Origin of the sequence: Flavobacterium flevense (assembly GCF_900142775.1) — a bacterium.
Taxonomy (GTDB): domain Bacteria; phylum Bacteroidota; class Bacteroidia; order Flavobacteriales; family Flavobacteriaceae; genus Flavobacterium; species Flavobacterium flevense.
The window spans coordinates 403,701-461,371 of sequence record NZ_FRCC01000001.1; the positions used below are offsets into that span (position 1 = coordinate 403,701).

Below are 57,671 nucleotides of genomic sequence, written 5' to 3' on the forward strand. Positions count from 1 at the left end.
TCAATAGGTTCTGTCCTTGTTTTAGACAAATAACGTGCTACAAAAACAAACAAAACCAAAGCTGCGAAAGCCGAAGGCTGAAATGAAATCCCCACAAACGGAATTTGAATCCATCTGCTGGCATTAGCTCCACCAATAACCGTTCCTTTTATCATAGTTATCGCTAAAACGACCCAGACAACAGGCAACAACCATTTAGATATAGAACGGAAATAGTGATAAGGTATTTTGTGTACGTAGTAAATAATAGCAAAACCACAGGCAATATGTGCCAAATGTTTCAACAAATATCCTAAAGTATTTCCGGTTCCATGACCCAAATAAGCCAGATTACTACTGGCACTAAAAACAGGCATAAAGGAAAACAAGGCCAATAAGGCCACGAATGACCAAATCCCTTTATCTCCTTTTAATCTGCTAATTAGTTGTTTCATCACTTTTAAGTTATGGGTTATCGGTTATGGATTATGAGAAAAAGCAAACGTTCAAACAGCTATACTTCTAACTCCTAACTTCTAACTTTGATTTACAAATTATGCACTGCATCTTTAAATTGGCGTCCTCTGTCTTCGTAGTTTTCAAACAAATCAAAACTGGCACAAGCTGGTGATAATAAAACCGTATCGCCTTTTTCAGTAATACGTTGTGCCATTCTCACCGCATCACTCATACTATTTACTTCAACCATAATATCAACAACATTTCCAAAAGCATCGATAATTTTTTTATTATCTACACCCAAGCAAATTACCGCTTTTACTTTCTCACGAACTAAGGCCATCAGTTCGTTATAATCATTTCCTTTATCAACACCACCTACAATCCAAACTGTTGGCGTATTCATACTGTCTAATGCAAAAAAGGTAGCATTTACATTTGTTGCTTTAGAATCATTAATGTATTGCACATTTTGGATTTTCAATACTTTTTCAAGACGGTGTTCTACACCCTGAAAATTAGATAGACTTTCTCTAATAGTTGCTTTTCTAATTTTCATCAATTTAGCTACAGAAGTTGCTGCCATTGCATTTTTTAAATTATGTTTTCCTTCTAAGGCAATTGATTCTGTTTCCATTGTAAATTCCTCTTGATTGATTAATGCTTCCATTGTGTTGTTTTTTATAAAGGCTCCTTCTTCAAATGTTTTTGTCAATGAAAAAGGAATTAATTTTGCTCTTGTTTTGTTCTTTTGTAACCATTCTGAAATTGCTTCATCATCTGCATCATAAATGAGATAATCCTCTTCAGTCTGATTCATCGTTATTCTGAATTTCGAATCAATATAATTCTCATATTTATAATCGTACCGATCTAAATGATCCGGACTGATATTCGTTATAATAGCGATATGCGGTTTGTAATTTATGATTCCGTCCAACTGGAAACTACTTAATTCCAGCACATAACTATCGTATTTATCTTCGGCAACCTGCTCCGCAAAACTCTTCCCTATATTCCCGCCCAAACCTACATTCAAACCAGCTGATTTTAGCAAATGATACGTCAGCATCGTCGTAGTAGTCTTGCCATTACTTCCTGTAATCCCAATTGTGACAGCTTTAGTAAAAGGAGCAGCAAATTCTATTTCGGAAATTACCGGAATTCCCTTTTCTATCAGCTTTTTAACTATCGGTGCTTTCTCAGGAATACCGGGACTTTTCATCACTACATCGGCATTTAGGATTAAAGATTCAGTATGCTTTTCATCCTCCCATTCGATACCCTTATTTATAAGAACTTCTTTGTAACGCTGTTTTATTTTTCCAAAATCAGATACAAAAACATCATATCCTTTTTCTTTTCCCAGAATGGCTGTCCCCACTCCGCTTTCTCCGCCACCTAAAACTACTAATCTCATACTATCTCAATTTTAAGGTGACAATTGAAAGTATCGCTAACATGATGGCTACAATCCAAAATCGGGTCACAATCTTACTTTCATGATAGCCTTTCTTTTGATAATGATGATGCAATGGCGACATCAGAAAAATTCTTCGGCCTTCGCCAAATCTTTTCTTAGTGTATTTAAAATAACTCACTTGCAAAACCACAGATAAATTTTCTACCAGAAAGATTCCGCATAAAAGTGGAATCAATAATTCTTTTCGGACTGCAATTGCCAAAACAGCTATAATTCCTCCGATTGTTAAACTTCCTGTATCACCCATAAACACGGATGCCGGATAGGAGTTATACCATAAAAACCCTATGAGCGATCCTACAAAAGCGGCAATAAAAACCGTCATTTCCCCCGAATTAGGGATATACATAATATTGAGATAATTAGAAAAAATGATGTTTCCTGAAACGAAGGTAAAAATGGCGAGTGCTAATACCGAAATTGCTGATGTTCCCGCAGCGAGTCCGTCAATTCCATCGGTTAAATTGGCTCCGTTAGAAACAGCTGTAATAATAAAAATCACTACCGGAATAAAAATCAGCCAGGCCCATTTTTCATATCCTTCACCTGTCCATGCTAATAATTCAGCATAATCAAATTCGTTATTTTTAAAAAAAGGAATCGTAGTAGCAGTTGATTTTTCTTCTACTGGAGCCGGCATAATAACTGCTTCGGTAGTTGTAACCACTTTAAATACATCTGTTTTCCCGGTATCTGTACGCACGGTTACCTGCGGATTAAAATACAATACACTTCCTACAATTAATCCTAATCCAACCTGACCAAAAACTTTAAAAATTCCTTTTAGTCCTTGTTTGTCTTTTTTAAATATCTTGATATAATCATCTACAAAACCTATTGTCCCCATCCATAAGGTAGTTACAATCAACAAAACAACATAAATATTGTGCAATTTGGCAAACAGAAAAACAGGAATTAATGTAGCAAAAATGATAATCAAACCTCCCATTGTAGGTGTCCCCGCTTTTTCATTTTGACCCGCTAAACCCAGCTCACGAACGGTCTCTCCTACCTGCTGTCTTTGTAAAAAACTAATGACTCTTTTTCCATAAATTGTAGACAACAACAACGAAAGAATAAAGGCCAATGCCGATCTGAAAGTGATGTATTGAAAAACTCCTGTTCCGGAAAGGTTCAATACTTTGTTGAAATAATCAAATAAATAATACAGCATAGTTTTACTATTTATGGAGTTGGTCTAAAATTTCTTTAACAATCTTCATATCATCAAAATCAGTACGGATACCTTTGATTTCCTGATAAGTTTCATGTCCTTTTCCTGCAATTAAAATAATATCATTGGGCTGGGCTAATTGACAGGCAATCATTATGGCCTGTTTTCTATCGGTCACAGCAAAAACTTTTTTATGATTTTGTGGCGGTACTCCCTGCTCCATTTCACTGATAATAATCTCCGGATCTTCATCGCGGGGATTATCTGAAGTCAGAATGGTTTTATTACTCAATTCAGATGCAATTCCGGCCATAATAGGTCGTTTTGCCTTATCTCTGTTTCCTCCACAACCCACAATCGTTATCAATTGTTCGTTATTAGTACGGACTTCATTAATCGTTTTCAAAACATTTTCTAAAGCATCCGGAGTATGTGCATAATCAACAATTGCCGTAATATTAGCCTCTGAAACTATATATTGAAACCTTCCGGAAACACTTTCTAATTCAGATAACAAACGAAGTGTTTCTAAAGAATCCATCCCTAATTCGATAGCCGTGGCATAAATAGCTAATAAATTATAAGCATTAAAAACACCTATTAATTTCACCCAAACTTCATTACCCTCTATTTTCAATAAGGAACCTGATAATAAGTTATCTAAAATTTGTGCTTTGTAATCGGCATACGATTTCAGAGCATAGGTTCTTTTTTGAGCCACTGTATTTTGCAACATCACTGCTCCATTCTTATCATCAATGTTTGAAATGGCAAAAGCAGTTTTTGGCAAATTGTCGAAAAAAGATTTTTTAACATCTCTGTATTCCGCAAAAGTGGGATGATAATCTAAATGATCGTGAGACAAATTTGTAAAAACACCTCCCGTAAAATGTAAAGCTTCCGTGCGCTTTTGATGAATTCCGTGTGAACTCACTTCCATAAAGCAATATTCAACCCCTGCATCAATCATTTGGTTTAGAAAATGATTAATTGTAATGGAATCAGGAGTGGTATGAGTTGCTTTATATTCTTGATCATCCACCAAAATTTTCACAGTAGAAAGCAAACCAACTTTAAATCCTGCTTTTTTAAATAATTGATATAATAAAGATGCAATTGTTGTCTTTCCGTTAGTTCCTGTTATTCCAACCAGTTTTAGTTTTTCAGATGGATTTTCAAAATAATTAGCTGCCATAAAAGCAAGCGCCTTATTGGTATCAATTACCTGAATATAAGTAACCTCATTGTGAAATTTTTCCGGAAAAGTATCGCAAATTATGGCTTTAGCACCTAGATCAATGGCTTTTTGAATGTAATCATGTCCATCTGAAACAGAGCCCCGAATGGCAACAAACACATCATTGGCTTCGATTTTTCTGGAATCAAAATCCAATTTACCTATAGCGATATCCGTCGAACCATGAACGGCTTCAATTGCTACTTTATATAATATGTCTTTTAATAATTTATTCATTTTTTTCTTTTTTTCCTCACTTTAAAAGTTGGGAGAAGACTATAATAATTCGAGAGTAATAGTGGTATTTTTAACAATATGCTGACCGGCCTGAAGCGATTGTTTTTTTACTTTTCCAATTCCTTTTGTCCTTACATTCATTCCTAAATTTTCTAATAAAGCAATAGCATCCATTCCCGGCATTCCCGTGACATTAGGAATTAATTGTTGCGATTTTTGAAGCTTAGCAAAATATTCGTTGTAATTTTTCTCCTGTTTCGGAATCTTTCTATCTAATTTTTTGATTTCATTTGTCGAAGGAACTTCCGTGAAAATCTTTTGTGCGATTCGCTTAAAAACCGGACCTGCAACTCCAGCTCCATAAAAATCACCTTTTACTGTACTAGGTTTATGAACCACTACTATACAAGAATATTTTGGCTTATCTGCCGGAAAATAACCCACAAAAGAAGAAGCATAGTGCATTGGAGTACCGTCTCTTTTCCCATAGTTTACCTGAGCCGTTCCTGTTTTGCCAGCCATAGAAAAATCTTTAGAATACAATTTAGATGCTGTTCCTTTTTTAACAACATTCTCTAAAACAGCTTTTAGTTTTTTAATCGTTTCCGGTGAACAAACCTTTGGATTAATCACTTCTGTATCGTATTTTTTAATTGTTTTGTTCCATTCTTTAATTTCAGATACAAACTGAGGTCTTACCATTACGCCATTATTTGCAACCGAATTATAGAATGCCAATGTTTGCATTGGTGTAACTGAAACGGAGTATCCAAAAGCCATCCATGGAAGTGAAATTCCTGACCAGCTTTTATCTCCAGGATGTGGAATAATTGGCCTTCCTTCTCCTTTAAGATGCAATCCTAAAGTTTTATCCAATCCAAAATTTTTAATATGATTTACAAATTTTGATGGATTATTTTTATAATTATCATACACCGCCTGAACCATTACTGTATTGGACGAAAGCTCAAAACCTCTTCCCAAAGATATTTTACCATAACCTCCTGTATGTGAATCACGTACAGATTTTCCATAATATTTAACTACACCACCATGTGTATCATAGACGGTGCTGGTATCGGCAACTTTGTCTTCTAAAATTGCCATCAAATCGACTAATTTAAAAGTAGAACCTGGCTCATGAGATTCCGCTACTGCATAATTAGTTGTTTCATAGTAGGTTCCATCACTAGCTCTTCCTAAATTAGCAATCGCTTTTACCTGACCGGTATGTGTTTCCATTACCACAACACATCCATGATCGGCCTCATAATCTTCCAGCTGTTTCAATAAAGCGTGATGTGCAATATCCTGAATATAAACATCAATAGTAGAAATTACATCGTAGCCATCTTGCGGATCAACTTCATTCAGATCACGAATAGGTTTCCACTGCCCTTTTGCAATTTTTTGTTTTAAAATTTTTCCGTCTTTACCATTTAGATAATCCTTATATGCCCATTCAATTCCTTTTCCATCCGAATGTCCTTGCTGATATTGTCTTTCATAACCTATGGTTCTCTCAGCAATTTTCCCTATGGGATGCTCACGCACTGTTTTTTGTTCAACAATAATTCCGCCTTTATAAGCACCCATATTAAACAAAGGGAAACCCTTTATTTTAATATAATCAGTATAACTTAAATCTCTGGCAATTAAAAAATAACGGTTATTATTAGCTCTTGCTTTTCTTAATTCGTTTTTATAATATGCTGCTGATTTATCCAGAAGAACAGCCAATGAATCTGCTAATGCATTGACATTTTTTTCGAAAGCTTCTTCTTTTGGAGCCAAAGCATCAAACCGAATACTGTATTTTGGTATCGAAGTGGCTAATAAACTGCCATCAGAAGAATAAATATTTCCTTTATTAGCAGGAATTACAAAGTTTCTAACCGTTCTTTCTTTAGCTAATTCACGATAATATTCCCCTTCAACCCACTGAATATTAGTCAATTTAACAGCGATTGCTATTGCCATTAAAAAAATAGCAAAAGCAACCAGATAAATTCGATACGATATGTACTTATCTTCTACTGCCATATTTTTTTCAAAAGACTTTTTTCTTCTTCTTTCTTTACTTTTATTTTTACCGGAGGTACTGTTGATGGAAAAATTTCTTTTTCAACCATTTTTTGAGAAACCGTTGATTCCATTCGCAATTTCATCAAGTCAGAACGCCTGTCTACAAACTCTGACCGCAATTCTTTAACCTCCGAAGTCAGTTCAGCAATCTTAAATATTTTTTGCTCATATCGCTGTGTATTAGCAATCATAATAATAGCCAGAACAATCAAAAAAACAATAAAACGCCAGTTTTTAACCGCATCTTCATCGATTAGAAATCTTGCTTTTAACAGATTGTAAATACTCGTTTTCATGATCTAAATCTTTTCAGCAATTCTTAATTTAGCACTTCTGGCTCTGTTATTGAGCTTGATTTCTTCGTTACCAGGAACAATTAATTTTCCTATGGTTTTAAAAGGAACTGAAAAATTTCCAAAAAAGTCCCGTTCCGGTTCTCCTTCAAACATGCCGTTTTTCATAAATCTTTTTACCAGGCGATCTTCCAGAGAGTGATAAGAAATAACACTTAATCGTCCTCCTGGATTTAATATCTCCAGTGATTGTTCTAAAAACTCTTTCAAAACATCCATTTCCTGATTGACTTCAATTCGAATAGCCTGATAAATTTGAGCCAACACTTTGTTACGAACTCTTTCGGGTAAATATTTAGCCAATACTTCTTTTAATTCGTCAGTCGTTTTTATAGGCTGATGCATTCTTGCTTCGATAATGGTTCTTGATAAAACAGGTGCGTTTTTCAACTCTCCATAATCCAGAAACACCCTTCTCAGGTTAGCATCATCATATTCATTAACTACTTTATAAGCATTTAAATCATTTTTCTGACTCATTCTCATATCTAATTCGGCATCAAAACGAGTTGAAAAACCTCTTTCAGGCACATCAAACTGATGAGAAGAAACGCCTAAATCACCTAAAATTCCATCCACATTTTTAGCTCCGTAAAAACGCAGGAAACGCTTTATATTTCTAAAATTCTCATTAATCAGAACAAATCGTTCATCCGGCAGTGCATTTGCTAAAGCATCTTCATCCTGATCAAAAGCAAATAATTTTCCGTTAGGACCTAAACGTCTTAAAATCTCTTTTGAATGTCCGCCACCACCAAAAGTCACATCCACATATATTCCGTCAGGCTTAATATTTAAACCATCAACTGTTTCTTTAAGCAAAACCGGATTATGATATTCCATTGTCGTTGTCATTTATATTACCCATTACCTCTTCTGCTAAATCTGCAAAATCAACTCCATCATCAATCGATTGTTCGTATAAATCTTTGTCCCAAATCTCCACAATATTTACCGCAGATGAAAAAACAACATCTTTAGCAATACTGGCAAAATTCACCAGATCCTTTGGTACTAATAAACGCCCTAAAGCATCAATTTCAACCACCTTAACACCGGCAGTAAACTTGCGAATGAAATCGTTGTTCTTCTTAACAAACCGATTGAGTTTGTTGATTTTTTGCATCATCAAATTCCATTCTTCCATTGGATACAACTCTAAACAGGGCTGAAACAACGAACGCTTCAGAACAAAACCGTCCTGAAGTGAAGCAGCCAATTGCTTTTTTAAAGGTGCGGGTAATAAAACCCTCCCTTTAGCATCGACTTTACATTCATATGTCCCTACAATTGTATTCAAAAGAATCGCTTTAAATGATATAGAGCAAAAATATAAAAAATTTTACCACCTTTTACCACTTTCTACCACTTTGTTGATAAGTTTACCCACTTTAGAACCAAAACCCTTAATTTTTGGACAATCAACACATTAGCCTCATTATGTTTTCTTACAGGCAATCTATTTTAAGAACTAAAATCACAAACAAAAAAAGAGCCTTTTCACCTCCCTAAAACATATTAAAATTTCACAAAAAAAACCAAGACAATCAATAACATAACTCCCAGCATCATTTTCAAACAGGGGAAAATCTTTAACATTCTGTTCAAAAAAGGTTTTCAAAAACTCTTTTTAACTGATTATATCCTATATTTGTCGAAATTGAAATTCGCATTCCTAAAGCATGGACAAAAACTATAAAAAAGAAGGCAGATACAGCTATTACGAAGCAGGAGAAGGAAATCCTATAGTGATTTTACACGGCCTGATGGGTGGCTTAAGCAACTTTGACGGGGTAGCTCGTTATTTTTCTGACAGAGGATATAAAATTGTTATTCCGGACTTACCCATATATACGCAAAGCCTTTTAAAAACTAATGTAAAAAGCTTTGCCAAATATGTAAAAGATTTTATCACTTTTAAAGGTTTTGACAGAGTCATTCTTTTAGGAAACTCATTAGGGGGACACATCGCATTATACCATACTAAAATGTATCCTGAAAAAGTAGCAGGACTTGTAATAACCGGAAGCTCAGGACTTTATGAAAGCGCCATGGGCGATAGTTACCCTAAAAGAGGCGACTATGAATACATCAAGAAAAAAGCAGAAGATGTATTTTATGACCCAAAAATTGCCACTCCCGAGTTAATTGACGAAGTATATGCAACCGTAAACGATCGTATTAAATTAATAAAAACTTTAACTATTGCTAAAAGTGCCATTCGACACAACATGGCTAAAGATTTGCCTAAAATGCACGTGCAAACTTGCATCATCTGGGGTAAAAATGATAAAGTTACACCTCCGGAAGTAGCAACCGAATTCAATAAATTATTACCTAATTCAACCTTATACTGGATTGATAAATGCGGACACGCAGCCATGATGGAACATCCGGATGAGTTCAACACTTTACTGGAAGACTGGCTTAAAAAAACGAATTTAAAAGCATCCTCAGTATAAAAACAGCTTTTTTTACATAAAAAATATGAAAATCAATACCGCCGAATTCGTAATTAGCAACTCAGATGTAAGCAAATGTCCTAAAGACTTCTTGCCCGAATATGCTTTTATAGGCAGGTCAAACGTGGGGAAATCATCATTAATCAATATGTTGACCAACCATAAAAAACTGGCAAAAACATCAGGAAGACCAGGAAAAACCCAACTAATTAATCATTTTCTAATTAACAATAATTGGTTCTTAGTCGATTTACCCGGTTATGGCTACGCCAAAGTTTCTAAAAAAACGAAATCAGTATTCCAGCAATTTATCACTGATTATTTCGAAAAAAGAGAACAACTTGCCTGTGCGTTTGTATTAATCGATATTCGTCACGATGCGCAAGCTATCGATATCGAATTTATGAGTTATATGGGCGAAAGCGAAATTCCTTTTTGTATTATTTTTACTAAAGCTGATAAAATCAGTAAAGTAAAAATTGATTCACACGTTGCTGCTTACAAAAAACAAATGTTTGCTAACAACTGGGCCGAAATGCCTCCTTATTTTGTAACCTCATCAACCGAAGGAATCGGAAAAGACGAAGTTTTAAACTATATCGACGAAGTAAATCAGGAAATATTTAAAAACAACAGCGGTTTTTAATAATTATAATTAACCCATAAAAAATCCCAAAATTCAATTTTGCAATTGAATTTTGGGATTTTTTATTTAATGTTTTTTTTTAAAATTATTTGGTCAGCTCTAATTTTTCCGCAAAATACTCACAGAAATCTTTCATTGTTGCTGACATTTTCTCATCACCGGTTGCACGATGAAAAGTATCTGACATGGCTACTAAAGTCTGATGAAAGAAAATTTTCATTTCATCCACAGGCATATCCTTAGTCCACAAATCAATTCGCATACTTTCCTTAGCATTGCTGTCCCAAACGGACAACATAATAGCTTTTGATTCCTCTAACTCAACTCCGCCGTCTTTTGCGGTCCAGAACAATTTTTCCGGAACACGGTTTTCATCTAACTCTACTAGAAAATTTATTTCTGATTTATTTTTATCTGACATTACTTTTTAGGTTTATAGTTTGACTTTTCAAATATTTCTTTTGCATTAGTCTGCATTAATTGCGGCAAAGATACTTCATTATTTTTCATATACGAGCGAACAATCTGCCATCCTGTCCAGGCACCTACTTTGCCCGGTGACTCATTATCTATTTCTAAATAAAACTTGGAAAATGGCGCAGGAGTAACAAATCGCGGAATCATTTTTGGGTCATCATCATACAAAAGCTGATTTTCAATAAAATAGCGCCACATATAACTTTCATTTTCCTGACACCATTGCAACTGAGTTTCGGTATATCCTATTTTATCTTCATCCTTGTATTCCGGCAAAATCATATCTTTTAGATACAATATTTTTCCGGCATGAATCATAGCTACTAAAAAATTTCTCTCTGCATCCGTTTTTATCGCTTTTTTCGAAAAAGCCTCTACTACATCAGGCATCATCTGATTGGGTTCAAAATTCTGCTTGATATAATCAGGAAACTGATAAAACTTGTGTTCCTTACCTAAATACATTTCGAGCGAAATAATCAATAAACTATCTGCATAAATCACTTTATTATTATAATCCATTTCAGAAATAACAGTATAAACTTCAGGAGTTTTAGCCTTTGGAAAATAATATTTTATATGTTTAAAAGCAGTATTGAGTTGTGATGTATATAAATCAAAATCAGAAAACTTTTTTTGAACTTCAGTATAAAGTTCTCTCCATAGCGGATTTTGCATTTTCTCTAACCAAACTGCATCTTCATTACCAGCCGGAAAAAAAAACGGAAATTCTTTCTTAATTTTCGGTAAATCATTAGGTTTGGTTTCGAAAAATATTTTATCAAAACGAATCACTTTTAAATCTGCAGGAATAGCCTCTATCTCCTTTTCTTTCTTAGTTGTAGTATTACACGACAAAAAAAAGAATAATAGAACTACGGAAAATACACAAGTTTTCATTTTATTTTATTTAAATTTGCATGATTATATCAGGATAACCAGTATGTTACTGAATTTTATTCGCAAAGATACATTCCTGAATACTAAAAATTGAACTATTTATGACTAAAAAAAGCACTATCATAGTTGATCAGGTAAACACTCAGATTGTCAATTGGTTAAAATCCTATGCCGAAACCGCCAAAGTTAACGGTTTTGTTGTAGGGATTTCTGGTGGCGTAGACTCAGCAGTAACCTCAACATTATGTGCTCAAACCGGGCTTCAGGTTTTATGTGTAGAAATGCCAATTCATCAACATGAAAGTCATGTGAGCCGTGGTAAGGAACATATTGAACAGCTTAAAAAACGTTTTCCAAACGTAAATAGTGTACAAAGTGATTTAACGTCAGTATTTGAAACTTTTAAAAAAGAAGTTCCTACTGATTTTGAAGAAAATAAACTGAACCTGACATTAGCAAATACAAGAGCACGGTTAAGAATGACTACTTTGTATTATTATGCAGGAGTTCATGGACTTTTAGTAGCAGGAACCGGCAACAAAGTAGAGGATTTTGGAGTAGGTTTTTTTACTAAATATGGTGATGGTGGTGTTGATTTGAGTCCAATAGCTGATTTAATGAAATCAGATGTTTTTGCATTAGCTGCTTATTTAAAAGTTCCTCAATCTATATTAATTGCACAGCCATCTGATGGTTTATTTGGTGACGAAAAAACTGATGAACAACAATTAGGTGCCAGTTATGATGAATTAGAATGGGCAATGACAGAAGCCGAAAATAATAATTCGTCAGATAATTACACAGAAAGACAAAAAGAAGTATTTGAAATCTACAAAAAACTGCATAAAATCAATCAACACAAGATGAATCCGATACCAGTATGTGTAATTAATCGGATTTAATACGATTTTATCCATAAAAAAATTGTTTTTCCAATTTTTTTATTAATTTTAAATATAATTTTCACACAAGAACAACCCTAAAAAAAATAAAATCATGATTAAAGTTTGTCTAGCTGATAACTTTCCAGTAGTCCATTTTGGAGTAAAATCGTACTTCAAAGACCATTCAGACATATCGATTGTTGCCAATGTTGGTAGTTTTTCGATGATTCAGGATATTCTACAAACAAAAGAAATTGATGTTCTGGTCTTAGACCTGGAACTTGAAGGTCTTTCGAGTATTTTTGAAGTAAAAGCACTTTTAAAGAATTTCCCTAAAACTAAAATTATTATTTTTAGTGGACTTTCTGAACAAATCTATGCTCCAAATGCTATCAAAGCAGGTGTTTCAGGATATGTACATAAAAAAGAAAAATTAGAGACATTAGGTCAATCTATCATTAAAGTAGATCAGGGTAAAATTATCATGAACGAAACAGTAAAGAAAAACCTGGCTTTAATTGCAAAACAAAGTAAAAGCGAACGTTTGTACCGCAAACTTTCAAACCGTGAAGTAGAAGTTTTACGCTACTTAAGCGGCGGAAAGAAAAACCATGAGATTGCTGAAATCTTAGGTCTTAACGAAAAAACAATCAGTACTTACAAATTGCGTTTATTAACTAAACTGAATGTTACAAATTTAGTTGACTTAGTAAACAAAGCTAAAAGTTTAGAGATTGTTTAATTAAAAACGAGACATGACTCTGCCTAGTTTTTTTGAAAAAGCACGGGTTAGTTCATTATAATCTCTAATCATCATCAAAGACTCCATATTATCTGCATCAGGTGATATGGAGTTTTTTAATTCTTCTATAATGCGTCCTACCAGATACCATCTTAAAGTTAAAATAGTTTCGGAAACATTTTGACTTATGGTATCCTGTTTTGTTTTTGGAAAAATATTCTGTCCCTCCCAATTGTGCATAACCAATCGCTCATCTTCCATCAGAATATCAGTTACTTCCTGAGCATAATCAGCAGGCAGATGCATCAAATAGTGCTCTAAACTAAAATTATCATTCTGAAGATAATAATTAATTAAATCATTAAAAATATTACGAAACAGAGGATTCGCTAATTCTACTTCATCTTCTTGCAAACTCAGATAAATACGCTGAAAAACTTTGTATGCTTTCATTTCTGAAACATACACTATTTCACCATCCTCATTAGTTTTCATTAAAACATCTTCAAACTCTTCCGTTTTATTTCCATACAAAAGTAAAATTTCAATTATTTTACGTTCTAAACGATACAAAACATCTACTTTTTCTGTAGTCTCGCCTGAATACCCCTGTTCTCCCGGATAATCCTCTGGCGGTCCAAATCTGGGGTCTTCGGGATCGCCTCCTGAATAACCTGTATTTTTCGGGTTCTGGTTTCTATAGACATCAAAAGGTTTTTGTTCCTGCTTTTGTTTTTTAGCAACTTCAGCAACATCTTTTTGAATCAACTGAGCTAAAGTACTCACCAGCACCTGCTCTGAAATATCCATAATTCGGGAACATTCCTGAATATAAACTTCGCGCTGAATACGGTCCGGAATCTTTGAAATACTGGTCACCATATCCCGAATCAAATCGGCTTTCTTGATAGGATCATTCTTAGCTTCATCCATCAAAAGTGAAGCTTTGAACTGTATAAAATCCTTAGCGTTATTTTCTAAATATGCAACTAAATCATCATGCGACGTTTTTTTAGCAAAACTATCCGGATCTTCTCCGTCAGGAAAAGTACAAACTTTCACATTCATTCCTTCCTCCAGAATCAAATCGATTCCACGGACAGAAGCACGAAGTCCGGCAGCATCTCCATCAAAAAGGACTGTAATATTTCTGGTCAGTCGATTAATAAGCCTGATTTGATCGGGAGTTAAAGCAGTCCCTGAGGAAGCCACTACGTTTTCAATTCCTGCCTGATTAAACTGAATCACATCTGTATAACCTTCAACCAAAAAACAATTATTTAGCTTAGCAATAGATTGTTTAGCCTGAAAAATCCCGTATAAAACCTTACTCTTATGATAAATCTCACTTTCAGGTGAATTCAGGTATTTGGCTGCTTTTTTATCATTGGTTAAAATTCGGCCACCAAAACCTAAAATCCTTCCGGACATACTTTGAATAGGGAACATCACACGACCTTTGAAGCGGTCAAAAGGACGATCTTCTCTCGGAATAGTCAAACCCGTGCTTTCCAGAAATTCTAATTGATATCCTTTTCCTAAAGCCTCTTTAGTTAAAGCATCCCAGGTTTCCGGCGAATATCCTAAACTGAATTTTTTAATTGTTTCGGTAGTAAACCCTCTTTCTTTAAAATAGGAAAGTCCGATAGCTTGTCCTTCTTCGGTATTTAAAAGGGTTTTATGGAAATAATCTTTTGCAAATTCTGAAACCAGATACATACTTTCTCGTGCATCTGTATTGGCTTTTTCGGCATCCGTCAGTTCTGTTTCCTCAATCTCAATATTATACTTTCTGGCTAAATACCGAATAGCTTCCGGATAAGTAAAATGCGAATGTTCCATTAGGAAAGCCACCGCATTCCCTCCTTTTCCGGAGCTAAAATCTTTCCAGATTCCTTTAGCCGGCGACACCATAAAGGATGGTGAACGTTCATCAGAAAACGGACTCAAGCCTTTAAAGTTACTTCCTGCACGTTTTAATTGCACAAAATCGCCAATAACTTCCTCAACACGGGCAGTTTCGAAAACGGTATCTATTGTAGCTTTTGAAATCAATTTTTAAAATATAAAGTTGGAAAGCATCAAAGATACAATATCAATGGCAATGGTAATAGCAATTTTCAATTTCAATACATTTTTTAAATTTGTTTATTTGATATTGCAATTGATTTTTGACATTGCTATTTCTTATCAATTAAAATCAAATCGTAATCCTAAAGAAACATTGTTTTGCTTCACCGTGTTATCTTTAAACAACGGATTCAAATCGTATTTTAAATACAAACTAGTTGCTTTATAACCTACATAAGTACTCAATCCGTATATAAAATCATTGGTATTAAAATCTCCTTTGGTCACTTCTCTTGATTTATAACCGTCAATATCATATTTAAGAATTTGTTTTGATTTTAAGTTTGTTCCTATATAGCCTCCCACTCCCAATCTGAAACTATTATGTGAGTTAAAATAGGTTTTGCCTTCTTTAATTGTTGGTTTTGTAAAATCAAATTCTAAATGTATTGGAATAACTACGTTTACATTTCGAAAACGAGAATCTTTTAAACCAACTGGATTAATTACAAGATCCGTCTGATTGCCATTTACTTGAAAATTACGATTATCTGTTGGTCGCAAATTATTATACATTAATGATAAACCGTATTTAGCATGCAATAAATTATCGTTTTTTAATATTCTGGTATTATAGGTCAATCCCCATTCATAAAAATGCGATCTCAAGTATTTAAAATCAGAATTTTCAACTGTACCATCAGTATTTAGATTATTGGCTCCGATAGCAAAAACAACCTGACTTGTTGTACGTTTTATATGCCGTTTTAATTTATCCTCTTCACCATTGTAAACCTTCATTGAAGCAAGATTAATCTCTCTACTGTCATCAAAAGAACCATTATTACTTCCTAAAATTAACGTACCTCCTTTCTTTTTATGATCAACTTCTTCGAAAACCTTTCCATCTACCTTATCCTGAACTAATTGATTCAGTTTTTCTTGTTCAACAGCAACTTTCGTTTCAATATTAGTGGCATGCTCTTGTGCTTTTTTCAATTTGAGTTCTGCTGCTTTTTCTTTAGAAATTATTCCTTCTTCAATTTCTTTATCTATTGAACTTACTTCAGCTTTTAGAGCACTTTTCTCCTCATCTGTTATTCTTTTAATTTCATTACCAATTGCTTTGGCTTTGGCCTCAAATGATAATACTTTATTTTCTCTTCCTTTATTTATCCCCGTTTCAGGAACAGTATCATCAACAATTTCGAACTTTACATCCTTAAACCAAACTTGACCAGTTCCTGCTAATAAAACGCCATAAGAAATGGATGTTGCTTCAACAGGAACAAATAAAACAATTTCGTATTTTACCCAATCAGATGTTCCTTTTATAGGCCTTTTCTCCATATTATCAAAAGCAAGAACATTACTATCATAATAATCGACACGCATCCAAAGTCCAGCCCAGGATTTTACATTTTCATTTTTTACATAAGCCGTCATTTTAACTGTTTTTCCTAGATACAAATCCGGTTTAGTCGTTTTCATAAGTGTTCCAAAACCATCAATTTTACTTTTAACAGATTTAATAGTCAAGATATCTTCATTACTGAATTCAACGTTTTTTTCAAGACTCATCTCATATTCTGGCTGTTCAGCTTGCCAATATCCCCAATCTAAAACTTTTTTATAACTTCCTTTTTTTTGGGCATTCAGATTCGTCGCAAAAGCAAACGATATTATTAGTATAAATAAAATATATTTTTGCATGATTTACATTTTTGATTATTTATTAATTCTTATTAGTCTTTGTAATTTCTATTAACTAAAACTGTTCTTATAGTCTTAAAATTTTTATTCAATCTGTTTAATGCAGATTCTTTAAAAGACTGATTCAATTCAGTTTCAACATTTGATAGTAGAATGTTTGGGTTTACAGAAACAGCTTTAGTTGTATTTATCATTGTTTCATCAGCCGATTCAAATTTAGTATTACTGATTTCTGCTAATAATTTTTCTGCTGAAACGTATTTATTCTTAGCTAATGACATATTATTTTCAGATGAAATCATAGTATCTTTTTTCTTGTATGGATCATTAATAGAAATTTTAGCTGTTTGATTTTGATTCACACTCTTTTCTGCAATCTTTGATTTTTGTCTTAAATCAGTAAGCTTATTATTCATTCTCACCGACTTTTTGTTAGAAAAGGACTCCTCTTTAATTTTTAAATTAGTAGAATCCAAAAGTATACTTTCAGATTTAGGAACAACCGGATGCTGAATTACAATTCCATTTTTCTGAGTTTGAATTGGACTTTCTTTTAAGTTAAAATAGGCTGTTCCAATTAAAAATAAAGCTGTAAAACTTGCCGCCACATACAACCAGGGAAATTTAGTTTTTGGCTTTTCTGTTGCCAAAAGCATAGCATCGAGTTTTGTCCAAGCCATTTCAGAGGGTTTGATTTCACGAGAATTCAATTGTTCCCTAAATTGCGTTTCTAATTTATTCGGTTCCATTGCTATACTTTTTCAACTTATTAATTTGTCCCTTCAACACTTTTCTGGCATGCGACAACTGCGATTTAGACGTCCCTTCGCTAATTCCTAACATACTGGCAATTTCCTGATGTTTATAGCCTTCGATAGCATACAAATTGAAAACTACTTTATAACCATCCGGTAAACTGTCTATCAAAAACTGAATATCAGCTACTGAAAACTGACTTTCAATAGCATCAAAACTTTCCTCATCGCGTCCAATGACGAAATCATCTTCGATATACTTCAATTTTTTGTGAACCCTGATAAATGAAATACATTCGTTTACCATAATTCGCCTTATCCAGCCTTCGAAACTTCCTTTGAATTGAAAATTCTTCAAATTGGTAAACACCTTCATAAAAGCAGTTATCATGATATCTTCGGCCTGATGAATGTCTTTTATGTATTGTCGGCAAACACTTAACATTTTTGGTGAAAACTGACTATAAATTTTTTGCTGAGCTTGTCGATTGTTCTCGACCGCTAACCGGATTAGTTCATTTTCCTGCTGATGTAAGTTGATTACTTTCAATTTTTATAAAGTGTTTCTATTAGCAAGACGATTGTCGATGTAAAAAGGTTGTATGAGGAAGAAAAAAAAATCAATTCAATTTCAAAAATCAATGGCAATGGCAATAAAAATTTTAAATAGTAATAGCCATGAAAAAATCAACACCTTTTAAATGGAATTGATTTTTTGTTATTGCTATTGAAATTGTTATTTTTTTCTTTCGATAACATAATTCACCATCAAAGTCAGGGCTTCTTTGAATTCGGAATGCGGGTAATGATCCAGAAGCTGAAGTGCTTCCTGCTGAAATTCGATCATTTTATTTTCGGCGTAAGCCAAACCATTATTATCTTTCACAAAAGCAATCACTTCTTTAACGCGTTTCTTGTCTTTGTTATGATTTTTTATGGAATTAATGAGCCATGATTTTTCTTTTTTGGAACAAGTATTCAAAACATGAATTAATGGCAACGTCATTTTTTGTTCTTTGATGTCAATCCCTGTTGGTTTCCCAATAGCATCCTCCGTATAATCAAACAAATCGTCTTTTATTTGAAAAGCCATACCGATGAGTTCACCAAATTTTCGCATATTCTCCACCTGAACGGTATCGTCAGAGACTGATTTAGCACCCAAAGCACAACAGGCAGCAATAAGTGTGGCTGTTTTTTTTCGAATAATTTCATAGTAAATTGCTTCGGTGATATCAAGTCTTCGGGCTTTTTCGATTTGGAGTAATTCCCCTTCGCTCATTTCGCGAACAGCGACAGAAATAATTTGAAGTAAATCAAAATCGCCATTATCTATAGAAAGCAGCAGTCCTTTTGACAATAAATAATCACCCACAAGAACAGCAATTTTATTTTTCCAGAGTGCATTGATTGAGAAAAATCCGCGACGACGATTACTGTCATCCACCACATCATCATGCACTAAAGTTGCCGTATGAATTAGTTCAATTACCGATGCTCCACGATACGTCCTTTCGTTAACAGTACCGCCAGAAATCATTTTAGCAGTCAGAAAAACAAACATCGGACGCATTTGTTTCCCTTTTCGGTTTACTATGTAATAAGTGATTCGGTTTAACAACGCCACTTGTGAAGACATCGATTCATAGAACTTTTTTTCAAAAAGTTCCATTTCTTTCAGGATGGGCTGTTTTATTTGAGAAGTAACATTCATTCGAGTCCAAATATACTGTTTTCCGAATAAAAAAACAGCAATTTTTAAAACGGAAAGTGGTTTTTTATGCTTCTTTATTGGCTAATTGTCCACAAGCGGCATCAATATCTTTACCGCGGCTTCTCCTTACTTTTACCACAATACCAATTGATTCTAAAGCTTTAATATAGGCATTAATTGATTCTTCCGAAGCTTGTTGAAATTCGCCATCATCAATAGGATTGTATTCGATCAGGTTCACTTTGCAAGGCACATATTTACAAAATTTCACTAATGCATCTATCGAAGCCTTATCATCATTGATCCCTTTCCAGACTACATATTCATAGGAAACTTTACTTTTAGTTTTTTTATACCAATATTCTAATGCTTCCCGTAAATCAGCTAATGGAAAATTTTTACTAAAAGGCATAATACGGGCTCTGATTTCATCAATGGCAGAATGGAGAGAAACTGCTAACTTGAATTTTACCTCATCATCGGCCATTTTCTTTATAATTTTAGGAATTCCTGAAGTCGAAACCATAATACGCTTTGGGGACATTCCCAGTCCTTCTTCCGAAGTAATCATTGTAATTGCTTTGATGACATTATTGTAATTCATCAGCGGCTCACCCATTCCCATAAAAACAATATTAGACAACGGATGATTGTAATACAAACGACTTTCTCTGTCTATAGCAATAACCTGATCATAAATTTCGGCAGGTTCCAGATTTCGCATTCTCTTTAATCGGGCTGTAGCACAAAAATTACAATCTAAACTACAACCTACCTGACTGGAAACACAAGCAGTAGTGCGGGTTTGAGTAGGAATCAAAACAGATTCTACTACCAAACCATCATGCAATCGGACGGCATTTTTTACTGTTCCGTCTTCTGAACGTTGCATCGTATCAACCTTGATATGATTAATTACAAAGTTATTTTCCAGCATGGCACGGGTTTCTTTAGAAATGTTAGTCATATCCTCAAAACTGTGTGCTCCTTTACTCCACAACCATTCATAAACCTGATTACCACGAAAGGCTTTATCCTTATTAGCAACAAAAAAATTGCGTATTTCTTCTTTAGATAAGGCTCGTATGTCTTTTTTCTCCATTTGCATGCTGCAAAGTTAATGACAATTTTGAATTATAAGGAATTTTTCTATCCTTCAAAATTATATTTTGTAACTTTGTTTTTGTAAAATAACAGGTTATGGGACTTCCGGAATTAAAACAAAAAATTCAATTGCAAATTGAAAATGCTGACGAACGTTTATTACGTATCGTTTCGTCTGTTTGTGATAATTATTTGAATGAAGAGACCGTTCTTGAAACTGCTAAAAATTCTGTATCAGAACCTATTGTTGCTTACGATACCACTGGAAAACCTTTGACATTAGAACAATATAATAAAGAAATCGACAAAGGAATTGACGATTTTAATAATGGAAGATTTATTTCGCAAGATGATTTAGAAAACGAAATAGATAGCTGGTATAATGAATAAATTTAGAATAATTTGGTCATTAGAATCCAAATCAGATTTAAATAAAATTAAAAATAATATTTCTAAATCCAAATTAAAAAACATTGTGATAGCCCCTAAACAAATTGTTTTCCCTGAACAATTTCAAATTGATGAATATCGAAAAGATTGCAGAAGAATAATTGAAGGTAATTACAAAATTTTATACCAATTTGAAAACCAAGAAATTAGAATAATTAAAGTTTTCAATTCTCTACACGACCCTATAAAAAGTTTAAAATAATGCATTTCATTTCCCCTGAATTAGAAGATTATATTGAGCAACATTCTGAAAAAGAACCGGAGTTATTAGCCGCTTTAAATAAAGAAACCTACCAAAAAATTCTTTTACCCCGAATGTTAAGCGGTCATTTTCAAGGGCGTGTTTTAAGCATGCTGTCTAAATTAATCCGACCTGTAAACATTCTTGAAATTGGTACTTACACCGGTTATTCGGCTTTGTGTTTGTGCGAAGGAATGCAGCATAACGGACAACTTCATACCATAGATATTAAAGAAGAATTGGTTGATTTTCAAAGAAAACATTTTGATAAATCACCTTGGGGCAATCAAATTGTGCAGCATTTAGGTGAAGCTATAGACATAATTCCAAAACTTGATCTTAAATTTGATTTGGTTTTTATTGATGCCGACAAAGAAAATTATCTGAATTATTTTGAATTAATTGTTCCTAAAATGAACAAAGGAGGTATTATTTTATCAGACAATGTACTCTGGAGCGGAAAAGTTCTGGAACCCTTACACCCGAAAGATATCAGTACTAAAATTCTATTAGAATACAATCAATTATTAAAAGACGATCCACGAGTAGAAACGGTTTTACTTCCCATACGCGACGGATTAACCGTAAGCAGAATTTTATAATAACATTTGACAAAAATAAAATCCGCATAGTAAATAATAGTGTTACTATGCGGATTTTTTTTTTTGATGTTTAAAATTAAAGTGGAAAATGTTTTATTTGTGTAAACTGATAAATTTTAAACATAAAAAAACCTGAAAGCATACCAAAAACATAACCACTAAAAATATCCAATGGATAATGTAATCCTAAATAAATACGGCTATAAGCAAAGACTAATGGCCATAGAAATAACAGGAACATATACTTAAAATACGGTTTAAGCAGCAAATAAATAAACACAGCACAAGCCATAGTATTAGATGCATGACCTGAGAAAAAACTAAAGGATTTGGAACTCTTTACTATCCGAATTACCGAATTAATCTCCGGATTATTGCATGGTCGTAATCTTTGAAAACTGTATTTTACAAGATTTGTAAACTGATCTGTAATTAAAATAAGTACCCCTATAAACAAAATCACATAGAGTGTTTGTTTTGCTCCTATTTTTTTATAAATAAGATAAAATAAAAATAAAAAAAATGGAATCCAGTTAAACTGTTTGGTTATAAAAAGCCATAGTCCATCATAAGCTTCGGAGCCCAATCCGTTTAAGTAAACAAAAAGCTGTACATCTAAAGAGAGAAGTTTATCTAACATTATCGACTACGTTTTACGGGACCTGCGATATCTTCAATATCTTCCTTAATTTTAGTAGCCTGAACGACTGAATCTCCCAAAAGATCTTCCTTCACTTTATTAATCTGAGAATTAAAACCGCCTGTCATTTCAGTCAATGATTTAGAATCTAAACCATTATCTTCAGCTCCTTTTTGAATTTCATTCTTTATATCATTGGTAGCATTTTTTAATTGCGCCATAGCTTTACCCATAGTTCGCGCCACTTCCGGTATTTTATCTGAACCAAAAAGCAACAGGACTACAAACATGATAAAGACTAATTCTCCTCCTCCTATACCAAACATATTCTATAATTTTAGCGCAAATATACCAAATTTAAAAAAAAGCTCCTTTTAATTTTTTCATAAAAAAGCTCCGTAAAACAGATAATGGTTTTTACATTATCTATTTTAAAACAACTAGTTGGAATGTGTAATTCGCTTGTATTCTTTATTCTTATTTATAAAAAAATCCATCAGCTTAAACTCTTCTCCAGGCTGCATTAATTCACGAGACTTAGAATCATTCTCACAATAAATTAAAAACAGTTTTATTTCGTCATCTTTCAAGTTCAAGGTATTAGAAAAAAAGGAATAATTTACTTTTTGCAATGCAAATTCAGAAAAACTTGTTTCCTTATAAAAATCGCTTTTCTTAGGATTCTCTTTTCTTAAAACTCCAACAACATCTTTATAAATCCTGACAAAATCCATCCCGTTTTCTATACTTCCAACAGGAGGCATGGTTTTGTTTTTTGGAGAAGATTTTTCATCATCAAAAAACTTCATATCTACATATTTTTGAGAATTCCCTCCTAAAGGATTTAACTCTTTTTTAGCACGAATGAGGACTTCAGCTAACTCATTTGTAAAAACATCCAACTGCACTATAAGTCTCGGAATAATAAACTCTTTCTCTGTAAGCACAATCTTTTTAGACTTAAATGCCAGGCTGGAAAAAACTAAAGTATCATTCACTTTTGCAGGAATTACAAAAGAACCGTATTGATTAACCACTACTCCTGTATTCGAATTAGCATTAAAAACAACAACATTTTCCACTGGAACTAAGTCATTACGAACCTGACCTTCTAATGGTTTCCTGTCGGTTTGACTAAAAGAAAATTGAGCTAAAAAAAGAAAAAATAAGACACTTACTTTAGTTTTCATAAACAATTATTTTGTTATAATTTTGAGCCAGAGTTAAAATATAAAACTTTGAAAGCGTTTTGTTTCTAGACTTTAATGATGATGCAAAATCATAATTACCAATACAATACAACTGAAAATCCCTTATATAATCTTTCTTAATTTTTAAAGTTTCAATATAGAAATTTTCTTCAAAAAGATACTCTAATTTTGCCATTAACTGCTCTTTTTCAGACACCGCTAACTCTTTTTTTAATTGAGCTGTTCTGCCGGACATCCAGTTTAACGGACGGTCTAATAATCCGGATCTGGCGGTATACAGTCTCCTTTCGGCAACAGTATATTTTTTTTGACCGGAAGGAATAATCCCCAGACTTTCGGCAGTAATTTTAGATTCTTCCTTAATTACAACTTCTTTCAGCGGGATACTTTCTGTTTGTAATTGCACTACTAAAATTGCCTTTTTTAAATCAGATTGAACAATCGCTTTTTGTAAAGTTACAAGATTTACGGCAGAAAACACAACAAGATCGCCTTCTTTTAGGAAAAGAGTAAAATTTCCGTTTTTATCTGTTGAAGTTGTTTTTTGACTTGTTTTATTTACAATATTCACTCCTTCAACCGCAGTTGAATCAACCTGAACAATTCCGTGAATTTCTTTTCTGTCAAAAGTTTGACAAAAAATCATTTGACAGAAAAAAAATAAAAATAAAAAGTAAGTATTATTCGCTTTCACAGGCTAAAATCTGTTTGTATTTTTCGGCTAGTTCTCCTAACAAAAATTCAATTGTTGTTTTGTTTTTCTGCTCTATTATTTTTGTGAATTTTTCATTCTCCACCACATAATATTCAAAGCCTTTTACATACTCCAAAGGTAGATGCAAAGTGTTAATAAAATGATCTTTATCGAACATTTTTTCTAACATAGCCATATAAGATTCCTTCTTTTCGACTTCCATTTCTTTTTTCAGCATGGCGGTTCTTCCTGAAATAAGATTTAATATAGGATCTAATCCCTGAGGATTCATTTTGTAAGAAGCCGCCGTTGCATATTTACGTTCAGCCGGTGTATATTTTTTTTGATTAAAAGGAATAATCCCAAGTGATTCAGCAGAAATAGTATAATTTCTAATCACAACTTCATTTAATTGATTAGGAAGAACAGTTAAATGAACTTTAAATATTTCATTACCAAAATCTTCGACACACAAAACAACTTCTTTACGTTTAAACTGCATTCCTGAAAAAACTAAAGTATCTCCGGCAATTGCATTCATCACAAAATCGCCTTTTTCATCTGTAAAAACTGCAGCTTCCGACCGCAAATTAATTACACATACACCCTCAGAATCAAACCCAAAAGTGCTCACCTGCCCTTTTAAAGCAACCAAATCACCCAGCTGTCCAAACACCACAGTGCTAAACAAAACAAAAAAGACAATTAAAAATTTATTCATTTTTTAAATACTCCAGAGAGTAAAAATAAACCAAGCCGTTCCCAATTTGATACTAAGAGGCTTGTAAATATTTGTTAAATAAGTAATGGTATTTTATATCTTTATATCAAAAAAGCACGATGAAAAACCTACTTTTAGCAAGTACTTCTACCTTACACGGAAGCGACTATCTGGAATACCTGCTCCCTGAATTAAAACAACATTTTACAAACTGCAAAACCATACTTTTCATACCCTATGCCAGACCTAATGGTATTTCACATGAAGAATATACTGAAAAAACAGCTTTGGCTTTCGCCAAAATAAAACTCACCATACGCGGAATACACGAATATGAAAATCCTGTTGAAGCCATTCAAAATGCTGAAGGTATTTTTACCGGAGGCGGCAATACTTTTTTATTAGTAAATGAATTGTATCGCAACAAAATCATGATTCCTCTTAAAGAAACGCTGGAAAAAGGAATTCCTTATTTAGGTACTAGTGCCGGAAGTAACATTAGCGGTTTAAGCATGCAGACTACTAATGACATGCCTATTGTTTATCCACCCAGTTTTCAAACCTTAGGTTTAATTCCTTTTAATCTAAATGTGCATTTTCAGGATGCCGATACACAATCAAAACACATGGGAGAATCCCGTGAAACCAGAATCAATGAATTCCATCAGTTTAATAATTTTCCGGTTTTAGGACTAAAAGAAGGAAGCTGGCTCGAAATAAAAGCTAACAAAATTGTTTTAAAAGGAAATTTATCGGCAAAATTGTTTCGAAAAAACGCAACACCAATAGACATTGCAGCCGAATCCGAATTGAGTTTTATCCAATAAAAAAACCGAAACTTTTCAGGTTTCGGTTTTAAGAGCGAAAGACGAGGCTTCTCGTTGCTAACAACGAGACGACAACCAGCCTAAACAAAAAAAAACCGAAACTTTTTCAGGTTTCGGTTTTAAGAGCGAAAGACGAGGCTCGAACTCGCGACAACCAGCTTGGAAGGCTGGAGCTCTACCAACTGAGCTACTTTCGCATAACGGGTGCAAATATACAAATTATACAGACACCTCCAAATTTTATTTTAAAAAAACCAAAACTTTTAAATTTTGGCTCTTGAAGAGCGAAAGACGAGGCTCGAACTCGCGACAACCAGCTTGGAAGGCTGGAGCTCTACCAACTGAGCTACTTTCGCATTAATTATGGTGCAAATATAAAGAATAAGTTAAGTTTAAAACAAATTTTTCGAGCACAATTTTTATTTAAAAACCCAATTAAATCCTAACATTTTTAAAACTAAATTGTTACCGCTACTATTTTTTTATTTTTCTTTAAATTTAAAACAAAAGACGCACCCTATTTATTTAAGATACTAAATGAGACAGTTCCTTATAAGACTTTGATGGATAATAAATAAACAAACACGTTTTATTTTGAATAGTTTCTATCAGCTTATTGGTGATTTCTACCGGTACTGCAGGACATCCCAGACTTCTGCCTAATCTTTTATTGTTTTGAATAAAGGAATTAGATACATAATTAGCACCATGAACAACAACCGCACGGTTTCTGGCATTATCATTTATTCCTTTTTCGATTCCGTCTAATCTTAATGATTTACCATGTTTACCATTATAAACCTCAGCCGTCAGGTAAAAACCTAAACTGCTTTTATACGATTCTGCAGCATTAGAAAAACTATTAGCATATTCCTGACCTGTATTTCTGCCATGAGCAACAAGAGAATGCAGCAAAACGGTACGGGTATCTAAATCGATTACCCACAATCTTTTAGTATTTGCTGACAAGCTAAAATCAATCAGAGTGATTATATTTTTACTCACTTTTCCTTGCTCTTTTAGCTTATTAAACCCCACTAAAGCTTCTTTAAAACTCTCTAAATTAGGTAAACTGAAATTAGCTGAATCCAGATTATTGTAAATCTCCTCTGCACTTGATAATTCTGTATTGACATTCAATACATTAGTTTTTAAAATTTTCGGATTAGTGTTAGATTTAGAAAAAAACACATTTGTAGACATTAATAAAAAAACGAACATAAAAAAGATCGTGAGCTTCTTATAAACCATTGATTATTATTTAATTATACTGAATTAATTGACGCCAAAAGTAAAAAAAATTAACTCTAAAAAAAACTCAATCCGCCACTATAAGACGATTTTAACTTATTAATAGCTTTTTAAGCACAAAACAAGCTGTTAAAGAATTGTTAATTTAACCTAATTTTATTACTTTCGCCTTACATATTATTTTTCATGAATTTATTCCGTTTCATAATCTATTGCTTTTTCACGCTGTTAAATCTTTGTATTTATGCTCAAAAGAAAACCATTTTAGCAAAGTCCAAAGAAGGCAACATGACAATTGACGGAAAACCTGACGAGGGAGACTGGGAGAAAAACACAGAAATAGCCTCTGACTTTATCATGTTTTCTCCGGACAACGGTAAAATTATTGGTTCAGAAAAAAAAACAGATGTAAAAATCCTGTACGATAATGAAGCCATCTATATTTCAGCTATTTTAAATGACGATGAAGCCACAAAAATTCAACGGGAATTAACCGAAAGAGATGTTTTTGGGGTTGCAGATCATTTTGCAGTTTACATCAATGGTTTTAATGACGGACAGCAGGATTATCGCTTTTATGTAAGTGCATCGGGGACACAAATGGACTGTTTAGCTACCGAAGCTAATGAGGATTTTACATGGGATGCCATTTGGGAAAGTGATGTAAAAATAACCGCTTCGGGCTGGACTGTGGAAATGAAAATTCCGTATGCTGCTATTCGTTTCCCAAAAAATAAAAACCAAAAGTGGGGTATTAATTTCATGCGGGAAATTAAACGAAAAAATCAAAAATACACCTGGAATTACATCAATACTAAAATTAGTGCTGTCCTGACCCAATCAGGAGAATTAACAGGAATTGAGAACATAAATCCACCCACTCGCCTTTTTCTTATCCCCTACACATCAGCTTATTATCAGACAGATAAAACTAACAATGACAAAACTTTTAAGGCAGGACTGGATATAAAATATGGTATTAATGATGCCTTTACCTTAGATGCTATTTTAGTTCCGGATTTTGGACAAACTAAATTTGATAATGCTATCCTAAATTTAGAACCATTCGAACAACAACTCAATGAAAACAGACCTTTTTTTACCGAAGGAACTAACTTATTCAATATTGGGAATCTCTTTTATTCGCGAAGAATTGGCGGAACTCCAACGCAAAATCCCATTTTGAATGAAAACGAAGAAATAACCAACTATCCCGCTAATGTTGATTTAATCAATGCGGTTAAAATATCAGGAAGAACTAAAAACGGTCTGGGAATTGGTTTTTTAAATGCTATTACTGAAAAAACATTTGCAACCATACAAAATACAGACACTAATAATTACCGAAAAGAAGTAATTGAGCCGTTGACCAATTACAATATCTTAGTATTTGATCAGCGTTTCAGACAAAACTCGTCCATTTCATTCATCAACACTAACACTTCCAGAAATGGCAGTTTCAGAGACGGAAATGTTGCCGGATTAATATTTGACTTAAATACAAAAGCAAATTCTTACAACCTTTCAGGAGATTTTAAATACAGCAGTATTAACGACATTGAGGACTATAACGGCTTTAAAACCTATCTTAATTTTGCAAAAACAAGCGGAAAGTACAGGTATATTCTAACGGGGAAATACATTTCTGAAAATTATGATGTAAATGATTTAGGAATTATTTTTTATACAAATTACCATAATGCTTACGCCAATGCCAGTTACAGAATATTAAACCCAACTCAATTTTTCAACACCTTTGCTATTGAACAGGAATTCAATGCCGAAATACAAAATACAACCGGAAAATTACAGGAATTCTGGTATAAAACATTAGTAAAAGCCACAACGTTGAATAATCATTATTATGAAGCGGCACTTTTTGTAACTCCGTTTGAAAATTTTGATTTTTATGAAGCTCGAAATCCAGGCAGTTATGTTTATATTCCAAAGAGAATTTACAGCTATATAGGTGTAGAATCTAATCGAAATAATAATTTAACGATTGACATTACTTTTTCAGGAACAAAATATTATGAAAAAGACAGGTTTACTTATGGAATTTATGCCGGACCCAAATACCGTTTTAACGACAAACTGTCTTTATCCTATCATCTAGACTACACTCATGAAGATAATGATATTGGCTGGGTTGCCAGAGATGATTCAAATATTATTCTGGCCAGAAGAAATACAGAAACACTTCAAAATGATTTTGCCGGAAAATATGCTATTAATAACAAAATGACTTTCAATCTCATTGCCCGTTATTACTGGTCTTATTCTGATAATAAAGAGTTTTTCAGCTTACAGCCAAATGGTTATTTAGCACCAAATAGTGGTTATAACAGCAATAAAAACAGAAATTTTAATTCCTGGAACGTAGACCTTTCGTACTCCTGGTGGTTTGCCCCGGGAAGTCAATTAACGGTATTGTACAGAAACTATGCTCAGGAAGAAACAAATACAGTAGAAAGAAATTTAAACAGAAACATTAAAACGATTTTTAATGCTAATATGACTAATATTTTTTCGATAAGTCTGCGTTACTTTATTGATTACAATAGTATCAAAAATAAATTTTAGCGTATACTTTTTCGAAAAAAGAGTTTATTTTCCAACAAAAAGTCATTTTTACAGCTGCATTATTTTAGAATACATAATAGTCGTTCAATTTCTAGAGAGATTTTAGAAAAAATTTATCTTTGTTGAAAATTAAACACAATGAGCAAAAAAGTAATCTTAATGATTTTAGATGGTTGGGGAAAATCACCTGACCCTAAAGTATCTGCAATTGATAATGCAGATGTTCCTTTTATAAACAGTCTTTATAAAAAATATCCAAGTGCACAACTTAGAACTGATGGTTTACATGTAGGTTTACCTGAAGGACAAATGGGAAATAGTGAAGTTGGCCACATGAATCTTGGTGCCGGAAGGATTGTTTATCAGGATTTAGCTAAAATTAATTTGGCTGTAGCCAATAAAACATTAGCACAGGAACAAGTATTAAAAGATGCTTTTCAATATGCGAAAGACAACAATAAAAAAGTACATTTTCTAGGATTAGTTTCGGATGGAGGTGTTCACTCTCACACTTCTCATTTACGAGGACTAATTGATGCAACTCAGGATTACGGACTAAATCAGGTTTATATTCACGCTTTTACTGACGGAAGGGATGTTGATCCTAAATCAGGGAAAAATTACATTCAGCAATTAGAAAATTATATTGCTGCTACTCCTGTAAAAATTGCTTCGGTAATAGGTCGTTATTATGCAATGGATCGTGATAAACGCTGGGAAAGAGTAAAACTTGCTTATGATTTAGTTGTTAACGGAGCAGGAACACCTACACATGATATCGTTACATCAATAGCAACCAGCTACGGAAATGACATTACGGATGAGTTTATCCAGCCTCTTGTTGCAGTAGATGCTAATGAAAAACCACTAGCTACTATTCAGGAAGACGATGTGGTTATTTTCTTTAACTTCAGAACCGACAGAGGTCGTGAATTGACTGAAGCGCTGTCGCAACAGGATTTCCACGAGCAAAACATGCACAAACTAAACTTGTATTATGTAACCTTGACAAATTATGATGAAACCTATCAAAATGTCAAAGTAGTTTACAACAAAGACAATATTACCGAAACACTTGGTGAAGTTTTAGAAAAAGCAGGCAAAAAACAAATTCGTATTGCCGAGACAGAAAAATATCCGCACGTAACCTTCTTCTTTTCAGGAGGACGAGAAACTCCTTTTGAAGGAGAAAGCCGTATTTTGAGAAATTCTCCTAAAGTTGCTACTTACGACTTGCAGCCTGAAATGAGTGCTTATGAATTAACCGATGCGCTTTGTCCTGAATTAGAAAAAGGCGATGTAGATTTTGTATGTCTTAATTTTGCCAATGGTGATATGGTAGGACACACCGGAATTATGGAAGCAGCCATCAAAGCCTGTGAAGCTGTAGATAAATGTGTCGAAAAAGTAATTACTACCGCCTTAGCACATGGCTATTCGACTATAGTCATTGCTGACCACGGGAACTGTGAAACGATGATTAATCCTGACGGAAGCCCTAACACAGCACATACTACTAACCCTGTACCTTTTATATTAGTGGATAATGACCAAATTAAGATTCATGACGGAGTGCTTGGTGATATTGCACCAACCATTTTAGATTTAATGGGAGTAGCTCAACCTGTTGTAATGTCAAGTCATTCTTTATTAATGAGATAAAGTTGAAACAATAATCATTTAAGAAAAGCTATTCGATTTTTTTCGGATAGCTTTTTTTTTACATCATTTGTTCGATAAAATAAATAAAAAGCCCCACAATTCCACCTACAACCGTCCCATTGATTCGGATAAACTGCAGATCTTTTCCAACTTCTAATTCTAATTTATCAGCAATTTCTTTTTTATCCCAACTTTGTACTGAAGTGGCAATTAAATCTCCAATAGCTTTTTTATTTCTAAGCAAAATACCTAGTAAATCAACCTTTATAAAATTATTTATTTTGGTGGTCATCACCACATCATTTTGAATATTGGAACCAAAATTCCGAATCATATTGGTCAGATTTAATTTTATTTCAGATTCCTCTCCTTTTTCTAAATCTGTGAGAACTGCTTTTTTTAATTCCTGCCAAATCGAACCAATGTAATCCTGAACTTCTTCTTTTTGTGTAAATTCGAGAATTACAGTAGTAATTTTTTGTTGCATTTCAGGTGATTTTTTCAACTCTTCGATAAAATTAAGAACATACGAATTAATTTTTTTTCGAATAGAACTCTCCGGTTGTTTTGCCATATCCAGAAATTCGTAAAGTCCGTTAAAAACGCCGTCAGCAATTTTTTTATCAGCAACACCTAAGGTGTACCAAGGCGTAGCATTTTTAACCTTTTCCCGGATTTCCTTTCTGTTGGCTTCTAATTCTGCTGACAAAATAGAAAGCACATTGGTTATTAATTGTGCTTGTTTATCATCTTTCGATAAAGATTCCAAACCGATTGCAATCCACTCACCAAAATTCAATTCTTTCAGTTTGATTTCGAATTGCTGCTGAATAAACTTTTTTACATTTGCATCATCTATTGTTTTCAAAACTCCGGGAATCACATTTTCTACCACTAATGAAGATATTATGGCAGCATTTTTCTCCTCTTTTAACCAATTAGTTGCTTTAGTTGCAAAGTCAAATTCGTCCAGTTTGACTTCGAGTTTTTCTTTAATTAAAAATTCGTCTGAAACGAAAGTACCTAGGTTCTGCCCTATAGCATCTTTATTATTAGGAATTAAAGCAGTATGCGGAATCGGGATTCCTAAAGGATGTTTGAATAAAGCCACAACCGCAAACCAATCGGCAATTCCACCCACCATCGCGGCCTCACTAAATGCTTTGAGCCAGCCTATTTTATAATAAAATCCAACGAAAAAACAGATTACTGCCACTCCTAAAACACTAAGAGCTACACTTTTCATTTTAATTAAATCGGTCTTTTTAATTTGAGTATTGTCCATATTCCTTTGTTTTATTACAGTTACTAATTTAGTAATTTGTTTTCAGACTGCTTTTCAATCCATTCAAAAATCCAATAAGTACCTAAAAAGCTATAAAATTTTCCCAACATTAGAATAACATTAGAATTGCTCCTTTTTTCATATAATTAAATGTTAAAATCTCATAATTAAAAGTAACACTATTAAATTTGTATAAAAAAATGGAGAATGAATAGTTTGTTAGATAATTTCAAAATAATAGTCAACGAAAAACTATACCTTAAGGATCCCGAAACTTCGGAATTGGGAAAAAAAATAATTCAAAACAGCATCTTATTAATTGATGAAATTGGATTAGAACATTTTACTTTTAAAAAGCTTGGAGAAAAAATCAAGTCTAATGAAAGTTCTATTTACCGTTATTTTGAAAACAAACACAAACTGGCTATTTATTTATCAGCCTGGTATTGGGGATGGATGGAGTACAAACTTATCTTTGCTACTAATAATATCCAGAATCCAAATGAAAAATTGGCGAAAGCCATTACCGTAATAACCGAAAAAATTGAAGATGACGATAGCACCAAACATATTAATGAATCTGTTTTAAACAAAATTATCATATCTGAATTCAATAAAACGCTTTATACTAAAGAAGTTGATGAAGAAAACAAAGAAGGCTATTTTTTAGTTTATAAAAAAATAATCAATCAGTTAGCCGGTATTATTCATGAAGCTAATCCTGATTATCCTTACCCTAAAAGTCTGGCATCTACAATAGTAGAAGGAAGTTTGCACCAACATTTTCTTAATGATCATTTAAAGACCATCACAGATTGTAATGAATCAATAAGTGTAACTTCATTTTACTTTGACCTGACAAACCGAATATTAAAAAATAAAATATAATTCCTATTATGACACCATTAAAACGATTTTACAATTTACTTCAATTGGATAAAAAAGATGTTGCTCAGATTTTTTTCTATGCCATCTTTGCCGGATTAATTAGTTTGTCTTTGCCTTTAGGTATTCAGGCGATTATTAATTTTATACAATCGGGTCACGCCAGTGTTTCCTGGATAGTTTTAATTATTATTGTAATTATAGGGGTAGCACTTGTTGGGATTTTATCTTTGATGCAACTTCGAATCACTGAAAATTTACAACAAAAAATATTCATTCGCTCCTCGTTTGAATTTGCCAGCCGCTTGCCTAAAATAAAATTTGAAGCACTTTACAATTCTTATCCGCCGGAAATTGCCAATCGTTTTTTTGATACACTAACCATTCAAAAAGGAACATCTAAATTATTAATTGACTTTTCGGCAGCTTTATTACAAATTGCTTTTGGTCTTATCCTTTTATCTTTATACCATCCGTTTTTTATAGTTTTTGGAATTCTGCTATTCTTTTTATTGTATTTTATTTTCAAATTCTCTTATAAATCCGGAGTAGAAACGAGTTTAAAGGAATCCAAATTTAAATATAAAGTAGCTGCCTGGTTACAGGAAATTGCTCGGAATAATTTTAGTTTCAGAAACGATCTGAATTACAATTATGCATTACAAAAGAACGATTCCATTGTGTCGCATTATACTGATTATCGTGAAAAACATTTCGATGTTATCAAAAAACAATTTATCCAGCTAATTGCCTTTAAAGTTTTAATTACAGCAACATTATTATCGGTTGGGGGTTATTTAGTTTTGTCCCAAAAAATGAATATTGGACAGTTTGTCGCTGCCGAAATCATTATTTTGTTAGTCATCAATTCTGTTGAAAAAATCATTCTAGGATTAGAAACGTTCTATGATGTATTAACTGCTGTAGAAAAAATAGGTCAGGTTGCCGATATGGAACTTGAAGAAGAAACAACAGATGTTCTGGACAATTGTTATGCGAATATCAGTTTAGAAACTGAAAATATGATGTTTAGATTTCCTGACTCCAAACAAAAAACACTGAGCATGATTAATTTAAAAATTGATCAGGGAGAACGTATCTTTCTGGATGGGAAAAACGGTTCGGGAAAAACAACACTCATTAGGGTTCTTTCCGGATTATTACAGCATAGTGCCGGGTCTTTTTACATCAATGACGATACCTTTAAAAAAATCAATCTTAAACAATATCGTTCTCAGATAGGATGTATTATTTATGGAGAAACACCATTTGAAGGTAGCATTTTAGACAACATTACTTTCAACAATAAATCTGTAAGTCAGGAAAATTTAAAATGGGCTATTAACGGATTACAACTGAACGGTTTGATTAAATCATTACCGGAAGGGCTTGAAACCACCATTTTCCCTGAAGCAAGACAACTAACTTCTTCAAATGTTCAAAAGATATTATTAGCCAGAAGTATCATCAACAAGCCCAAAATTCTTTTTTACGAAGATCCTACTGATACGATGGACGAAAATGTTGCTAATGAAATTATTGACTTTTTAACCGCTGAACAGCATAAGTGGACAATAATTGTTTCTTCTAAAAACCCTTATTGGAAAACGAAGAGCAATCGCATCATTACAATGGAAGATGGTAAAATAATGGCAGACTTAAAAAAATAAAAAATGCTAAACATTTCAAATAACAACAAGCCTAAACAATCCTTAGCGCAGTTTAAATCGGTTAGAACGCTTGAAAGCAAAGTGCATTATAAGATTCTGAATAAAATTATCGTTGGTATTTCGATACTTGGAATCGCCATGTTGTTTTTACCCTGGACCCAAAATATTTCGGGATCCGGTGCCGTAACGACTTTAAAACCCAACCAGCGTCCGCAATCTATACAAAGTGTTATTTCCGGACGTATCGAAAAATGGTATGTACAAGAAGGAGATTTTGTTCAAAAAGGTGATACCATCTTATTTATCTCAGAGATAAAAGAAGATTACATGGATCCTAATTTAGTTCAGAATACCAAAAATCAGGTAGATGCTAAAAAAAGTGCCGTTAACTCTTATGAATCTAAAGTAGAAAGCTTAGAAAATCAATTAAAAGCAATTGAAGCCGAGAAAAATTTAAAACTGGAACAAGCGTATAATAAAATCAAACAGGCACATCTTAAAATTAAAAGTGACAGTATTGACTTAGTTGCCGCACATACGCAGCTTAAAATTGCTACCACCCAATTTAATCGTGCCATAAAATTAAACAGTGAAGGACTGAAACCTCTGACTGATGTGGAAGAGAAAAAACTTAAACTTCAGGAAACAGAAGCTAAAATCATTAATCAGGAAAACAAATTATTAACCAGTAAAAATGATTTAATCAATGCTAAAGTAGAAATAAACCGAATCAAAGCAGAATATGCTGAAAAGGTTTCTAAATCTCAAAGTGATAAATTTACCGCTTTAAGCAGTCAATATGACACAAAAGCTCAGGTTAGAAAACTGGAAAATCAATATGCTAATTACAGTATCCGTAACGATATGTATTATATCAAAGCGGCACAAAGTGGCTATATCAACAGGGCTTTACAATCAGGAATAGGCGAAACAGTTAAAGAAGGAACAGCTATAGTAACGATTATGCCAGCTGCTTATGAAATTGCTGTAGAAACGTATGTTGATCCAATAGACTTACCATTAATTCACAGAGGAGAGAAAGTAAGGGTTTGGTTTGATGGATGGCCAACAATTGTTTTTACAGGATGGCCTGATATTTCTTATGGAACTTTTGGAGGAACTATTGTTGCAATAGAAAATTTTATCAGCCCTAATGGAAAATACAGAGTACTGATTGCTCCTGATAAAGAAGAAGCCAAATGGCCTAAAGAATTAAGTATTGGTTCCGGTGCACAAACTCTGGCTTTATTGGATACTGTTCCTATCTGGTTCGAAATCTGGCGAATTCTAAACGGATTCCCGCCTAATTATTACAAACAAGAAACACTAACAACCAAAGAAAAGAAATAATGAAAAAACTTTTCTACATCTTATTATTTTTTCCGCTGACGGTTCTCATGGGTCAGGAATCTGTTCCCAAAGAGCTGAGCTACAATGAGTTTTTAGGGTATGTTAAAAAGTACCATCCTCTGGTAAAAAATGCCCAGCTGACTCTCAATAAAGCGCAAGCCGATTTGATGATGGCAAGAGGTGCTTTTGACCCTAAAATTGAAGTGGATTATGCTAAAAAACAGTTCAAAGACAAAGAATATTATTCCCTGCTGAACAGTAGTTTCAAAATCCCAACCTGGTACGGAATTGAAATCAAAGCAGGATTTGAAAACAATGAAGGCTATTATCTGAACCCTGAACACACTACTCCTATGGACGGATTAGCTTCTCTGGGAATTAGTGTTCCCGTGGGACAAGGTTTATGGATTAACAAAAGAATGGCCGACTTAAGCAAAGCAAAAACACAAATCAAACTAAGTGAAGCCGAAGTTAAACTCGAGGCAATTGCTGTTTTATATGATGCTTCATTGGCTTATTTTAATTGGAAAAAAAATTATGAAGAAGTACAATTGTATCAAAATTATATTCAAAATGCACAATCCAGATACAAAGGAATTCAATCGTTAATTGAACAGGGAGATAAACCTGCCATTGATAGCATTGAAGCGGGAATTACTATTAAAAACAGACTTTTAAGTCTCGAAGATTCGAATCTTAAATTAGCAAAAGCTAAATTAGAATTATCCAATTATTTGTGGCTGGACAATGCTGTTCCTATGGAAATCTCCGATGCATTAATTCCTGAAACACAACTCGAAAGTACGATTCAGGAAACTCTGAAAACCAACAGCTTACTTACAGAATCGAATACACTGGAAAATCATCCTAAGATTAATGCGCTACAAAGTAAGATTGACATTTTAAACATAGAACGAAAACTGAATGCTAATGAACTGCTTCCTAAAATTAATTTAGGCTATTCGTATCTGTCCGATGCTAATTATCTAAAGGATTTCGATAGAGAAAATTACAAAGTGGGCGTTGATTTTTCTTTTCCTTTATTTTTAAGAAAAGAACGGGGTAAATTAAAATTAACCAAATATAAAATACAGGAAGCCGAATATATCATGGATGTGGAAAGACAACAACTTTCGAATAAAATTCAGGCACAAAAAACAGAAATCCAATCGCTGGAGAGACAATTAGCAATCATTAGAAAATTGGCTCAGGATAATAAAACCATGCTGGATTCAGAAGAACGACTATTTTCTTTTGGCGAAAGTTCCCTGTTTTTAATCAATACCCGGGAAAATAATTTGGTTAGTGCTAAACTGGCTCAAATAAGTTTGTCCAACCGCTTTTATGTTTCCAATTCCGAACTTTTTAAAATTATGGCGAATCCAAATTAAATAATTTTAAAATTGTACTTTTGCGGACTGAAAATCCGAAATTATGATTATAGTAAAATCACGTGAAGAAATAGAGTTAATGCGCGAAAGTGCCTTAATCGTATCAAAAACATTAGGAATGCTGGCTTCTGAAGTCAAAGAAGGAGTAACCACTTTACACCTTGACAAACTGGCTGAAACTTTTATTCGTGATCATGGAGCAGTTCCAAGTTTCCTTGGTTTATACGGTTTCCCAAATTCACTTTGCATGAGCCCCAACGCTCAGGTAGTACACGGAATCCCGAACAATACTCCTCTCGTTAGCGGTGATATTATTTCTATTGATTGTGGTGCTTATAAAAATGGCTATCACGGTGATCATGCCTACACTTTTGAAGTGGGCGAAGTAGCTCCGGAAACTAAGAAATTATTACAGGTTACTAAAGAATCCTTATATGTGGGAATCCGTGAGTTTAAAGCGGGTAACCGCGTTGAAGATGTGGGGAATGCTATCCAGAAATACACTGAAGGACATGGCTACGGAGTAGTTCGTGAATTAGTAGGTCACGGTCTTGGACAAAAAATGCACGAAGATCCTGAGATGCCTAACTATGGTAAAAAAGGACGCGGAAAACTTTTTGTAGAAGGAATGGTCGTTGCACTGGAACCCATGATTAATCAGGGCACCCGAAATATCAAACAACTTAAAGACGGCTGGACAATCCTGACCGCTGACGGAAAACCTTCGGCTCATTTTGAACACGACGTTGCTCTCGTTGACGGAAAACCGGAATTGCTTTCTACTTTTGCATACATCTATAAAGCCTTAGGAATTGAGAGTAATGAAGAAGATGAATTTAGAAAAGTGCCGTTAGTGCTTTAGATTATTTCGCAAAGCTACTCTAAGAATTCTCAGAGATTCACAAAGTTTTAATTACAAATTATGGAAAATGATACTTTAGAATTTAGAGAAGAACTGAATTTGCTTTCCTATAAAGTAATTGGATTAGCCATTGAAGTACATCGCCAGCTTGGCCCGGGTCTTTTAGAATCTGCTTATCAAGCATGTTTAATAACCGACACACAAATATTTAGCGAATCTCTGTGAAATAAATTATGAAAAAACTTTTCAAACTCGTCTTAAATACTATTCCCCGTCCCTTATTAATTCGTTTGAGTTATGTGGCGCGTCCTGTTATTGCTTTTTCATTAAAAGGCAATAAATATACTGATCCTATTGATGGAAAAAGTTTTAAATCGATGTTGCCGTACGGATACGAAAAACAAAGACCCAATGTGCTTTCGCCAAGTACACTTTCACTGGAAAGACATCGTTTATTATGGTTGTATTTAAACGAAGAAACTGATTTTTTTACAGCTCCAAAAAAAGTATTGCATTTTGCTCCGGAACAGGCTTTTTACAAATTGTTTCGAAAGCAAAAAAACTTAGATTACACCACAACCGATTTATTTTCGCCTTTGGCAGATGTAAAAGCGGATATTTGTAATCTCCCTTTTGAAGACAATCAATATGATGTCATTCTATGCAATCACGTTTTAGAACACATTCCTGATGATACTAAAGCGATGCAGGAATTGTATCGGGTGTTAAAACCCGGCGGAATGGCAATTCTTCAAATTCCACAAGATCTGAATCGAGACGTTACTTTTGCAGATGACAGTATTACTGATCAAAAAGAACGTGCTAAAATTTTCGGTCAATACGACCACGTACGCATTTACGGTCGTGATTATTTTGCCAAATTAAGAAGTATTGGTTTTAAAGTCATCGAAGAAGATTATACCAATAAAATTAGTCCGGAATTAGTAGAGAAATATTGTCTGGCTAAAGGAGAAATAATTCCTGTTTGTTTCAAATAAAACAATAAAAGACTACCCTGACTACATAATAATTCATTGCTTAATTTGTTATATTTACACCATAGCAATTAAAAATTATGTCTAAATCTTTTGTTTTTGGAGTTTTCTTCGTTTTCTTTTTGACTTTAGCAACTGCTCAGGTACAAAACGAGATGGTTCCGCCCTATAACATCAAGACCGTTTCTTTTGTCAGAAACAATGAAAATATTGTTCCAATTTTTGAATTAGGCAGCACTTTCGAGTTTCAATTTGATGATCTTTTTGGTAATGAAGCTAATTATTATTACGAAATCATTCATTGTGATTACAATTGGGTTCCCTCTAATATTCCTAAAAACGAGTACTTACAAGGATTTGACAATCAAAGAATTCAGAATTACTCTAATTCTTTTAATACTTTACAACTATATTCCCATTATAATTTAAGTATCCCAAACCAGTTTACCCAACAATTGCGTTTAAGCGGAAATTACATTCTTAAAATATTAAACGACGATAAAGAAGTTGTTTTTTCGAGGAAATTCAGGCTTTATGAAGATATTGCAACAGTCCCTTTACAAATAAAAAGAGCCCGGAATGTTAGTGTTATTGAGTACAAACACAACTTAGATTTTGCAATAAAATCAAGTAATCTTACTTTTCAAAATCCGGTGAAAAACATAAAGGTAATCTTGATTCAAAATGGAAATTTCAATACCGAAATAAAAGATATCAAACCACAATATACCATTGGGAATGATTTAATTTACAAATATGATACTGAAACTCAATTTTGGGCAGGAAATGAATTTTTGTATTTTGAAAATAAAGATATTAGAGTAGCCAACAATTATGTAGCCCGTGTAGACGCCAGTACAGATATTTATAATTGCCTGCTTTATACGAACAACGCCCGAAAAAATCTTCCATACACCTTATTTCAGGACATCAACGGGAATTTTGCGGTTAAGAATTTAAATGCAGCTAATAACGACATTGAAGCCGATTATGCCTGGGGTTATTTTAGTCTTTCGGCACCTTCATATCGCCTCGATAAAGGAATTTATGTAAGCGGAATGTTTAATAATTACCTTTTATCTCCGGAAAACAAGATGGATTACAATGAAAAGAAAGGTATTTATGAAAAAGCCATTTTAATAAAACAAGGTTTTACAAACTATCATTACGTAATTGCTGACAGTAAAGGAGTCATTGATAATGAGAATGCCATAGACGGAAATTTTTATCAAACAGAGAATGAATACAACGTTTTAGTGTACTATAGAGAAAACACAGGACGCTATGACAGAATCATCGGAAAAGGCACTGCTAACTCCCTGAACATCATTAATTAAAAAAAGTTTTAAAAATAAGGAATACGAAATGAAAATTTTGTAATTTTGCACGTATTAAACATAGATTTAATATATTACTATGGTTTCTCAAATAACAAGAGGCATAAAAATAACAGTTTTGACTAGTTTTGAAGGTACTTACTTCAAAAACTACAAGATTCACTTTGCCTTTAGTTACCACATCACCATTGAAAACCACAGTAAAGACTCCGTACAACTTACTTCACGTCACTGGGAAATATTTGATTCTTTAAATAATATTGAAGTTGTAGATGGAGAAGGGATCATCGGTAAAAAACCTGTTTTAAAACCCGGAGAAAATCATACTTACAGTTCAGGTTGTTTGCTTTCATCTCCTTATGGCGCTATGAAAGGTCATTTCAACATGATCAATTTTACAAACACCAAGACTTTTAAGGTAATCATCCCTACTTTTAGATTATGCGCTCCATTTGCATTAAATTAACATTTAACCGCATGATTTTACAACTTATTATAGCTTCATTATAAAAGTTTTAAATTCTCCTTTTGTAATTTTGTTAGCATACCTGATTATTCGCAACTTTCGAATATATTTTTCTAACCTATCTGAAACGCTTTTAGATAAATAAAATACAACAATATGTTAAAAGGATTTTTTAAAGTACCCAAAGCTATCAACGAACCCGTAAAAGGATATGCTCCTGATTCTCCCGAAAAAGAAGCCGTTTTATCTGCTTACAAAAAAATGTGGAATGCTAAAATTGACGTTCCGCTATACATTGGAAAAGAAGAAATCAGAACCGGAAATACTCAAAACATTACTCCTCCGCACGATCATAAACATATAGTAGGAACTTATCATCTTGCCGAAAAAAAACATGTTGAAAGTGCTATTAGTAACGCATTAGAATCTAGACAAGCATGGGTTAATATGGCTTGGGAACAGCGTGCCGCTATTTTCCTGAAAGCAGCCGAATTAATTGCAGGACCTTACAGAGCCCGAATTAATGCCGCAACGATGATTGGTCAGTCTAAAAATATTCATCAGGCAGAAATTGATGCTTCCTGTGAGTTAATTGACTTCTTGCGTTTTAATGTCGAATTCATGACACAAATATATGCTGACCAGCCTACTTCGGATTCCAGCATTTGGAACAGACTCGAATACCGTCCGCTGGAAGGTTTTATTTATGCCATCACCCCTTTTAACTTTACGGCTATTGCTGCTAACTTGCCTGCAAGTGCTGCTATGATGGGAAATGTGGTAGTATGGAAACCGAGTGACAGTCAGGTTTTTTCGGCAAAAATTATTATCGAAGTTTTCAAAGAAGCAGGCCTTCCTGATGGTGTTATTAATGTAGTTTTTGGTGATGCTGCCATGATTACGGATACCATTTTAGCAAGCCGTGATTTTGCAGGATTGCATTTTACCGGTTCCACTCATGTGTTTAAAGATTTGTGGGCAAAAATTGGAGCTAACATTCATCATTACAAAACTTATCCAAGAATTGTAGGTGAAACAGGTGGAAAAGACTTTATTATGGTTCATCCAAGTGCCAATGTAAAGCAAGCCGTTACCGGAATGGTACGTGGTGCATTTGAATTTCAGGGGCAAAAATGTTCCGCCGCATCCAGAGTTTATGTTCCAAAAAGTTTATGGCCTGCCATTAAAGACCAATTGACAACGGATATTAAATCGCTAAAAATGGGTTCTCCGGAAGATTTTGGGAATTTTATCACAGCTGTAATCCACGAAGGCTCTTTTGATAAATTAGCCGGATATATTGACAGAGCTAAAAATGATGCCGATGCCGAAATTATCATCGGAGGGAATTATGACAAATCAATTGGTTATTTTATTGAGCCAACCGTTATCCTAACCACAAATCCAAAATACGTTACGATGAAAACCGAATTATTTGGTCCTGTTTTAACTATTTACATTTATGAAGATGCTCATTGGGCAGAAACCTTAAAACTTATCGACGAAACATCTGATTATGCACTTACGGGAGCTATTTTTAGTCAGGATCGTTATGCTATTGAAGAAGCGACTGTAAAATTACAAAATGCATCAGGGAATTTATACATCAATGATAAACCTACGGGAGCCGTTGTGGGACAACAACCTTTTGGTGGTGCCAGAGCATCGGGAACGAATGATAAAGCAGGTTCTGTTTTAAACTTATTGCGTTGGGTTTCGCCAAGAACGATTAAAGAAGTTTTTGTCTCTCCGGAAGATTACAGATATCCGTTTTTAGGAGAATAATACGAAGTTAGTACGAAGTTGGAAGTACTAAAATGATAATCAAAAACGCCACAGAATTCAATTACTTGAATTCTGTGGCGTTTTATTTTTTTTATGAAAATCTAAAAAGGCAGACTATTAAAAACCATAATCTGAAATTGTGCTCTGCTGTTATTGGCCATCATTTGCGACATAATGCCCGCTTCAACTTTTATACTTTTGTTAAAACAATAACCAATTCCGCCATAAAGTCGATTTCGATCAAACTGATTCTGCTCAGTATTCAGGAAGATTTCATTGTATGCAGAAGCATAAATGGCATTTTTTTCCATCTCTTTTTTATTAATAGGAATATTCAAAGAAAGGAAATAACGCAATCGCAATTTGAAATCATCTTTTACAAATCGCTCTTCAACGCGGTAACGATGCTGAATATTGATTCTGCCAAATTGTTGTTTGCTAATAAACTGTTGAAAAATGCGATGCTCATCAGTTTCCAGTTTATCATCCGTTCCTGCCACATAAGGTTCGGAATGAATGTAAGCATATCCTAATAAAAGATTATTATTGTTTTCGGATAAATTATAGCCAATACCTGTTCGCAATAATAATTGTTCCAGATCTCCGGCAAAATTATAGTTTCGATATTGCACTTCGTTATGCCAGTTCCAGCGATTGTTTATTTTTTGATTGCCAAAATATAAAAACCAGTTTCCAGTATCTGTTTTTTGTGCGTTTACATTAGCAGCTAAAAGCAATACTAACAAAAAGCAGCATGATTGTAATTTATTCATCTTTATAATTTTGAAATATTTAAAGTTAAAATCCTTGAAGCTTGTTTTAAATTCATAAAAATTAATTTTCCCGAACCCTAAAGGATGTAATTTTGATGAATTTTCAAGAAATTTTTCACCCTTTAGGGATGGGGAAAAGAAAATTTATTTTTTTATTATAAATTTTAAACCACAAATTTTAATGGCAAATGCACTACTTTTTTGGTTTCAAAAAATTCGTCTTTAAAAAAATCAACTAAATCATATTGGGTTGCTTTGGGAAAATCAGCCAATTCTTCGGTTAAATCGCCGCCTTTAAGATACAGAATTCCGTTTTTTAACTCGTGTTTTTGTTGTTTTTTGATTTTGGTTTTTACCCAGGAAACAAAATCCGGCATGTTCGTAACCGCACGGCTTACAATAAAATCAAAATCGCCTTTTACATTTTCGGCACGAATTTGCTCTGCTTTTACATTTTTCAAACCCAGAGCATCAGCAACACCTTGTACTACTTTTATTTTTTTTGCAATCACATCAATCAGATAAAAACGGGTTTCGGGAAATAAGATTGCCAATGGAATTCCAGGAAATCCGCCGCCGGTTCCCACATCGAGCACATAACTTCCGGGTTCAAATTTCATAATTTTAGCAATCCCTAGAGAATGCAAAACGTGTTTAGTGTATAAGGAATCAATATCTTTTCGGGAGATTACATTTATTTTTTCGTTCCAATCGTGGTATAAAAAATCTAGTTTTTGAAATTGTTCTTTTTGAATATCGGTCAAATCCGGAAAATAGCGCAATATTTCGTCCATCGTTTTATTTTTTTAACAAAAGTACTATTTTTAAGTTTGAAATATTTAACTCAATTTTGCAGAGTTAAAATTTATAAATAATTATCTTTGAACGCTATTTTTGAATTATATGAATACAACCGCACCTACATTTGCTAAGCAAGACAAACTAAAGTTTTTTAGAACGCTTAACTCGCGGGTAAACAATTACTTCAAAGAAAATAATATTTCAAAAGCAGGTAATTGGAAACTCCATTTAAAAGCGATTATACTTTTTACTATTTTCCTTGTTCCTTATTTTTTAATTCTCACAAGTGATATGCCTTTTTGGGTGCATCTGCTTTTAACTATTGTTATGGGAATTGGTATGGCCGGACTGGGAATGAATGTAATGCATGATGGGAATCATGGATCTTATTCGAATAAAAACTGGGTCAACAAAATCATGGGTGGAACCATTTATGTTTTAGCCGGAAATGTCTATAACTGGCAGGTACAACATAATGTGTTGCACCATACCTACACCAATATTCCCGGTCATGATGAAGATTTAGACGCCGGAAGAATCATTCGTTTTACTAAAAGTGCTAAATGGCATAGTTTCCATCGTTTTCAACATTATTATTCAGTTTTTCTATATGGATTACTGACTTTTAATTGGGCAATTACAACTGATTTTAAGCAAATGAGGAACTATCTGAAAAGAAAATTATCTTATGGAGAACCTAAAAGTCCTAAAATTTTATGGACTACTTTAATCATCACTAAGATTATTTATGTTGCTATCTGGATTGTTTTACCTATTGTTATTGGAATTGTCTGGTGGAAAGTATTAATTGGATTTTTCATCATGCACTATACTGCCGGATTAATTTTAAGCATTGTATTCCAATTGGCTCACGTGGTTGAAGAAACCGAAAATCCTTCACCAAATGAGTTAGGCGAAATGGAAAATACCTGGGCAATTCACCAATTGTTTACTACAACGAATTTTGCTCCTAAAAATCGATTGGTAAACTGGTACACCGGAGGCTTAAACCATCAGATAGAGCATCATATTTTTCCAAATATCAGTCACATTCATTATGGTAAAATTGCAAAAATTGTTCGCGAAACCGCACAGGAATGCAACTTACCTTATTACGAATACAAAACAATGCGAGATGCTGTCATTGCACATTTCAGGCATTTAAAAGAATTAGGAATGAAACCAGAAATGGCTTAACAATAAACAAGTACTTTGGTACTTTTGAATAATAATTAATTAAAATAAATAATTAACCACCCTGTATTCCATAAAGATCTTCAGGGCTATCAACACTTTATTAATGAGTAATCCACTTTCAGACAGAATTAACAATCTTGCTACATCACAAACATTAGCAATGGCAGCTTTGGCTAGAGAATTAAAAGCGCAAGGTAAAGACATTATCAGTTTAAGTTTAGGAGAACCTGACTTTAACACGCCTGATTTCATCAAAGAAGCCGCTAAAAAAGCGATTGACGAAAACTACAGCACGTATTCTCCGGTTGACGGATATGCTGAATTGAAAGATGCTATCTGCAGAAAATTCAAAAGAGACAACGATTTAGATTACAAACCAGCAAACATTGTAGTTTCAACAGGAGCAAAACAATCTTTATACAACATTGCACAGGTAATGTTAAACGATGGTGACGAAGTAATCTTGCCAGCACCTTACTGGGTTTCTTACTTCGAAATCGTAAAATTATCAGGTGGTGTTCCTGTAGAAGTTCCCACTTCTGTAGAAACTGATTTCAAAATCACACCAGAACAATTAGAGGCAGCTATCACACCAAAAACAAAAATGATGTGGTTTTCTTCTCCTTGTAATCCTTCAGGATCTGTTTACAGCCGTGAAGAATTAACTGCACTTGGTAAAGTTTTAGAAAAATATCCAAACATATATATCGTTGCTGATGAAATCTATGAGCACATTAATTTCTCAGGAACTTTCTGTAGTATCGCTTCTATTCCAGGATTATTCGACAGAACAATTACTGTAAACGGAGTTGCAAAAGCTTTCGCAATGACAGGATACAGAATTGGATACATTGGAGCACCTGAATTTATTGCAAAAGCTTGTACTAAAATTCAAGGTCAGGTAACTTCAGGAGCTAATTCAGTGGCACAACGTGCTACAATTACCGCTGTAGATGCTGATCCATCTGTATTGAACCACATGGTTCAAGCTTTCCACAGCCGTAGAGATTTAGTTGTTGGATTATTGAAAGAAATTCCAGGAGTAAAAATTAACGTTCCAGAAGGTGCATTTTATGTATTCCCAGACGTTTCTTCTTTCTTTGGAAAAACACTAAAAGGAACTGAAATTAAAGATGCAAACGATGTTTCTATGTATCTTTTGGCTGAAGCCAATGTAGCAACCGTAACTGGTGACGCTTTTGGTAATCCAAACTGTATCCGTTTCTCTTATGCTACTAGCGACGAATTGTTGAAAGAAGCATTAAAAAGAATTAAAGACGCTTTAGCAGGATAGTCTAAAATTAGAAGTCAGGAGTTAGAAGTTAGAAGTTAGAAGTTAGAAAGCTAACTCCAAATTATACAATCAGCCTCAAGGAAACTTGGGGCTTTTTTTTTGACTATAACTATTTAAAAACCTTAACATTAGAACATATTTTCAATAAATTTAATTAAATTTGCAATTCGCGAATCGCAAATTAAAAATTAACCTATGAAAAAGCACAATGGAATGAGACCACATGACATTGTAGTTTTATTAAAAATAATAAGCTACAATCACGATAATTGGTTGATGAAAGATTTAAGTTTTGATTTACTTATAAGCTCAAGTGAAATTAGCGAATCGTTGAACCGAAGTGTTTTGAGTGGCTTACTCTCCAACAACAAAAAAAGAATTATGAAATCTTCTCTTTTAGATTTTCTGACATTTGGATTAAAATATGTTTTTCCTCAAAAACCAGGCTCCATCGTTAGAGGCATTAAAACATCACATAGCACTTTACCATTATCAAATATAATTTTAAGTGATGAAATTTATGTTTGGCCTTACTTTGAAGGTGATAGCAGAGGATTTTCTATCGAGCCATTACATCCTAATGTACCCAAAGCTTGTTTAAATGATCCCAAATTACATGAATTATTATCTTTAGTAGATGCTATAAGATTAGGGAATAAAAGAGAATACACTATTGCTGTTGAAGAACTAAAGCGAAGATTAGAATAATGAAAAACACTATTATAAATAGACAAATTATCCAAAAAATAGCCAAAGCTCTAGGAGAATTAAATAAAGAAGTTATTTATGTTGGCGGGGCAACAGTAAGTCTATACATAAATGATTCGGCAGCAGAAGATGTTCGTCCAACTAAGGATATAGACATTAGCCTGAGTGTAGCAACAATAAATGAGTTGGAAGATGTTAGAGAAAAACTCACTTCAAAAGGATTTTTACAATCATCAGAATTAGATGTGATTTGCAGATTCAAATTCGAAGACATTCTGGTAGATGTAATGAATACAAACCCCATCTCATGGGCTCCAGCAAATCCATGGTTTAAGAAAGGATTTGAAAATTTAGAAGAAATTAAAATCGACCAATCAATAATTAGAATAATGCCTTTCAATTATTTTTTGGCTAGTAAATTTTCAGCTTACGAAAACCGAGGAGGAAATGATCCAAGATTCAGTCATGATATAGAAGACATCACTTATATTTTAGACAATAGAACTGATTGGCATCAATTTTTGATAAACGAAAAAGATAAAATTGTTAAAAACTATATTATCGAAAAGCTTGAATTAATAAAAAATAATTCAAAATTTCAAGAAGCTATATTGGGAAATTTATTCTACGAATCATCCGAAGAAAGATTTCAATTAATTCTAAATAAAATTGATTTAATCTTAAATAATAATTTATAGGTAATTCTCTATTTTTTCTCAAATAGTAAATCTTATTTTTGCTGAAATTTTTATAAATCCAAAAACTTTTTTCATGCCGAATTATACCCGATATATTGTAACCCTTACTCTTTTTACCCTATTCTATTCGAATATTCTAAAAGCCCAACCCAAAAAAGGAGAATACATTAATGCTTCTATTGGTTTAGGACTTAACACTTCCTATTACGAAGAAGACGGTGGAGGAACTGGTTTTTACGCTCAGGCTGAATATGCAAAAGGTATAACAAAATGGATTGGCATAAGATCCTACGCAGGAATTTTACTTACCTCAGGAGACAAAACTAATGAGAATGGAAACCCAACCGAATACAGAATAAGCTCTAAAGCTTTTTCTGTTGGTGGAAAAATCCGTATTGCAGCACCTATCCCCTATATCGCTCCGTTTATCGAGTCAGGAATTGGGGCTTCTATTGGTTCTTTTCAAACTTATACGCCATCCACAAATCTCAAAAAAAATGGTGTTTTGATGCACATTCCTGTTTCTTTAGGATTAGCAGTCGGCCGTAAACATAGTGTAGACATCGGATTTAGCTATTATTTCTATCCTTCGATGAAACAAATTTCAGGTGCTATTGCTGCAGGAGTTGCAATTCCTATAAACAACTAATTTCATGTCTGATATCAAAACGCCTCAAGGAAACTTGGGGCTTTTTTTGGCATTAATTTTGTGACAAATGCACCCAATCAACCAACCCTAAAACCCATTATGAATAAACCAACTACTTTAAATTTTTCAAGAAAATTATCGATTCTTTTTTTGCTGCTATTTGGAATTAGCACCCAAATTCAGGCACAACGCACCGTTGAAAAACTCAATCGCGGACTGGTAGCTACACGTTTAAATGCAGAACAAGTCTATATCAATTGGCGAATGCTGGGAACTGAACCTACCAATGTAAGCTACAATTTGTATTGCAATGGCAAAAAAGTAGCAGGAAGTCCATTTACTACAACTACTAATTTCACGCACCAAACTAACACAGACTGCAACTATTATATACGTGCGATTATTAATGGTGTCGAAGAAACCGCTTCAGAAACCGCTACCGTTTGGGCAAATCAATATTTAGATATTCCTATGCAAATTCCCGCTGGTGGAACTACTCCGGACGGTCGTACCTACACTTACAACGTAAACGATTCTAGCGTGGGCGATGTAGATGGTGACGGACAATATGAAATCTTTGTAAAATGGGATCCTTCCAATGCTCATGACAATTCGCATAAAGGCTATACTGGAAATGTATTTATTGATTGTTATCGTTTAGACGGCACTTTACTTTGGAGAATTGACTTAGGAAAAAACATTCGTGCCGGAGCCCATTACACTCAATTTATGGTCTATGATTTAGATTCTGATGGCAAAGCCGAAATTGCCTGTAAAACTGCCGATGGAACTATAGACGGAACAGGAACTGTAATAGGATCAGCTGATGCTGATTATAGAAATGAAAAAGGATTTATATTATCAGGTCCTGAATTCTTAACTGTTTTTAATGGATTAACTGGTAAAGCGATGGCTTCTACTGATTATTTACCTGCCCGTGGCGGCGATGGTATGGGTTGGGGAGATAATCACGGGAATCGTGTGGATCGATTTATTGCTGCTGTTGCTTATCTGGATGGGAAAAATCCAAGCTTGGTAATGGGACGCGGTTATTACACCAGACTTGTTCGAGTGGCTTGGGACTGGAGAGACAACAAACTTTCTAAACGATGGATTTTTGACAGTGACGATGCTGAAAACAGAGATGCTCGTGGACAAGGCAATCACCAAATGACTGTGGGCGATGTCGATGGAGACGGTAAAGATGAAGTATGTAATGGCAGCAACGCCATTGACGACGATGGCAAAAAATTATATTCGAATGGTTTAGGACATGGCGACTCCTTACACATGACCGATATGGATCCTGATCGTCCCGGACAGGAAGTATGGCAATGTCATGAAAGTCCCAGAAGTTACGGTCAATACGGACTTGAATTTAGAGATGCCAAAACCGGAGAACCATTATGGGGTGTTAACGGAGAAGGAATTGACGTAGGCCGTGGTCTGGCCGCTGATATTGATCCTCGCCACAAAGGCTATGAATTTTGGGGTTCAGTAGGAAATTTGTACAATTGCAAAGGAAACGAAATTGGTACCGCTAAACCTACCATGAATTTCGCTGTCTGGTGGGATGGTGATTTAAGCCGAGAATTATTAAATTCAAATAGAATTGACAAATGGGATTATACCAATGCAAAAAGCATCAATTTACTTACTGCCACAGGCTACAGATCAAACAATGGAACAAAGTCAACGCCTTGTTTAAGCGCCGATCTTTTTGGCGATTGGCGTGAAGAAGTTATCTTCCGAAAAGAGGACAACTCTGCTATTCGAATTTACACCACTAACATCCCTACTAATCATAAGTTGTACACTTTAATGCACGATACGCAATATCGAGTAGCGATAGCCTGGCAAAACTCGGCTTACAATCAGCCACCTCATCCTGGTTTTTATTTAGGAACAGATATGGTGCCGCAAACAAAACCAAATGTAGTTACGGCTAAATAATTTTCGAATAAAAATAAAGACAACTATCCGTTTCTTTTATACCAATTATTAAGAATGGCACACAGATGAAACTGATTTTAAAGGATTATCGCAGATTATAATTTACAAAGCACTATGAAAAATCCGTTTTTATCTGTTCGATCCGTATTATCTGTGATCTATTTTTTATTTAGTCCGCTTAGTTGGCAGTCATAAAACTAAAATACAAAGCCTCAATGAAACTTGGGGCTTTTGTTGGTAATAATTGTTATTGTTGAGTCTCACACAGAATTATTTCATTGTATTCCAATGCCAATTTTGCCATCAAAAACTCAATATTAGTTTTGTTTTTCGATTTTAAAACACTTCTATTTTTTTCATCTTCCACACAGTAAAATTGAAATCCTTTGATGTATTCTTTAGGAATATTTAGCTTTTTTGTATAATATTCTTCGTCAAAAAGAAATTCTATTTGATTTAATAAACTAGATTTTTTTTCGATTTCAATCATCTTTTTAATCGATTTAGTCCTACCATTTATAGCATTTAAAATAGGATCAATTTGTAAACTCCCACCCAAAAGTCCTAGTAAATGTATTGGTTTAAAATCGCCCGCCGTGTACAATTGCCTTTCCATCTGCGTGAGATTTTTTACTTTTTTAGAAACAATTCCCATCGAAACGGCATTTATTTCAGGATGCTTATTGACAATTACTTCATCAAGCTGATTGATTTTATCAAACATTTTAATGGTTAAAAACTCTAATTTCAAATCTTCTTCTTCAATAAGTTTTCGATGGATTTCTAAATTCGAAGAAGAAAAAACTAATAAATTTTCAGCTTTTGCTAAAATATAAAATTCGCCTTTACTGTCACTTACAGTGGACTTTTCGTTTACCAAATTAACAACTATAACCCCTTCAACATTACCTGAAGGCGCCACTATTTTTCCATGAATTACTTTCCCATCGACAGATTGTCCAAAACTCAATTGAGATAAAAACAACAATAGCAATGGTAAAATTCCTTTCATGTGTAAATAAATTATTTCTTACTTATAAAAGTATTACAAAAGCTATATAACTCATTGTTAAAAACTTGGTAAATTTTCATTGGAAGAAAAATTCATTATGCACAATTGTTATAACCATTCGGCATGGGTCGATACGCATAATAATGCAAGACTTCTTCAATGGCAAAAACCAGCGCTTGGTTTATGGGCAGAATTATGTTTCCTAATTTAAAATCTATTTGAGAAAGATTCATGTAATAATCTGTAAAAACAGGAATGGAAAGTCCGGCATTAATGGCTTTTGAAGTTTTTTCAAAAGCTTCTTTTTGGTTGTCTTTGATTATTTTGCAAGTAGACATTCGGTATTGTCCGTATTTATCTTTGTTAGCTCCAAAACCAAATAGTCGACAAATTAATCCCCGATATCGGTACGCACTGCAATTTCCTTTATTGCTATCGAGTAACGAAAGTGGATTGTAAATATAACAGCGACTTGTACTGCTGCTTTTTAAGGCCAATAATACATTTTCAGCATTTCCGTTTAAGAAAAGATGAAACGCCCAGGGTAAAAATTCGAGTGGAGAAGCATCAATTTCAGGATTAGTACAGCATTTTCCGCAACCCGCCACACAACCTAAAGTCGAGCTTTCCTTAAAGAGTGCAATTTCTAGTTCTAATTTGGCAAACAAAGCTTCAACAAGAACAACACGATGGGCTATAGACATGGATTTTTACACAAGGTAGTCTTTATAATTCCGTTTGCGGCCGGATTGGAAAGTTTAACTAAAAACTAAATATCCCGATACATTTTTCGGTATTTAGAAGGCGACATTTTTACAAATTTATTGAACTGCCGGTTAAAAAAACTCAAATTATTATAACCCACTTCGTAACCAATTTCAGAAGCTGTTAAATCAGTATTGATAAGCATTTTGGTCGCCATACTGATTTTGTATTCGTTGATAAATTCAAAAAAAGACTTGCGGAACGTTTTCTTAAAAAAACGACAAAAGGATTCTTTGTTCATCGCTATTTTTTTAGAAACATCGTCCAGACTAATTTGCTGGTTGTAATATTCCTTGACATAATTGTAAATCAAATTCACACGCTCACTTTCTTTAACGGTCAAATTAGTCGTAAAACCTTCGCCAGCCAAAAAATGATGATTCGCATTCACAGCCAATTCCTGTAATATTTGCAAAAAAGACAAAAGCCGTTCAAAAGGCGGCAAATCAACCAAGGCTAACAATTTATTCTCGACCTTCAGAGCCGTTTCAAAGTCAAATCGAATTCCTCTGGAAGCCAAAGCAAGGAGTTGTTTAATGTGCTGAAATTCTTTTTTCTCTAACCAGTCTTCGAGCATTTCTTCATCCCATTGCACAATAATACAGCGTACTTCTTCTTTTTGTTCGCCAATGGTTTTCCAGCAATGCGGCAAATTCGAACCAACCAAAACCAAGTCGCCGTATTCAAAATTTCCCATATTGTCACCCACATATCTGATTCCGCTACTCCCCAGAATATAAGTCAGCTCATACTGCGGATGAAAATGCCAGGAAGCAATAAATTCTTTGCCCTCAAAAAGAGTCGTACTAAAAGAACTGCCCGGCGACGGACTGATACTGCGGTATTCTGCTTTCATTGCTACACTAAATGGTTTAAGAAGTTTTAAAAATACACTATTCTTTATCAATATAGTGTTTAAAAATCCATTTATTGTGTAAATAGTGTTGGTTTTAGAGTTGTAATATTGTAATTCTAAAAACTACATAGCATGAATACAGATACAGCCATCAGAGACGTCAAATTATACAAGGCTTCCACAACACTAAAAAAACCAATCTCGGATGCCACACACACGCTAACCGAAATCGCTTTTATCGTCATGCGAATCCAACTGGAAAACGGAGTCATTGGCGAATCCTATTTGTTGTCTTTTCAATATTCTCCTAATGCGATTGTTGGTGCATTAAAAGATATCATTCCGGTTATCAAAGGATATAAAGCCAATGAAACTGCGGCAGTTTACCAAAAACTGGATGAATTAGCCGAATATTTTGGAAACCAGGGCGTATTGCGTTGGGCACAAGCTGCTATCAATATTGCCATGTGGGATGCCTGGGGAAAAACTTTGGGACAACCTATTCATAAAATCCTTGGCACACACAAAGAAAAAGTATCCATTTACGGAAGCGGCGGTTGGATTTCCTATTCTATTGACGAATTGATTGAAGAAGTGACCAATTATGCCGATAGAGGTTTCAAAGCCGTAAAAATAAAAGTAGGTTCGCCAAAAGTCAGCACCGATGTGGAGCGTTTGCGTTTAGTGCGTGAAGCCGTGGGCGACAAAGTCGATATTATGATGGATGCCAATCAGGGAATGGATTTGCCATCGGCAATGAAATTAGCACGAGAAGCCCGGGATTTAAACATCAACTGGTTTGAAGAACCCATCCATCACCAAAATTTCCAGGGTTACGAAATCCTGAAAAACCAAACCGGAATTTCACTCGCTATGGGAGAAAGAGAATTTGATACTTTACCGCTTAGAGAATTAGCCACCAGAAATGCTCTGGACATTTGGCAACCCGATATTTTGAGAATTGGTGGTGTCGAAGCCTGGCGCGAAAGTGCGGCTTTGGCAAAAAGTTTCCACCTGCCTGTGCTCCCGCATTATTATAAAGATTATGATGTTCCGTTGTTGTGTACCATTTCAAATGGCGTGGGCGTGGAATCTTTTGACTGGGTCGATCCCTTAATTGACAATCCTATGGTTATTCAGGATGGTTTTGCAAAACCACACGATTTACCAGGCTGGGGATTCAGTTTTATCGATGATCGAATGACTGAAATTAAGTTGTAACGTTGTTTAATCCACTGATGTCACACTGAGCTTGTCGAAGTGCTTTTACCCACTAAACGAGGTGTTCGATCCCGAAACTTCGGGATAGACTGACAGCAGAAAATAGTTTAAAATTTGAAGTAGTAATACTCCAAATTTTAAACTATTTTTTTTTGGGGTTCCCTTGTCTCGTCAAAAAGACGAGACGAGGTCGGGCTATCCGCTATATCTTTGTCTCGTTTTAAAGAACGAGACAAAGGATGCCGCTGCTATCCCTAACCCACAATCCCGTTACTACAATAGCGTTGGATTTACCTCAACACCAAATAAAAAAAATACAAATCCAGCTGAAAACCTCAAAGGAAAATTATTGGGAAAGTAAACGAGTTGCAAAAATATTTTGTAGGATATTTTTATATATTTGAGAAATAAATAAAAAAGCTTGCTTATGGCACAAAGCCACCCAAAATTGGGCAGATTGGAGCCGTTTTATGGCACCTATGAACGAGTTGTACGACACTTTAGAAAAAATCATCGATGATAAGAAAAAAACAGAGAGTACTTCAACATATAATGGAAGATGAATCATACGAAATTATAAAAAGACAAATTCCAAAACATTGGGTAATACGGGAATTTAATAGACCTGATTATGGTATCGACTTGGTCATTGAACTTTTTGAAATCGTAAATGAAAATGTTGCTGAAACATTAGGAGAATTTATCTACATACAAGTAAAATCTGTTAAAGAATTAGACACTAAAGTTGAAAAAATATTTGAAGTAGGAAATGTTGCCAAAGGAGTTTGGATTGAAAACAAAAAAACGTACACAAATGTTGAAGTTATTAAATTCCCATTTGATACAACTTCAATATATACATTCCAATCTTTGGGAGGAAGTGTTTCAGTATTACTATTTGTAGTAGATATAAAAAATGAAGAAGTATATTTTGTTTCTCTTAATGATTATATTGATAAAATAATATTACCAAAAACACCAAATTATACAGAACAGAGTTCACTGACTATTACTATTCCAGTTTTAAATAAATTATCTAACCAAGACATAACAAATAATGCTCTTAAATTCTACGGAAAAAGAGCAAAATTACTCGCTTTATTTTCAAAAGTTTCATACCAAAAGAATGAAATAAATCACTTATTTGGATTTAAAAATTATCCTGTATGGACTTATCGAGATGAAATTGAAAAAGACAAAAAATATGAAAAAGAAGAAGTAAAAACTCAACTATTATATTTTATATCACAGATAGATGAACTTGACATTTGGGAACATAATGAATGGATTGTATTACCAGAAGCAAAAAAAGATATTTTGATTATCAAAGATTTGTTAATAAAGGACGAAATAGAATGGAATGAAATAAAAAACAAAGTAATTATTCTTTGGCATCAATTAACTAATTTAGGAACAATGTACGAAGATATCTGTCGAGAATGGTATTTGCCAAAAATCATTGGTTTAATGACATCATATCCAACAATGCCTGAAATTATAAATGAAAAATAAAAGCGATCGCACAACAGGCGTTTGGCAAGATTGCGAATTTTGTAGTAAATTCACGTTCACGTTTCGTAAGAAATTTTTATCTTTAACAGAAAATAATCGGTTCCGAAGCTCGCAACCTCGCCAAGCGCCGGAACGTTAGCAACTATATCATCAAATCTGCACATGAAGAAGAATCGGATTTTAAAAATCATATTAATTGCTATTACAGGAACAGTCATCCCCACTGGTGCCCTTACTGATAAAACACAAAACGAAGCGTTTGTAACGCGACTCATTTGTACTTAGAGTTGATCCACTTGCTGTAAATAGTTTGAAATTTGAAGTAGCAACACTCCAAATTTTAAACTATTTTTGTTTTTCAAAATTTTGGGCGTAACCTCTAAAAAAATAAAACCATTAAGTAAATTTAAATTGTAGCTTTCTTAAATCTCTTAATTTACTTAATGGTTTAAAAAAATATAAAATGGCAAAAATCCTTCTTCTCGGCTCAGGCGAACTTGGTAAAGAATTTGTAATCGCAGCACAACGCATCGGGCAAACTGTTATTGCGGTTGACAGTTATGAAAATGCTCCTGCTATGCAAGTCGCTCATGATTTTGAAGTGATTAATATGTTAGATGGCGACGCTTTAGATAAAATTGTAGCCAAACACAATCCTGATTTTATCGTTCCTGAAATAGAAGCCATTAGAACCGAACGCTTTTACGATTACGAAAAACAAGGAATTACCGTAGTTCCATCGGCTAAAGCGGCCAACTTTACGATGAATCGCAAAGCCATTCGTGACTTAGCTTCTAAAGAATTAGGATTAAAAACTGCTGAGTACCGCTATGCCACAACTGCCGAGGAA

Annotated in this window: 57 protein-coding genes and 2 tRNA genes (2 of these 59 cut by a window edge); 29 read left to right on the plus strand and 30 right to left on the minus strand. The window is 33.9% G+C overall.

Going from position 1 to position 57,671, the window contains the following annotated elements; all coding sequences use genetic code 11:
• From BUB89_RS01765 to mraZ, 8 genes are all read right to left on the minus strand, one after another.
• Nucleotides 1-434, minus strand: the 5' end (the start) of a protein-coding gene (locus BUB89_RS01765) for an FtsW/RodA/SpoVE family cell cycle protein (protein ID WP_073241263.1). 856 nt of this gene lie to the left of the window's left edge; only the first 434 of its 1,290 coding nucleotides appear in the window; the start codon lies at nucleotides 432-434; its stop codon lies beyond the left edge, outside the window.
• 92 nt (nucleotides 435-526) lie between these two features.
• Nucleotides 527-1,858 carry a UDP-N-acetylmuramoyl-L-alanine--D-glutamate ligase gene (gene murD, locus BUB89_RS01770; RefSeq protein ID WP_073241266.1) on the minus strand — a complete coding sequence of 444 codons (1,332 nt, stop codon included), beginning with the start codon at nucleotides 1,856-1,858 and terminating at the stop codon, nucleotides 527-529.
• A 1-nt stretch (nucleotide 1,859) separates the two neighbouring features.
• Complete coding sequence (mraY, locus tag BUB89_RS01775) at nucleotides 1,860-3,095, minus strand: phospho-N-acetylmuramoyl-pentapeptide-transferase (RefSeq protein WP_073241268.1); 1,236 nt, start codon at nucleotides 3,093-3,095, stop codon at nucleotides 1,860-1,862.
• Between the two features lie 7 nt (nucleotides 3,096-3,102).
• Nucleotides 3,103-4,569, minus strand: a complete 1,467-nt coding sequence (locus tag BUB89_RS01780) for a UDP-N-acetylmuramoyl-L-alanyl-D-glutamate--2,6-diaminopimelate ligase (RefSeq protein WP_073241270.1) — start codon at nucleotides 4,567-4,569, stop codon at nucleotides 3,103-3,105.
• A gap of 39 nt (nucleotides 4,570-4,608) precedes the next feature.
• Nucleotides 4,609-6,612, minus strand: a complete 2,004-nt coding sequence (locus BUB89_RS01785) for a penicillin-binding protein (protein WP_073241272.1) — start codon at nucleotides 6,610-6,612, stop codon at nucleotides 4,609-4,611.
• The gene (locus BUB89_RS01790; RefSeq protein ID WP_073241274.1) at nucleotides 6,603-6,950 is read right to left on the minus strand and encodes an FtsL-like putative cell division protein; all 348 of its coding nucleotides are present in this window, start codon (nucleotides 6,948-6,950) and stop codon (nucleotides 6,603-6,605) included. The genes BUB89_RS01785 and BUB89_RS01790 overlap by 10 nt, the downstream gene beginning before the upstream one ends.
• Nucleotides 6,951-6,953: 3 nt before the next feature.
• Nucleotides 6,954-7,862 (minus strand): 16S rRNA (cytosine(1402)-N(4))-methyltransferase RsmH, encoded by a 909-nt coding sequence (rsmH, locus tag BUB89_RS01795; RefSeq protein WP_174799724.1) that lies wholly within the window; start codon nucleotides 7,860-7,862, stop codon nucleotides 6,954-6,956.
• Nucleotides 7,837-8,307, minus strand: coding sequence for a division/cell wall cluster transcriptional repressor MraZ (gene mraZ / locus BUB89_RS01800; RefSeq protein ID WP_073241278.1), 471 nt, complete (start codon nucleotides 8,305-8,307; stop codon nucleotides 7,837-7,839). Before mraZ ends, rsmH begins: the two co-directional genes overlap by 26 nt.
• A gap of 382 nt (nucleotides 8,308-8,689) precedes the next feature.
• Here mraZ and BUB89_RS01805 point away from each other — a divergent pair, with 382 nt between their 5' ends.
• Both BUB89_RS01805 and yihA read left to right on the plus strand, forming a co-directional pair.
• Nucleotides 8,690-9,469 carry an alpha/beta fold hydrolase gene (locus tag BUB89_RS01805; protein WP_073241280.1) on the plus strand — a complete coding sequence of 260 codons (780 nt, stop codon included), beginning with the start codon at nucleotides 8,690-8,692 and terminating at the stop codon, nucleotides 9,467-9,469.
• Nucleotides 9,470-9,494: 25 nt separating this feature from the next.
• Nucleotides 9,495-10,115 (plus strand): ribosome biogenesis GTP-binding protein YihA/YsxC, encoded by a 621-nt coding sequence (gene yihA / locus BUB89_RS01810; RefSeq protein WP_073241282.1) that lies wholly within the window; start codon nucleotides 9,495-9,497, stop codon nucleotides 10,113-10,115.
• 85 nt (nucleotides 10,116-10,200) lie between these two features.
• Here the strand turns inward: yihA and gldC are convergent, their stop codons facing one another.
• On the minus strand, nucleotides 10,201-10,536 hold the full coding sequence (gldC, locus tag BUB89_RS01815; protein WP_073241284.1) for a gliding motility protein GldC: 336 nt from the start codon (nucleotides 10,534-10,536) through the stop codon (nucleotides 10,201-10,203).
• Nucleotides 10,536-11,492, minus strand: coding sequence for a gliding motility lipoprotein GldB (gene gldB / locus BUB89_RS01820; protein WP_073241286.1), 957 nt, complete (start codon nucleotides 11,490-11,492; stop codon nucleotides 10,536-10,538). Before gldB ends, gldC begins: the two co-directional genes overlap by 1 nt.
• A gap of 101 nt (nucleotides 11,493-11,593) precedes the next feature.
• Here gldB and nadE point away from each other — a divergent pair, with 101 nt between their 5' ends.
• Nucleotides 11,594-12,394: an NAD(+) synthase gene (gene nadE / locus BUB89_RS01825; protein ID WP_073241288.1), complete on the plus strand. Its 801-nt coding sequence runs from the start codon at nucleotides 11,594-11,596 to the stop codon at nucleotides 12,392-12,394.
• Nucleotides 12,395-12,488: 94 nt separating this feature from the next.
• A complete protein-coding gene (locus BUB89_RS01830; protein ID WP_073241290.1) occupies nucleotides 12,489-13,118 on the plus strand; it encodes a response regulator transcription factor in 630 nt (209 codons plus the stop codon).
• Here BUB89_RS01830 and dnaG read toward each other — a convergent pair whose 3' ends face one another.
• The 6 genes from dnaG to rlmN all read right to left on the minus strand — a co-directional run bounded on the left by dnaG (nucleotide 13,119) and on the right by rlmN (nucleotide 20,478).
• Entirely contained in the window at nucleotides 13,119-15,173 is a 2,055-nt protein-coding gene (gene dnaG, locus BUB89_RS01835) for a DNA primase (RefSeq protein WP_073241293.1), read from the minus strand. It abuts the gene before it with no gap.
• 135 nt (nucleotides 15,174-15,308) lie between these two features.
• The gene (locus BUB89_RS01840; protein ID WP_141384385.1) at nucleotides 15,309-16,901 is read right to left on the minus strand and encodes an OmpH family outer membrane protein; all 1,593 of its coding nucleotides are present in this window, start codon (nucleotides 16,899-16,901) and stop codon (nucleotides 15,309-15,311) included.
• A 32-nt stretch (nucleotides 16,902-16,933) separates the two neighbouring features.
• Complete coding sequence (locus BUB89_RS01845; RefSeq protein ID WP_073241295.1) at nucleotides 16,934-17,650, minus strand: hypothetical protein; 717 nt, start codon at nucleotides 17,648-17,650, stop codon at nucleotides 16,934-16,936.
• Nucleotides 17,637-18,206 carry an RNA polymerase sigma factor gene (locus BUB89_RS01850; protein ID WP_073241297.1) on the minus strand — a complete coding sequence of 190 codons (570 nt, stop codon included), beginning with the start codon at nucleotides 18,204-18,206 and terminating at the stop codon, nucleotides 17,637-17,639. Before BUB89_RS01850 ends, BUB89_RS01845 begins: the two co-directional genes overlap by 14 nt.
• A 186-nt stretch (nucleotides 18,207-18,392) precedes the next feature.
• Complete coding sequence (locus BUB89_RS01855) at nucleotides 18,393-19,370, minus strand: polyprenyl synthetase family protein (protein ID WP_073241299.1); 978 nt, start codon at nucleotides 19,368-19,370, stop codon at nucleotides 18,393-18,395.
• A gap of 64 nt (nucleotides 19,371-19,434) precedes the next feature.
• Complete coding sequence (rlmN, locus tag BUB89_RS01860; RefSeq protein ID WP_073241301.1) at nucleotides 19,435-20,478, minus strand: dual-specificity RNA methyltransferase RlmN; 1,044 nt, start codon at nucleotides 20,476-20,478, stop codon at nucleotides 19,435-19,437.
• A 92-nt stretch (nucleotides 20,479-20,570) separates the two neighbouring features.
• Between rlmN and BUB89_RS01865 the strand changes: the two genes are divergently transcribed.
• Genes BUB89_RS01865 through BUB89_RS01875 form a run of 3 tightly spaced genes read left to right on the plus strand, consistent with a single transcriptional unit; the run spans nucleotide 20,571 to nucleotide 21,767 of the window.
• Nucleotides 20,571-20,864 carry a hypothetical protein gene (locus tag BUB89_RS01865; protein WP_073241303.1) on the plus strand — a complete coding sequence of 98 codons (294 nt, stop codon included), beginning with the start codon at nucleotides 20,571-20,573 and terminating at the stop codon, nucleotides 20,862-20,864.
• Nucleotides 20,857-21,126, plus strand: coding sequence for a type II toxin-antitoxin system RelE/ParE family toxin (locus BUB89_RS01870; protein ID WP_073241305.1), 270 nt, complete (start codon nucleotides 20,857-20,859; stop codon nucleotides 21,124-21,126). Before BUB89_RS01865 ends, BUB89_RS01870 begins: the two co-directional genes overlap by 8 nt.
• Nucleotides 21,126-21,767, plus strand: a complete 642-nt coding sequence (locus BUB89_RS01875) for an O-methyltransferase (protein ID WP_073241307.1) — start codon at nucleotides 21,126-21,128, stop codon at nucleotides 21,765-21,767. Before BUB89_RS01870 ends, BUB89_RS01875 begins: the two co-directional genes overlap by 1 nt.
• Nucleotides 21,768-21,843: 76 nt before the next feature.
• On the opposite strand, the gene BUB89_RS01880 is transcribed toward BUB89_RS01875, so the two are convergent.
• The 5 genes from BUB89_RS01880 to BUB89_RS01900 form a co-directional block, all read right to left on the minus strand.
• Nucleotides 21,844-22,407 carry a phosphatase PAP2 family protein gene (locus tag BUB89_RS01880; protein ID WP_073241309.1) on the minus strand — a complete coding sequence of 188 codons (564 nt, stop codon included), beginning with the start codon at nucleotides 22,405-22,407 and terminating at the stop codon, nucleotides 21,844-21,846.
• Nucleotides 22,407-22,733, minus strand: coding sequence for a Sec-independent protein translocase subunit TatA/TatB (locus tag BUB89_RS01885; protein ID WP_073241311.1), 327 nt, complete (start codon nucleotides 22,731-22,733; stop codon nucleotides 22,407-22,409). The genes BUB89_RS01880 and BUB89_RS01885 overlap by 1 nt, the downstream gene beginning before the upstream one ends.
• 114 nt (nucleotides 22,734-22,847) lie before the next feature.
• Nucleotides 22,848-23,597: a BamP family beta-barrel-assembly machinery protein gene (locus tag BUB89_RS01890; protein ID WP_073241313.1), complete on the minus strand. Its 750-nt coding sequence runs from the start codon at nucleotides 23,595-23,597 to the stop codon at nucleotides 22,848-22,850.
• Nucleotides 23,587-24,264, minus strand: coding sequence for a carboxypeptidase-like regulatory domain-containing protein (locus BUB89_RS01895; RefSeq protein ID WP_234982500.1), 678 nt, complete (start codon nucleotides 24,262-24,264; stop codon nucleotides 23,587-23,589). Before BUB89_RS01895 ends, BUB89_RS01890 begins: the two co-directional genes overlap by 11 nt.
• A 34-nt stretch (nucleotides 24,265-24,298) precedes the next feature.
• Nucleotides 24,299-25,033 (minus strand): hypothetical protein, encoded by a 735-nt coding sequence (locus tag BUB89_RS01900; protein ID WP_073241317.1) that lies wholly within the window; start codon nucleotides 25,031-25,033, stop codon nucleotides 24,299-24,301.
• Between the two features lie 119 nt (nucleotides 25,034-25,152).
• Here BUB89_RS01900 and pepE point away from each other — a divergent pair, with 119 nt between their 5' ends.
• Nucleotides 25,153-25,860, plus strand: a complete 708-nt coding sequence (gene pepE / locus BUB89_RS01905; protein WP_073241319.1) for a dipeptidase PepE — start codon at nucleotides 25,153-25,155, stop codon at nucleotides 25,858-25,860.
• Between the two features lie 124 nt (nucleotides 25,861-25,984).
• On the opposite strand, the gene BUB89_RS01910 is transcribed toward pepE, so the two are convergent.
• From BUB89_RS01910 to BUB89_RS01920, 3 genes are all read right to left on the minus strand, one after another.
• Nucleotides 25,985-26,057: transfer RNA gene (locus BUB89_RS01910), tRNA-Gly, on the minus strand.
• Nucleotides 26,058-26,143: 86 nt separating this feature from the next.
• Nucleotides 26,144-26,216: transfer RNA gene (locus tag BUB89_RS01915), tRNA-Gly, on the minus strand.
• 169 nt (nucleotides 26,217-26,385) lie between these two features.
• Nucleotides 26,386-27,000 carry a murein L,D-transpeptidase catalytic domain family protein gene (locus BUB89_RS01920; protein WP_307723327.1) on the minus strand — a complete coding sequence of 205 codons (615 nt, stop codon included), beginning with the start codon at nucleotides 26,998-27,000 and terminating at the stop codon, nucleotides 26,386-26,388.
• A 297-nt stretch (nucleotides 27,001-27,297) separates the two neighbouring features.
• Between BUB89_RS01920 and BUB89_RS01925 the strand changes: the two genes are divergently transcribed.
• Both BUB89_RS01925 and gpmI read left to right on the plus strand, forming a co-directional pair.
• Nucleotides 27,298-29,694 carry a DUF5916 domain-containing protein gene (locus BUB89_RS01925; RefSeq protein WP_073241323.1) on the plus strand — a complete coding sequence of 799 codons (2,397 nt, stop codon included), beginning with the start codon at nucleotides 27,298-27,300 and terminating at the stop codon, nucleotides 29,692-29,694.
• 138 nt (nucleotides 29,695-29,832) lie between these two features.
• Nucleotides 29,833-31,356, plus strand: coding sequence for a 2,3-bisphosphoglycerate-independent phosphoglycerate mutase (gene gpmI / locus BUB89_RS01930; protein WP_073241325.1), 1,524 nt, complete (start codon nucleotides 29,833-29,835; stop codon nucleotides 31,354-31,356).
• 58 nt (nucleotides 31,357-31,414) lie between these two features.
• On the opposite strand, the gene BUB89_RS01935 is transcribed toward gpmI, so the two are convergent.
• Nucleotides 31,415-32,641, minus strand: coding sequence for a DUF445 domain-containing protein (locus tag BUB89_RS01935; protein ID WP_073241327.1), 1,227 nt, complete (start codon nucleotides 32,639-32,641; stop codon nucleotides 31,415-31,417).
• 207 nt (nucleotides 32,642-32,848) lie between these two features.
• On the opposite strand from BUB89_RS01935, the gene BUB89_RS01940 reads away from it, so the two are divergent.
• The 10 genes from BUB89_RS01940 to pruA all read left to right on the plus strand — a co-directional run bounded on the left by BUB89_RS01940 (nucleotide 32,849) and on the right by pruA (nucleotide 43,382).
• Complete coding sequence (locus tag BUB89_RS01940; RefSeq protein WP_073241329.1) at nucleotides 32,849-33,529, plus strand: TetR/AcrR family transcriptional regulator; 681 nt, start codon at nucleotides 32,849-32,851, stop codon at nucleotides 33,527-33,529.
• Nucleotides 33,530-33,537: 8 nt separating this feature from the next.
• Nucleotides 33,538-35,196: a peptidase domain-containing ABC transporter gene (locus BUB89_RS18395; RefSeq protein ID WP_073241331.1), complete on the plus strand. Its 1,659-nt coding sequence runs from the start codon at nucleotides 33,538-33,540 to the stop codon at nucleotides 35,194-35,196.
• 3 nt (nucleotides 35,197-35,199) lie between these two features.
• Nucleotides 35,200-36,546 (plus strand): HlyD family secretion protein, encoded by a 1,347-nt coding sequence (locus BUB89_RS01950; RefSeq protein WP_073241333.1) that lies wholly within the window; start codon nucleotides 35,200-35,202, stop codon nucleotides 36,544-36,546.
• Complete coding sequence (locus tag BUB89_RS01955; RefSeq protein ID WP_073241335.1) at nucleotides 36,546-37,937, plus strand: TolC family protein; 1,392 nt, start codon at nucleotides 36,546-36,548, stop codon at nucleotides 37,935-37,937. Before BUB89_RS01950 ends, BUB89_RS01955 begins: the two co-directional genes overlap by 1 nt.
• A 43-nt stretch (nucleotides 37,938-37,980) precedes the next feature.
• A complete protein-coding gene (gene map / locus BUB89_RS01960) occupies nucleotides 37,981-38,799 on the plus strand; it encodes a type I methionyl aminopeptidase (protein ID WP_073241337.1) in 819 nt (272 codons plus the stop codon).
• A gap of 60 nt (nucleotides 38,800-38,859) precedes the next feature.
• Nucleotides 38,860-39,024: a GxxExxY protein gene (locus BUB89_RS01965; RefSeq protein WP_083552410.1), complete on the plus strand. Its 165-nt coding sequence runs from the start codon at nucleotides 38,860-38,862 to the stop codon at nucleotides 39,022-39,024.
• An 8-nt stretch (nucleotides 39,025-39,032) separates the two neighbouring features.
• Nucleotides 39,033-39,797 (plus strand): class I SAM-dependent methyltransferase, encoded by a 765-nt coding sequence (locus BUB89_RS01970; RefSeq protein WP_073241339.1) that lies wholly within the window; start codon nucleotides 39,033-39,035, stop codon nucleotides 39,795-39,797.
• 77 nt (nucleotides 39,798-39,874) lie between these two features.
• The gene (locus tag BUB89_RS01975; RefSeq protein WP_073241341.1) at nucleotides 39,875-41,131 is read left to right on the plus strand and encodes a type IX secretion system plug protein; all 1,257 of its coding nucleotides are present in this window, start codon (nucleotides 39,875-39,877) and stop codon (nucleotides 41,129-41,131) included.
• Between the two features lie 79 nt (nucleotides 41,132-41,210).
• Complete coding sequence (apaG, locus tag BUB89_RS01980; protein WP_073241343.1) at nucleotides 41,211-41,597, plus strand: Co2+/Mg2+ efflux protein ApaG; 387 nt, start codon at nucleotides 41,211-41,213, stop codon at nucleotides 41,595-41,597.
• A gap of 156 nt (nucleotides 41,598-41,753) precedes the next feature.
• Nucleotides 41,754-43,382 (plus strand): L-glutamate gamma-semialdehyde dehydrogenase, encoded by a 1,629-nt coding sequence (gene pruA, locus BUB89_RS01985; RefSeq protein WP_073241345.1) that lies wholly within the window; start codon nucleotides 41,754-41,756, stop codon nucleotides 43,380-43,382.
• Between the two features lie 101 nt (nucleotides 43,383-43,483).
• Here pruA and BUB89_RS01990 read toward each other — a convergent pair whose 3' ends face one another.
• Both BUB89_RS01990 and rsmG read right to left on the minus strand, forming a co-directional pair.
• On the minus strand, nucleotides 43,484-44,155 hold the full coding sequence (locus BUB89_RS01990; RefSeq protein WP_073241347.1) for a DUF2490 domain-containing protein: 672 nt from the start codon (nucleotides 44,153-44,155) through the stop codon (nucleotides 43,484-43,486).
• A gap of 164 nt (nucleotides 44,156-44,319) precedes the next feature.
• Nucleotides 44,320-44,949, minus strand: coding sequence for a 16S rRNA (guanine(527)-N(7))-methyltransferase RsmG (gene rsmG / locus BUB89_RS01995; RefSeq protein ID WP_073241349.1), 630 nt, complete (start codon nucleotides 44,947-44,949; stop codon nucleotides 44,320-44,322).
• 109 nt (nucleotides 44,950-45,058) lie between these two features.
• Between rsmG and BUB89_RS02000 the strand changes: the two genes are divergently transcribed.
• The 6 genes from BUB89_RS02000 (at nucleotide 45,059) to BUB89_RS02025 (ending at nucleotide 51,455) form a co-directional block, all read left to right on the plus strand.
• Nucleotides 45,059-46,153: a fatty acid desaturase family protein gene (locus BUB89_RS02000; RefSeq protein ID WP_073241351.1), complete on the plus strand. Its 1,095-nt coding sequence runs from the start codon at nucleotides 45,059-45,061 to the stop codon at nucleotides 46,151-46,153.
• 103 nt (nucleotides 46,154-46,256) lie between these two features.
• Nucleotides 46,257-47,447: a pyridoxal phosphate-dependent aminotransferase gene (locus BUB89_RS02005; RefSeq protein ID WP_073241353.1), complete on the plus strand. Its 1,191-nt coding sequence runs from the start codon at nucleotides 46,257-46,259 to the stop codon at nucleotides 47,445-47,447.
• Between the two features lie 195 nt (nucleotides 47,448-47,642).
• Nucleotides 47,643-48,155, plus strand: coding sequence for a hypothetical protein (locus BUB89_RS02010; protein WP_073241355.1), 513 nt, complete (start codon nucleotides 47,643-47,645; stop codon nucleotides 48,153-48,155).
• Entirely contained in the window at nucleotides 48,155-48,853 is a 699-nt protein-coding gene (locus BUB89_RS02015) for a hypothetical protein (RefSeq protein ID WP_073241357.1), read from the plus strand. The genes BUB89_RS02010 and BUB89_RS02015 overlap by 1 nt, the downstream gene beginning before the upstream one ends.
• A 73-nt stretch (nucleotides 48,854-48,926) precedes the next feature.
• A complete protein-coding gene (locus tag BUB89_RS02020) occupies nucleotides 48,927-49,502 on the plus strand; it encodes a hypothetical protein (protein WP_073241359.1) in 576 nt (191 codons plus the stop codon).
• Between the two features lie 99 nt (nucleotides 49,503-49,601).
• On the plus strand, nucleotides 49,602-51,455 hold the full coding sequence (locus BUB89_RS02025) for a rhamnogalacturonan lyase (protein ID WP_073241841.1): 1,854 nt from the start codon (nucleotides 49,602-49,604) through the stop codon (nucleotides 51,453-51,455).
• Nucleotides 51,456-51,702: 247 nt separating this feature from the next.
• On the opposite strand, the gene BUB89_RS02030 is transcribed toward BUB89_RS02025, so the two are convergent.
• The 3 genes from BUB89_RS02030 to BUB89_RS02040 all read right to left on the minus strand — a co-directional run bounded on the left by BUB89_RS02030 (nucleotide 51,703) and on the right by BUB89_RS02040 (nucleotide 54,088).
• Nucleotides 51,703-52,467, minus strand: a complete 765-nt coding sequence (locus BUB89_RS02030; RefSeq protein ID WP_073241361.1) for a peptidase associated/transthyretin-like domain-containing protein — start codon at nucleotides 52,465-52,467, stop codon at nucleotides 51,703-51,705.
• A gap of 95 nt (nucleotides 52,468-52,562) precedes the next feature.
• Complete coding sequence (locus tag BUB89_RS02035) at nucleotides 52,563-53,171, minus strand: YkgJ family cysteine cluster protein (RefSeq protein WP_073241363.1); 609 nt, start codon at nucleotides 53,169-53,171, stop codon at nucleotides 52,563-52,565.
• Between the two features lie 65 nt (nucleotides 53,172-53,236).
• Entirely contained in the window at nucleotides 53,237-54,088 is an 852-nt protein-coding gene (locus BUB89_RS02040; RefSeq protein WP_073241365.1) for an AraC family transcriptional regulator, read from the minus strand.
• Between the two features lie 132 nt (nucleotides 54,089-54,220).
• Here BUB89_RS02040 and BUB89_RS02045 point away from each other — a divergent pair, with 132 nt between their 5' ends.
• The 3 genes from BUB89_RS02045 to purT all read left to right on the plus strand — a co-directional run.
• The gene (locus BUB89_RS02045; RefSeq protein ID WP_073241367.1) at nucleotides 54,221-55,309 is read left to right on the plus strand and encodes a mandelate racemase/muconate lactonizing enzyme family protein; all 1,089 of its coding nucleotides are present in this window, start codon (nucleotides 54,221-54,223) and stop codon (nucleotides 55,307-55,309) included.
• A 516-nt stretch (nucleotides 55,310-55,825) separates the two neighbouring features.
• Complete coding sequence (locus BUB89_RS02050; protein WP_073241369.1) at nucleotides 55,826-56,821, plus strand: DUF4365 domain-containing protein; 996 nt, start codon at nucleotides 55,826-55,828, stop codon at nucleotides 56,819-56,821.
• Between the two features lie 463 nt (nucleotides 56,822-57,284).
• On the plus strand, nucleotides 57,285-57,671 hold the 5' end (the start) of the coding sequence (purT, locus tag BUB89_RS02055; RefSeq protein WP_073241371.1) for a formate-dependent phosphoribosylglycinamide formyltransferase. The gene runs 774 nt beyond the window's last position; 387 of the gene's 1,161 nt are visible here — the first part of the coding sequence; the start codon lies at nucleotides 57,285-57,287; its stop codon lies beyond the right edge, outside the window.

What these genes read in the sequence shown, in the direction of transcription:
- gldC (WP_073241284.1), bottom strand. Translation starts at nt 10,536, where the DNA reads ATGTCAGATAAAAATAAATCAGAAATAAATTTTCTAGTAGAGTTAGAT.
- BUB89_RS02025 (WP_073241841.1), top strand. Translation starts at nt 49,602, where the DNA reads ATGAATAAACCAACTACTTTAAATTTTTCAAGAAAATTATCGATTCTT.
- pruA (WP_073241345.1), top strand. Translation starts at nt 41,754, where the DNA reads ATGTTAAAAGGATTTTTTAAAGTACCCAAAGCTATCAACGAACCCGTA.
- BUB89_RS01890 (WP_073241313.1), bottom strand. Translation starts at nt 23,597, where the DNA reads ATGAAAACTAAAGTAAGTGTCTTATTTTTTCTTTTTTTAGCTCAATTT.
- apaG (WP_073241343.1), top strand. Translation starts at nt 41,211, where the DNA reads ATGGTTTCTCAAATAACAAGAGGCATAAAAATAACAGTTTTGACTAGT.
- BUB89_RS01790 (WP_073241274.1), bottom strand. Translation starts at nt 6,950, where the DNA reads ATGAAAACGAGTATTTACAATCTGTTAAAAGCAAGATTTCTAATCGAT.
- BUB89_RS01975 (WP_073241341.1), top strand. Translation starts at nt 39,875, where the DNA reads ATGTCTAAATCTTTTGTTTTTGGAGTTTTCTTCGTTTTCTTTTTGACT.
- gpmI (WP_073241325.1), top strand. Translation starts at nt 29,833, where the DNA reads ATGAGCAAAAAAGTAATCTTAATGATTTTAGATGGTTGGGGAAAATCA.
- BUB89_RS01990 (WP_073241347.1), bottom strand. Translation starts at nt 44,155, where the DNA reads ATGAATAAATTACAATCATGCTGCTTTTTGTTAGTATTGCTTTTAGCT.
- map (WP_073241337.1), top strand. Translation starts at nt 37,981, where the DNA reads ATGATTATAGTAAAATCACGTGAAGAAATAGAGTTAATGCGCGAAAGT.
- BUB89_RS01805 (WP_073241280.1), top strand. Translation starts at nt 8,690, where the DNA reads ATGGACAAAAACTATAAAAAAGAAGGCAGATACAGCTATTACGAAGCA.
- BUB89_RS01895 (WP_234982500.1), bottom strand. Translation starts at nt 24,264, where the DNA reads ATGATTTTTTGTCAAACTTTTGACAGAAAAGAAATTCACGGAATTGTT.
- BUB89_RS02015 (WP_073241357.1), top strand. Translation starts at nt 48,155, where the DNA reads ATGAAAAACACTATTATAAATAGACAAATTATCCAAAAAATAGCCAAA.
- BUB89_RS01865 (WP_073241303.1), top strand. Translation starts at nt 20,571, where the DNA reads ATGGGACTTCCGGAATTAAAACAAAAAATTCAATTGCAAATTGAAAAT.
- BUB89_RS01940 (WP_073241329.1), top strand. Translation starts at nt 32,849, where the DNA reads ATGAATAGTTTGTTAGATAATTTCAAAATAATAGTCAACGAAAAACTA.
- murD (WP_073241266.1), bottom strand. Translation starts at nt 1,858, where the DNA reads ATGAGATTAGTAGTTTTAGGTGGCGGAGAAAGCGGAGTGGGGACAGCC.
- rlmN (WP_073241301.1), bottom strand. Translation starts at nt 20,478, where the DNA reads ATGCAAATGGAGAAAAAAGACATACGAGCCTTATCTAAAGAAGAAATA.
- nadE (WP_073241288.1), top strand. Translation starts at nt 11,594, where the DNA reads ATGACTAAAAAAAGCACTATCATAGTTGATCAGGTAAACACTCAGATT.
- BUB89_RS01955 (WP_073241335.1), top strand. Translation starts at nt 36,546, where the DNA reads ATGAAAAAACTTTTCTACATCTTATTATTTTTTCCGCTGACGGTTCTC.
- BUB89_RS01950 (WP_073241333.1), top strand. Translation starts at nt 35,200, where the DNA reads ATGCTAAACATTTCAAATAACAACAAGCCTAAACAATCCTTAGCGCAG.
- pepE (WP_073241319.1), top strand. Translation starts at nt 25,153, where the DNA reads ATGAAAAACCTACTTTTAGCAAGTACTTCTACCTTACACGGAAGCGAC.
- BUB89_RS02005 (WP_073241353.1), top strand. Translation starts at nt 46,257, where the DNA reads ATGAGTAATCCACTTTCAGACAGAATTAACAATCTTGCTACATCACAA.
- BUB89_RS02030 (WP_073241361.1), bottom strand. Translation starts at nt 52,467, where the DNA reads ATGAAAGGAATTTTACCATTGCTATTGTTGTTTTTATCTCAATTGAGT.
- BUB89_RS02050 (WP_073241369.1), top strand. Translation starts at nt 55,826, where the DNA reads ATGATAAGAAAAAAACAGAGAGTACTTCAACATATAATGGAAGATGAA.
- BUB89_RS01870 (WP_073241305.1), top strand. Translation starts at nt 20,857, where the DNA reads ATGAATAAATTTAGAATAATTTGGTCATTAGAATCCAAATCAGATTTA.
- BUB89_RS01925 (WP_073241323.1), top strand. Translation starts at nt 27,298, where the DNA reads ATGAATTTATTCCGTTTCATAATCTATTGCTTTTTCACGCTGTTAAAT.
- BUB89_RS01900 (WP_073241317.1), bottom strand. Translation starts at nt 25,033, where the DNA reads ATGAATAAATTTTTAATTGTCTTTTTTGTTTTGTTTAGCACTGTGGTG.
- BUB89_RS02000 (WP_073241351.1), top strand. Translation starts at nt 45,059, where the DNA reads ATGAATACAACCGCACCTACATTTGCTAAGCAAGACAAACTAAAGTTT.
- BUB89_RS02010 (WP_073241355.1), top strand. Translation starts at nt 47,643, where the DNA reads ATGAAAAAGCACAATGGAATGAGACCACATGACATTGTAGTTTTATTA.
- BUB89_RS02020 (WP_073241359.1), top strand. Translation starts at nt 48,927, where the DNA reads ATGCCGAATTATACCCGATATATTGTAACCCTTACTCTTTTTACCCTA.
- mraY (WP_073241268.1), bottom strand. Translation starts at nt 3,095, where the DNA reads ATGCTGTATTATTTATTTGATTATTTCAACAAAGTATTGAACCTTTCC.
- rsmG (WP_073241349.1), bottom strand. Translation starts at nt 44,949, where the DNA reads ATGGACGAAATATTGCGCTATTTTCCGGATTTGACCGATATTCAAAAA.
- BUB89_RS01885 (WP_073241311.1), bottom strand. Translation starts at nt 22,733, where the DNA reads ATGTTTGGTATAGGAGGAGGAGAATTAGTCTTTATCATGTTTGTAGTC.
- BUB89_RS02040 (WP_073241365.1), bottom strand. Translation starts at nt 54,088, where the DNA reads ATGAAAGCAGAATACCGCAGTATCAGTCCGTCGCCGGGCAGTTCTTTT.
- BUB89_RS01935 (WP_073241327.1), bottom strand. Translation starts at nt 32,641, where the DNA reads ATGGACAATACTCAAATTAAAAAGACCGATTTAATTAAAATGAAAAGT.
- BUB89_RS01970 (WP_073241339.1), top strand. Translation starts at nt 39,033, where the DNA reads ATGAAAAAACTTTTCAAACTCGTCTTAAATACTATTCCCCGTCCCTTA.
- BUB89_RS01965 (WP_083552410.1), top strand. Translation starts at nt 38,860, where the DNA reads ATGGAAAATGATACTTTAGAATTTAGAGAAGAACTGAATTTGCTTTCC.
- BUB89_RS01840 (WP_141384385.1), bottom strand. Translation starts at nt 16,901, where the DNA reads ATGCAAAAATATATTTTATTTATACTAATAATATCGTTTGCTTTTGCG.
- BUB89_RS01780 (WP_073241270.1), bottom strand. Translation starts at nt 4,569, where the DNA reads ATGAATAAATTATTAAAAGACATATTATATAAAGTAGCAATTGAAGCC.
- BUB89_RS02035 (WP_073241363.1), bottom strand. Translation starts at nt 53,171, where the DNA reads ATGTCTATAGCCCATCGTGTTGTTCTTGTTGAAGCTTTGTTTGCCAAA.
- yihA (WP_073241282.1), top strand. Translation starts at nt 9,495, where the DNA reads ATGAAAATCAATACCGCCGAATTCGTAATTAGCAACTCAGATGTAAGC.
- rsmH (WP_174799724.1), bottom strand. Translation starts at nt 7,862, where the DNA reads ATGACAACGACAATGGAATATCATAATCCGGTTTTGCTTAAAGAAACA.
- BUB89_RS18395 (WP_073241331.1), top strand. Translation starts at nt 33,538, where the DNA reads ATGACACCATTAAAACGATTTTACAATTTACTTCAATTGGATAAAAAA.
- BUB89_RS01875 (WP_073241307.1), top strand. Translation starts at nt 21,126, where the DNA reads ATGCATTTCATTTCCCCTGAATTAGAAGATTATATTGAGCAACATTCT.
- BUB89_RS02045 (WP_073241367.1), top strand. Translation starts at nt 54,221, where the DNA reads ATGAATACAGATACAGCCATCAGAGACGTCAAATTATACAAGGCTTCC.
- BUB89_RS01785 (WP_073241272.1), bottom strand. Translation starts at nt 6,612, where the DNA reads ATGGCAGTAGAAGATAAGTACATATCGTATCGAATTTATCTGGTTGCT.
- BUB89_RS01855 (WP_073241299.1), bottom strand. Translation starts at nt 19,370, where the DNA reads ATGAATGTTACTTCTCAAATAAAACAGCCCATCCTGAAAGAAATGGAA.
- BUB89_RS01845 (WP_073241295.1), bottom strand. Translation starts at nt 17,650, where the DNA reads ATGGAACCGAATAAATTAGAAACGCAATTTAGGGAACAATTGAATTCT.
- BUB89_RS01880 (WP_073241309.1), bottom strand. Translation starts at nt 22,407, where the DNA reads ATGTTAGATAAACTTCTCTCTTTAGATGTACAGCTTTTTGTTTACTTA.
- BUB89_RS01830 (WP_073241290.1), top strand. Translation starts at nt 12,489, where the DNA reads ATGATTAAAGTTTGTCTAGCTGATAACTTTCCAGTAGTCCATTTTGGA.
- gldB (WP_073241286.1), bottom strand. Translation starts at nt 11,492, where the DNA reads ATGAAAACTTGTGTATTTTCCGTAGTTCTATTATTCTTTTTTTTGTCG.